The sequence below is a fragment of the Vreelandella glaciei genome, assembly GCF_013415125.1.
Lineage (GTDB): Bacteria > Pseudomonadota > Gammaproteobacteria > Pseudomonadales > Halomonadaceae > Vreelandella > Vreelandella glaciei.
On sequence record NZ_JACCDE010000027.1, the window covers coordinates 1 to 57,671 of the forward strand.

The following is a 57,671-nucleotide window of genomic DNA, read 5'->3' on the forward strand; positions in this document are numbered from 1 at the left end:
TAAGACCATGCCAGTGGATGGAGGTGGACTCGTCCAGCAGGTTGGTGACACGCAGTACGGCGTCTTGACCTTCTTTCAAACGAATCAGCGGGCCAGGACTGGTACCGTTAATGGTAATTGGGTGGGCTTCTTGTCCGTCAATCGGAATGGATTCACGGCGGATAGCGAGTGATATCTCGGGCCCTTCTTCGACGCCCTGTGCATAGACATTCGTACGGCCCCAGGGGCTTGCCCAGGCGGGAGTTAGTCCCATTGCGGCAGCGGAACCTAACCCTAAGGCAGCACCGCCTTTTAGGACTTGCCGGCGAGAAAGCGGGTGAGAAATAATGCTTGAGCGTGCCATGTGTAACTCCCATCAATGATGAATGGCACCATCTTGATGGAAGAACCTGAAACAAAGCTGAATAATGATTAATTAGCTACTTCACCCGCTAGAGGCAGGGTAATCGTAACGCGCAAGCCCCCCAGTGGACTACGCTCAAAATGTGAGTGCCCCAAGTAACGTTCAACTAACTGCGCAAGAATCGACAGGCCTAAACCGTAGCCGGGACGGCGTTCATCCAGTCGTGCGCCACGCTCTCCCAAGCGCGAAAGATCCTCTTCTGCAACGCCGAGGCCGTCATCATCAATGGTGAGCGTGAGTGTGGTAGCGGAGACGGCAATAACACAATTAACGCACCTATTTGACCATTTGCCAGCGTTATCGAGCACGATGCCTAATATTTCAGAAAAGTCGTGAGCCTCAATAGGCACTTGGTCTTTCTCGCCTGCCGAGTGGGCGAGGTTGAAGATACGCTCAGGGTAAAGGCTGCGGAACATCTCGATGAGCCGTGAACTATCACGCGTGACGTTGGCCATTCGCCCCGCGTTAGGGCCTGCAATACGTGAGCGACGCAGCTCCGCATCCAGCTGGGCGTTAATATCCTCAATACGGCTGAGCAGTTTATGGCGTCGGGTTTCATCAATGGGCCGATTGCCACGCAGTACTTGGGTAACGGCTGCCAGCGGGGTTTTTAATGCATGTGATAGGTTCGCGACCGACTCTCTGGAGCGCTTCAAGCGAAGGTCAATGTCATCCATAAACCAGTTCAACTGGTCGACTAATTCATCTAGCTCAGAAGGGGCTATTAATGACAAGCGATCACGTTTGCCCGCTCGCAATGCTTCAAGCTGTTGACGCAGTTGCCAGAGTGGCTTGAGTCCACGATTAACCGCTAACATGTTGAGTATGATGAGCATTCCTAACAGCGCGCTGGCAATCCCACCGACCCACCAGTGCAATGTTGCAAGCCCTGCTTCTACTTGAGAGAAGTCCTCACCCACCAGCAGCACACCCTGCGTGCCCTGCCATTCAAAATGGCGACGATAGACGAGCATGTGTTGCTCGCCGCGATTCACGTCTATTAGAGCATCACCGCTTTCATCTAGCAGCGAAGCCAGCTGTTGCTGCCATTGTGGGTCGGAAGCGCTGACCGAGCCGTTGAAGCGGAGTACGTAGAGATGATGAAAGACTTGATAGCCTTGGCTAACCGAGTCAAGCGCGGCAGGCACGGCGGCTTCACCTTGCTCAAGCTGCGTGACGGCATGGTCGGCTTCGCGCTGAAGACGCTCACCCAAAAAATCCCGAGCAAGATTCTGTAGCAGTATGCCATGCAGTAGCCAGGTCGTCACCACTACGAATAGTGCCACGCCTCCTAGCCCGGATTTCTCATAGGTCCCCAGCAAGTCTCGCAGACTGTGCGGGTTACCGCCATTACCGCTCATTGGCGGCCGTGACTGATCAATAATCGATCAATTTCTGTTGTCCGGACACACGGCCCCCTTTCCCCCATTGAGTCGGGCCGGGGGAGCCCAGGCTTCTATTCCGGAACCAGTTGACGCACCAGGTCAGAGAGTTCGTCTTTGTAAGGATAGGCATCGCTCATCAACACCCGTATGCGTCGAGTGTTGCGAATGATGACCGCGCCCACCTTGATCAGCTTCAGCCGCAGGTTACTGGCGCTCATTCTCTCGAAGGGGGTCTTCTTCAAGTGGGCCCGTAATCGCTCGAACAACGTGTAGGCAAAGCCCGATAAGAGCAACCGCCACTGATTGGTCCACCACCGCGTGCTGGAGGTGCGATCTGCGAACAGACACAACTGCTGATCCTTGATCCGGTTTTCCATGTCACCCCGGGCACAGTATTGCTCGTAGTAGAGTTTAACGCCGTCGTCGTAACGGGAGCTGAGAATGAACCTGGGGTTGGCACCCAGTTCGCCCTCCTCCAGACGCGCGATCACCCAGCGGGGGTGTTTCCAGGTGTGGGCCTGGTACTGGAATCGATAGGTGGCGCAGACTTTTTCACCCAGTTCGTTGTGAGCCTTGCGAACCAGCATCGAGGGTACGTCTACCTCCTTGAGCAGCCGGCTGTTCTTGCTGAGGCCCACCAGATAGTCCACGTTGTTCCGGTCGCACCAGCTCAGCAATCGGGGACGGTAAAAGCCGCTGTCACCCCGGAACACGATGCGGGTATTCGTCCAGTACTGCCGGATGAATTTCACCAGCAGGGCCAGAATGGCCCAGCTGTGGCGGCTGTCGCTTCGGTTGCTGGTGCGCAGGTAGTTCACCAGCAGATGGCGACCGCAGAACACGTACAGCGGGAAGTAACAATGGTGATCGTAGTAGGCGTTAAAGAACTTGCCGGGCTGGTCGCCATGCACCGGAACGTCGGTGCCATCGAAGTCCAGCACGATTTCCTTGGGTGGGGCGTCGTGCTGCTCAATGAAGTGATGCCACAGCAGTTCGTGGGCCTTGACCACGGCCTGCCGGTCCACGCGCTGCTCCATTCGGCACAGTGTTGATTTGCCCGCTAGAATGGCCGCTTCGCCAGTCGCGGTCTGAAGTGCCTGGTCAGCGCGTAACGTTTCGTGATCGTTCAGATCTTCGTATCCGGCGGCTACGCCAAAGACCCGTTGCCGGATCATGGTTTGAAGCTTGTGGCGAACCAGTACCGGATTACGGGCATCGTCCAGCACCGTAGCCAGGCGCTGAGTGAGCTGGTGTTGGTTGTCGACTTCGCGAAGCAAAAGCAGGCCGGCATCGGAGGTGATATGACCACCGGAGAAATCGGCTTCAATTTGACGGCGAGACAGTGGCGAGAAGGTCAGTTTTTCAGGTACCATTTTGGATAGCGGCTGTTGGTGCTTGGTGAACGGTGTAAGGTCCTGAAACTATAGCACTTTCAGCCGCTTTCTTTTATCCCCTCATGAGAAATCCGGGCTAATGTCCAACGGCCACTGGCAACGGTTGTGGTTGGCGGTCTGATCACTTCAACGCTGCTGACGCTGGTGGTGTTGCCCAGTGTGTACCAGTGGTTTGCATCTGAACGTCGTGACGTTTCAGTCTGATAGTCAGGAGACGGTTTATGTATGAAATAAAAGCGTATGTCAGAGAAGTGATGGCAGAGCATGTGGTTGATGCTCTGGCCAAAGTTAAGGGGGTGGCAAGTATTGCTGTCGTGTCTCTCGGCGAATTTGGTCATCTGGTCGGCGATGAGTCGCCTCTGGAGAAAGTGAAGATGGTCAAGCTGGAAATAGACGTAGCGACCGATGATGTCGCTGGTGAAGTTGTGGAACTCATTGTCAGAACGGGCAGAACCCAGGAAGGGCACCCGGGTGACGGCAAGGTGCTTGTATCCCGCCTGGTTCGGGCTGTTCGTATCGACGATGGTGCGACCGACGAGAGCGCACTTCAACCGGCATCAAACCAGCGCTTTTCCTAGATTGGATGGCGGCATCGTGGCCATGAGTCGCGTTGCCGCTTCTCCCCGCCCTTATTGAGGAGCACTTTCAAGTTCCCTGAGCTAATGCCTTCCAAATTCAAGTTCATTTCAACCTTTTCACTTACTATCTCCACCTCTACCTACTTTGTCATGGACGCCTCGCGCCCATGAATTGTGGCTATTTACCCCTTCGGGAGAAAGTCGATGAAGGCAAGCAAGCACTCGCCCAGGGCGTTGCTGTGTTCAGTACTATTGTCTATTCCTCTGTTCGGTCAAGCGGAGACTGTGAATTGGACAAATTGGCTCACTGGCCAGATAAGCAAGCATCCGGATGTCATGGCGGCGACAGAGCAGGCGGCAGCCCGGGATGCGGATGCTGAGGCAAGCGAACAACCGCTGTATAACCCGGAGCTGTCTGTTGGAGCAGACAGAACGGGCAGTGAAAACAACTTTGAGGCAGGGCTGTCACAAACGATCGATTGGTCTGATCAACAGGGTGCGCTAAAGGACAAGGCAAAGCTGATCAGGCTTTCCGCTGAAGCTGATTTGAACGAGGCGGTTTTGGCACAAACGTCCGAGTCGCTGTTTGCGCTTGTCGAGTGGCGCGCGGCGACGCGTGCCGAAGAAATTGCGGAATCCCAGCAACACCGTCTGGATGCCTTGCTGGAGCAGGTTGAGCAACGCCAGCAGGCAGGTGATCTGGGGCGTGCCGATGCAGAGCTTCTGTTTCTAAATCTATCCCGTCAGTTGAGCGAAGTCGCCCAGGCAAAGGCCGCAGTTGATCGGGCAGAAACTCAGGTTCAAGAACGTCTGCCGGACTGGAGGCCTCAGGATGGGGGGATCCCCGGGCACATTTGGCCGGCTCTTGCTTCCAGGGTCGATAACGACAATTTGCTGGCTCATCCGTCAATTGTTGCCGCCCGCGCGAGGTGGCAGGTGCTGCGGAGCGAAGCCGAGGTGGTCAGTCGCAGAGCGACGGCATCTCCCACGGTCGGGCTGAGCGGAGGGCGTGATGGCGGTGAGAACCTGGTTGGCCTGACGTTCTCGATCCCTCTGAATGTCCGTAATAACTACCGTGCCGAAATCCAGGCTGCCAACCGACGATCATTAGAGGCCGAGGCTCGGTTTCAGGCACTTTATCGGAAGCAGCAGTATGGTCTGGCGGGCGCCCGAGCTGCCTGGAAGCGATACGACACCCAACTCAGCCGATGGACAGAACTCTCCCAGGGGCGTGTACAGCGAAGTGCTGATTTGCTTGAGAGGCAGTGGCAGGTCGGCGACCTCTCCACCTCTGAGTATCTCCAGGCGCTGGGCCAGCGCGCGGAGAGTCTGAAAACCGGTATTGAACTGGAAAAGCAGGCGCAGCTGGGTCTGATTGAGCTATTGAGTCAGTCTGGCGAACTGATCACCCCCTTCCAACAATAGTCTGGAAACTGGATATTCATTATGAAAAAAGCTCTGATTTCAGTATTCGCATTGACGTTGCTTACAGCCCCACTTTCTTTTGTACAGGCAGAGGAAGATGCTCATCAGGAAGCCGGTCATGATCATGCTGCCAGTGGCGACGATCATCAGGAAGTCACCGGTGAGGAGGGCGAGCATAAGGAAGATCATGGTGAAGAAGGTGAGCATGAGGAGGAAGGTGATCATGAAGAGGAAGGGGGGCACGGCCACGAAGACGAGAACGGTGGCCATGAAGAAGCGGCCACCGCAAGCATCAATGCCAAACAGAAAGAGCTCGCCGGCATTGAAGTAGCAACCCTCGAAAGCAAGCGCGTTGACTATGAAATTTACGCGCCCGGTGAGCTGCTGACCAACGGCTATACCAGCTATCACGTGTCCCCCCGGGTTGCCTCAGTGGTGCTGCGGCGTCACGTGGAACTGGGTGAGCACGTAACCAAGGGCCAGCCGCTGGTAACCCTGTTCAGTGAGACGGTGGCACAGGCGCAGGCGGATTACAGGAAAGCTTTTCCTGAATGGAAGCGAATCAGCGGGCTGGGTCGTTCCGTGGTTGGCGATCAGCGGTTCAATACAGCGAAAGCCAACATTGAAGCGGCAAGCGCGACTCTGCTTGCTTACGGGCTGAACGATGATGACATTGGTGCGTTGAAGGCCAGCGGGGTGGATAGTCTCGGTGAATACATGCTCAGGGCTCGCGTGGATGGTGCAGTACTGACCGATGAGTTTGAGCAAGGACAAAGAGTTGAGGCTGGCCAGCCGCTGGTGACTCTTGCTGATGAGAGTGAGCTTTGGGTAGAAGCCCATCTGCCAGCAAGCTCCGACATTGTTCTAGAGAAGGGCGCGGAAGCCGAAGTCAGGGCAGCGGGTCGTGTGGCCGTGGCAACGGTGTCCCAGGAAGCCCACACCATTGATCCTGTGACCCGCACGCGGATTGTCAGGCTGGAGCTGGACAATCCTGAAGATCGTTTTCATCCAGGAATGTTCGCAGATGTGTATTTTCGTTTTAAGACCAGCGAGCCGGTGCTTGCCGTGCCGGAGACTGCATTGATGCGTGGCGCGGACGGCGACTGGACGGTCTATGTGGAAGAGGCCGAAGGCGAGTATGAACCCGTGGAAGTGGAACTGGGCCGCTCAATTGGCGGGCTCCGTGAGGTTTCCGGCCTGGCTGCGGGCCAACGAGTCGTTTTGCGGGGCGCATTTTTTGTGGCCTCTGAAATTGCCAAAGGCGGCTTTGATCCGCACAACCACTGATTCCGGGAGTCATTATGTTCAACCGAGTTGTCGACTGGGCGGTTCAGAACCGCCTGTTGGTTCTTATTGCGCTTGCAGTGCTTATCGCCACGGCCGCGTTTCAGATACCAAAACTGAATCTTGATGCTTTCCCCGACGTTACAAACGTCCAGGTCGCTGTTAATACAGAGGCGCCCGGACTTGCGGCTGAGGAAGTCGAGCAGCTGATCACCTATCCCATTGAAGCGGTGATGTATGCGTTGCCGGATGTTGAGGAGGTTCGGTCCATCTCCAAAACCGGGTTGTCTGGTGTCACCGTGGTCTTTAAAGAGGGCACGGATATCTATTTCGCGCGCCAACTGGTTTTCGAGCGGTTGCAGGCCGCGCGGGAGCTGATTCCGGACGGGGTCGGGGTGCCTGAAATGGGGCCGAATACGTCCGGTCTTGGCCAGGTCTACCAGTACTTGCTGATAGCGGACCCGGATTCGGGGTACGACGCAATGGAATTGCGCAGCTTGCACGACTGGCTGGTCAAACTGTTGCTGATACCGGCTGAAGGGGTTACGGAAATCCTGTCGTTTGGCGGAGAGGTCCGCCAGTACCAGGTTAACCTGAACCCGGCGCGAATGCTGTCCTATGACTTATCACAGAACGATGTCATGGAAGCCCTGGAGAACAACAACTCCAATGTTGGGGGCTGGTATATGGGCCGCGGGCAGGAGCAGTTGGTTATTCGCGGTATGGGCTGGCTGGGTAATGGCGAGCAGGGGCTCGAGCAGATCCGTCAGGTGCCCGTTAAAACCAGTGATGGCATTACAGTGACAGTGAACGATGTCGCCGAGGTAGCGCTGGGCACTGAAATTCGCCAGGGTGCGGTAACCATGACCCGGAAGGATGAAGCCGGTCAGGTTGAACAACTGGGTGAAGTGGTTTCTGGCATTGTACTCAAACGAATGGGGGCCAACACAAAAGCCACCATCGACGGCATCGAGGCCCGCATTGATCGCATAAATCAGGCGCTTCCGAGTGGGGTTCGTTTTGAGCCCTATTACAACCAGGCGGATCTGGTGACCAAGGCCGTAGAGACGGTGACCAATGCACTTCTGTTGGCTTTTGTGTTTATTGCGATCGTGCTTGCCCTGTTTCTGATGAATCTTCGGGCAGCAACGCTCGTGCTGCTTTCTATACCGATTTCTATCGGTATTGCGCTGATGATCATGGCCTGGTTCGGTCTCTCGGCCAACCTGATGTCTCTGGGCGGCATTGCTGTGGCAATTGGCATGCTGGTGGACGGCTCTGTTGTTATGGTCGAGAACATGTTCAAACATCTGACGCATCCGGATGCTGAGCATGACGCCCGTCGGGATGAATTGGTGAAAAACGACCCTGACCCATTGGACGCGTCACACGATGACCATGGCATTGCGCTTCGACTGCAGGAGGCAGGCCGGGAAGTGGCGCGACCAATTTTTTTCGCGACGGCGATTATCCTGGTCGTTTTCATGCCTTTATTCAGCTTTGAAGGTGTGGAAGCCAAGCTTTTCCAGCCAATGGCGATCAGCATCATGCTGGCCATTGTGTCCGCTGTGATCGTCGCTCTGGTGGTTGTACCCGCGCTGGCGTCATACATGTTCCGTAAGGGTATCCGGGAGCGGGAAAGCTTCATTCTAAAACCCCTGGAAAAGCTCTATCGCATGGGGCTTGCCTGGTCACTGAAGCATAGCCGCGTGGTTGTTGGCGCGGCGGCTGTTCTTGTTGTGCTGGCGGCGCTGGTTGTGCCACGACTCGGCACGGAGTTCGTGCCTGAACTGGAAGAGGGCACGATTAACCTCCGGGTGACCCTGGCCCCTTCATCAAGCCTTGATACGGCGCTTGAAGTGGCGCCAAAACTGGAAGCCATGCTGATGGAATTTCCAGAAGTGACCTACGCGCTGTCCCGGGCGGGGCGGGCGGAAATAGGCGGCGATCCGGAGCCCGTCAACAACATCGAAATCTACATTGGCCTCAAGCCAACAGCCGAGTGGACCAGCGCCAGTAATCGCTATGAATTGCAGGCCCTGTTTGAGGCGAAGCTCGAACAGCACCCGGGGCTACTGTTTAACTTTTCTCAGCCTATTGCAACTCGGGTTGACGAATTGTTGTCTGGTGTCCGCGCGCAGTTGGCCATCAAACTCTTTGGCCCGGATCTCAAGGTGCTGGCCGAGAAAGGCCAACAGATCGAAGCGGCGGTCCGAACTGTTCAGGGGACCCGGGACGTGGCCATGGAGCAGATTGCCGGTGAAGCGCAGTTGGTGGTTCAGCCAGACCGTCAGGCACTCTCCCGGTACGGACTCGCCGTGTCTGATGTGATGAGTGTCGTCCGGGACGGACTGGGTGGTGCCGCTGCGGGCCAGATCATCAACGGCAACGAGCGGTATGATATCTATGTGCGTCTGGCCAAACGTTTCCGGGAAGACCGGGATGCCATTGCCGATCTCAGGTTACAGGCGCCGTCCGGAGCCTGGGTGAGACTTGGTGATGTTGCCGATATCTCTATTCAGTCCGGTCCGCCTCAGGTGCGCCGCGATGACGTTCAGCGCCGTGTGGTCATTCAGTCTAATGTGCAGGGTCGTGACATGGGCAGTGTGGTTGCCGATATTCAGGATGTTATCGCGTCAGAAGTGAACCTTCCCCCCGGCTATTCGGTGGATATTGGTGGTCAGTTTGAAAACCAGCAGCGAGCTCAGAAACGATTGACCATTGTGGTCCCTGTATCTCTGGGCCTGATTGCGCTGTTGCTGTACTTTGCTTTCAGTTCGGTTGGTCAGGCACTGTTAATCCTTGTCAACGTGCCGCTTGCTGTCATTGGTGGCGTCTTTTCGCTCTGGATTTCCGGCCAGTACCTTTCAGTCCCCAGTTCCGTTGGATTTATCACACTGTTTGGTGTGGCGGTGCTTAACGGGGTCGTCATGGTCGAAAGCATCAATCAGCGAATACAGGATGGGTTGAGCATGGATGCCGCGGTGTTTGAAGGTGCCGTCTCCCGTTTACGTCCTGTCTTGATGACAGCAATAACCTCGGCGCTCGGCTTGATACCGATGCTGTTGTCGACGGGCGTGGGTGCTGAAATCCAGAAGCCACTGGCCAGCGTGATTGTTGGTGGTCTCGTGACTGCAACTTTCCTGACACTCTTTGTTTTGCCGGTTCTGTTCGGTCGCTTTTCAAGAGCCAAGGTGAGTGATATCCAACGGTAAAAAATGGGAGAAGCCGCGCTGCGTCATCGACGGTTGCCTTTCTGGAGGTTTTCTAATCCGGAAGTGGCAGTAGAATGACAATGCTGGCTCCTCCGTTTTTTGAGGTACCCATGTTCATCTGTCCGAGGTTGTCTTCGACAATCTCGGACACGATGGACAATCCGAGCCCGAAACCGGCGACCGTTTCATCCAGCCTGGTACCCCTGTTCATGACAGTGGCTGCCGCCTCGGGAGAAATTCCGGGGCCATCGTCCGCTACTTCTATGGAGAGTCCTGATGACGTGCGGGCGATTGTAACGTCGACGGTTGTCTGGCACCACTTCCCGCCATTTTCGAGTAAATTGCCAAGTAGCTCTGAAAGATCCTGTCGCTCCATTGGCCAGCTGAAGTTTTCAGGTAAGTTGGTGTGGAGGCGAAAAACCGTGTCAGGGAAGATTTTTTCCATAACGGTGATGACACTTGCCGTGATTTCAACCGGCATGCACGTCCGTCCCATCTGTCTGCCTGATATGTCTGCTTTGCTCATCCGGTATTTCAGGGATTTGTCAAGCTCCCGCAAGTTAGAGGCCATAAACACAACATCCTCCCGGGACGGAGGCAAGGTATCGATATCCGACAAAATGGCAAGATTGGCAGAAATAGAGGTTTTGACCAGGTGAGAGAGATCGGAATTCAGGCGGCGGTGGCGGTCCAGCCGCCGGTTTGACAGCTCGAGCAAATCATTGAGCTGCCGGATCAGCGGACGAAACTCTTCCGGCACGTGAGGGTTCAGACGACTTTGTTTCCCGGATTGGAGCCGTCTCAGGTCCTCTTTTATCCTACTGATGGGCTTTAACGTCAGATGTGTGGTGGTTCCAATCAGTGCCAGCAGTATCGCCAGAAGAACGGCCGAGGCACCGAGCAATGTCAGGTGGGCCTTCAGCGGTCGTTCAGAGAGCGCCCCCTCGGTTTCAAGAACGGTGATTGAGGCCAGTTTTTCACTGGCGGAGAAAATGCGTTTGAGCCCGAAAAGCGTGTTCGCACCCTGCGCTATGTGGATGAAACCCTCGGGCTTCTCTGCAGCGCCCTGCAGTTGGCTCTGGTCAAAGTTCGGGCTCGCCAGGACGCTTCCGCTAGCCGTTTCGATGACGATGGCATGCCCCAGAAGCATTTCAAACTGATTGATCATGTTGCTGAGGTCGTCGGTTGTGGGGGATTCAGCCTCAATGATTGCCTGAAAGTTTCCCAGCTCTTTGTTCAGGTGTTGCTTCCTGGACTCGTCCGATAGTTGCTTTATCACGTAGGTGTGTGAAAAGAATATCAGAGTAAAATATACGAGGCTGAAAACAGCCCCATACTGAATGGCTGTTCTGCGGATACTTTTCGGAGCAGACATATTTTAACCTGGTTGGTTCACTCGGGCGTTCAGCGGTTAGGATCTTTTTCGAAGAAGTAGCCCTGGCCACGCAAAGTCTTGATTTTATTGCCCCCTATTATTTTTCTGAGCCTGGCTATATAGACCTGAACAACATTTCTGGTGGGGCATCTTTCTATGTTGTAGAGGGTTTCAACCAGGTCGTCCTGGGAAAACACCCGGTCCGGTGAACGGAGGAAACACTGCAAAAGGCGGAATTCCGTAGCTGTCAGTCTGAACTCTTTCTGGTCGGGCGTGGTAAGCGTTCGGTAGGTGGCGTTGAGATGAAATCCGTCGACGCTGATCTGGTCTGTCGTTCTGCCGTCCTTTCTGCGGATAATCGCACTGAGCCGGGCTTTCAGTTCATCAAACTCAAACGGTTTGGGAAGGTAATCGTCGGCACCCGCGTTCAACCCTTCTACTCTCTCAGTCCAGTTGGAGCGTGCGGTCAGAATAAGGATGGCCTCTTTTTTCCCGTTTTTTCTCCATCTTTGCATTAAAGACAGTCCATTTTCATCGGGCAGTCCGATATCGAGAATAACGGCCTGGTAGGAGCTTGTTTCAATCAACGAGTCCGCTTCTTTGCCGGTTTTGGCGATATCGACTGTGTAGTGCGCCTGCGCAAGCCAGTCCGATATTCTTTTGGCAAGTACCGCATTGTCCTCAACAATCAGAATTTTCATTTGTAAGCGCCGTTTTTCGAGGTGGGAAAGTTTCGCCAGTCTGCCATGGATTGTACCAGTAACGGCAACTCCCCAGAAAAACAGCAACCCGTTAAAAATGGGGGGTTACCGGTCGACTTTTCAGTTTGATTTCAGTTGCACCGGGTAGCGTCAACAATCGAGCCACGAACGCGAGAAGCTGTATATACATGGTTTTAGGAGCAACCTATGAGCGATAGACATTTCTATGCAGGTGTGTCCAGGCGCCGCCTTATACAAGGAGCTGCCACAATGGGACTTCTTGCCGGTTTCGACAGTTTGTTACCGGCCTATGCTAGGAGTCTGCGCGGCAGGAGCCACCTTCTGGCATAATACGTAAAAATTCTTCAGCACCGGAGAATCCGATGGGAACCACCTTCCGCCCCTATTCACCTGATCAGGAACTGCTTCTTCCCCCGAGCCTGAACGAGTGGCTGCCCGAAGGGCATCTGGCCTATTTCATCAGTGACGTGGTCGAGGAACTGGATCTGAGTGCCTTCTACGCCCGGTATGAAGGGAGCGGTCGGCGCAACTCGCCTTTCGATCCGCGGATGATGTTGAAGGTGTTGATCTATGCGTACGCGACCGGCGTGTTTTCATCACGAAAGATCGCCCGGAAGTTGGAAGAAGATGTCGCCCTTCGGGTCCTGGCGGCTGGCAATTTCCCCAGACACCGCACTATCTGCGATTTTCGCAAGCAACACCTGGCTGCGTTCAAGGCCGTATTTATTCAGGTGGTCCGGATCGCCCAGGAAGCGGAATTGGTTACTCTCGGTACGCTGGCGATTGATGGCACCAAGGTCCGGGCCAACGCCAGTAAGCACAAGGCCATGAGCTATGACCGCATGCGGGAGGAAGAAGAAGAAGCCCGTCTGTCAAAAGAGGTTGATGAGCTTTGTGGCCAGGCTCGCCGTGTGGATGAATCGGAAGACCAACAGTTTGGCCCGGATCAGCGGGGCGACGAGTTACCCGAAGAGCTTCAGCACCGTCAGGGGCGGCTGGACAAGATCCGGGCAGCGAAGGAGAAACTGGAAGCGGATCAAAAAACGCAAGATGAGGCCAAAGGCCGGCATCCAGACGATGATCGCCGCTCACCCAAGGGTGGCCGGAACTTCAAGAGAGATTATGGAGTTCCGGAGGACAAGGCTCAGAGTAACTTTACCGACCCCCAAAGCCGGATCATGAAAACGAATGATGGGTTCCAGCAATGCTATAACGGCCAACTGGCCGTGGATGGCGAGTTCCAGATCATCGTGGGCAACCGCCAGGGTAACAACCCCAGTGATAACGGCTGTCTGGTGCCGCTGCTGGGCGAGGTAAAAGAAACTCTGGGAAGTTACCCAGGCCAATGTCTGGCTGATGCGGGTTATCGCAAAGAGGAAGACTTGCAGGCATTGGAGACAAAAGGCATAGATGGCTACGTCTCGCTGCGCCGGGAAGGCAAAAAAACCGGAGATATAAACGCGAGCCGGTACCCGGCGACGGCCCGCATGGAGGAGAAGCTTACCACGGCGGAGGGGCGAGCAGTCTACGCTCAGCACAAGCACATGGTTGAGGCGGTGAATGGCTGGATCAAGAATGTCCTGGGCTTCCGGCAGTTCGGCTTGCGGGGCCTTCAGGCGGTGCAGGGTGAATGGGATCTTGTCTGTCTGTCGCTCAATCTCAGGCGCATGAGTTCACTGATGAGGTTGGCATAAGTCGCTGAGGCAGCCTTTGGCTCACGGTAGGTACAGCTGGGGCCCTGCGATGCCCCTTTTAACCGGTTAACTGGCTGGATCGAAAGCGATGATGGAGCCGATCCGATATCGCGAACACTCCTTCCGGCCAGACAATGATCCGGTCTGGCGGAAACGAGGGCTCAAAACGTTTCTGCCGCGCAGACTCCTAGCCCGGATTTCTCATAGGTCCCCAGCAAGTCTCGCAGACTGTGCGGGTTACCGCCATTACCGCTCATTGGCGGCCGTGACTGATCAATAATCGATCAATTTCTGTTGTCCGGACACACGGCCCCCTTTCCCCCATTGAGTCGGGCCGGGGGAGCCCAGGCTTCTATTCCGGAACCAGTTGACGCACCAGGTCAGAGAGTTCGTCTTTGTAAGGATAGGCATCGCTCATCAACACCCGTATGCGTCGAGTGTTGCGAATGATGACCGCGCCCACCTTGATCAGCTTCAGCCGCAGGTTACTGGCGCTCATTCTCTCGAAGGGGGTCTTCTTCAAGTGGGCCCGTAATCGCTCGAACAACGTGTAGGCAAAGCCCGATAAGAGCAACCGCCACTGATTGGTCCACCACCGCGTGCTGGAGGTGCGATCTGCGAACAGACACAACTGCTGATCCTTGATCCGGTTTTCCATGTCACCCCGGGCACAGTATTGCTCGTAGTAGAGTTTAACGCCGTCGTCGTAACGGGAGCTGAGAATGAACCTGGGGTTGGCACCCAGTTCGCCCTCCTCCAGACGCGCGATCACCCAGCGGGGGTGTTTCCAGGTGTGGGCCTGGTACTGGAATCGATAGGTGGCGCAGACTTTTTCACCCAGTTCGTTGTGAGCCTTGCGAACCAGCATCGAGGGTACGTCTACCTCCTTGAGCAGCCGGCTGTTCTTGCTGAGGCCCACCAGATAGTCCACGTTGTTCCGGTCGCACCAGCTCAGCAATCGGGGACGGTAAAAGCCGCTGTCACCCCGGAACACGATGCGGGTATTCGTCCAGTACTGCCGGATGAATTTCACCAGCAGGGCCAGAATGGCCCAGCTGTGGCGGCTGTCGCTTCGGTTGCTGGTGCGCAGGTAGTTCACCAGCAGATGGCGACCGCAGAACACGTACAGCGGGAAGTAACAATGGTGATCGTAGTAGGCGTTAAAGAACTTGCCGGGCTGGTCGCCATGCACCGGAACGTCGGTGCCATCGAAGTCCAGCACGATTTCCTTGGGTGGGGCGTCGTGCTGCTCAATGAAGTGATGCCACAGCAGTTCGTGGGCCTTGACCACGGCCTGCCGGTCCACGCGCTGCTCCATTCGGCACAGTGTTGATTTGCCCGCTAGAATGGCCGCTTCGCCAGTCGCGGTCTGAAGTGCCTGGTCAGCGCGTAACGTTTCGTGATCGTTCAGATCTTCGTATCCGGCGGCTACGCCAAAGACCCGTTGCCGGATCATGGTTTGAAGCTTGTGGCGAACCAGTACCGGATTACGGGCATCGTCCAGCACCGTAGCCAGGCGCTGAGTGAGCTGGTGTTGGTTGTCGACTTCGCGAAGCAAAAGCAGGCCGGCATCGGAGGTGATATGACCACCGGAGAAATCGGCTTCAATTTGACGGCGAGACAGTGGCGAGAAGGTCAGTTTTTCAGGTACCATTTTGGATAGCGGCTGTTGGTGCTTGGTGAACGGTGTAAGGTCCTGAAACTATAGCACTTTCAGCCGCTTTCTTTTATCCCCTCATGAGAAATCCGGGCTAGCCAGGCGAGTAGTCGAAAACGTAAACTGCGCCGATCAATGTGAAGCAAAGAAATACCCCTGGCCGCGGCGAGTTTGGATAATTGATTTGCCTAGATAACGGCGCAGACGAGCGATATAGACTTCGACCAAGTTAGGTGCGGCGGCATCCTGTTCCAGGGCATAGAGCTGCTCTAATAACTGCTCTTTGGAGTGAATGCGATCTGGATGCAGCATTAAGTAGCGTAGTAATCGAAACTCTGTCGCCGTTAGCGAACGCCAAGTTTCTCCCTCTAGGCATACTCGTTGACCTGCTTCATCCAGCGATACGCCATTGAGCGTCACAACTTGAGATAACTGACCAGACTGCCTGCGCAGCAGTGCCTTCAAACGGGCCATAAGCTCGGCTTCATGGAAGGGTTTTGCTAGGTAATCATCGGCACCCGTTTCAAGACCAATGACTTTATCTTCCCAAGTATCGCGCGCCGTCAAGATCAAGATAGGCGTGCTGCGTTTTTGCTTGCGCCACTGGGCTAGTAGATCTAGTCCCGAGCCATCGGGCAAACCGAGATCTAAGATAGCCAGCTCGTAATGCTCGGTTGCCATTAGCGACTTGGCCGCTTTCAATGAAGCGGCCAAGTCGACAAGGTAACCGTTGTCCTTGAGACTCTCTGCCAAGCTTTCTGCCAGCAAATCATCATCTTCGAGTAGCAACAGTTTCATGGGTAAACGTCAGATTAGAAAGTAAAATTGCCGTACATGCCGGATTCGTAATGGCCGGGAATGTTACAAGCATACTCTAGCTCGTTAGTATTATCAGGAACACTCCATAATAGAGTCCCGGTGTCACCAGGTGCAATTGTGACGCCTGCCATGCTCATATTGGCCATATCGTGGCCTTCACCTTGTGACATGTTTGACATGTCATGACCTTCGCCATTTGCCATGTCTAGCATCATTTTTCGATGCTCTTCATGGGCTTCTTTACTGCCAATCACAAATTCATGCTCTAAATTGCCGGTGTTGGTGATTTCAAATTTAACCACCTCCCCAGCCGCCAGTTCTAGCTCTTCAGGGTCGAACCACATATCGCCAGCCTCGAGACTGATCGTGCGGTCGACGTCAGACTCAGTTAGGCCGCTATCCCCGCCGCCATGGCCAGGTGCAGCCCACGTGGCGCTTGTTACTAAGCCTAGTGAAAGAGCAAATAAAGACGTTACTAAAGTGTTTTTGCGCATGGTCATTTACCTCAGAGGTTATTGTCACTTGTTCTTTATACGGTGTTAACCTGAAACGAGCCTGAACCTAACGTAATAATAGGATCTGCTGCACAACAGTATTTCTAATATGATGATGGATCCTGACTAGATACTGCTCTCTAATTAGTGTCAACACTGCAGCAATGACTTTTCGTCTTTTTGGTGCAATGCCTATGGCAGCATCCGCCTAAACCTCAGTGTACGGCCCACAAGAAGGCGACCGTTAATGTTCGATCTCTGGATCGGCTCTACAAGGTGGTTGCCCTGTTGGTCACCCATTCGGTGATGTCACCCTTGTCAGCACCGCCGTAATCAGCAGGACAACCACGACCAGCACCACCTCCAGCGCAATACTGCGCTGCAAACGTCGTGGGGCTGTTGCGTCGCCGCTCTCAAAGGCAGGTACAAGCCGCCACTTGTTCGCGGCAGCAAATAACAGCAGCACCGCGACAATCAATACTTTGCCGATCAAGAACTGTCCATATGCCGTGGTGAGCAGGGGTGTGAGACCGCCTGTTAGCAGCGTGGCCAAAGTGACGCCCGCCAGTACCAACACGCCAACTCCGCCCATGGCGAGTTGCCCGAAACGGGTCAGAATACGGGCGGTATTGCCGTGGTTGTAATGTTGCCCCACTAAGTGGAACAGCGGCCACAGCGAGGCTACCCAGAACGCCGCCGCCATCAAGTGAATGATCAGCAAGCCAGCCAGAACGAGGCGTGGGGTGTTCACCGTATGTCCCACCTGCACGAACGCCAGCATCACCAGTAACACGCCCACTAGGCTCAAGCTATTGGCTGTTTTTGAGAGTGTTAAGTTATTGAGCTGAATCGCCTGGACCAACAGCAAGCCAGTTACCACCAGTATCAGCCGGGTCCCGGACGCACCCTCGAACACGATCCCGAGTAGCATTGGGTTGGTTGCAGCCGCTATATTGCCGCCCCCAAGGTAACCAGCTTCTAAAGGCCACTGGAACAGAATCAGGATAATCCCGGCCCAGACAGCAAGGACACCCATGCGGGCGACGTGCCTCCGGTCATGTTCAGGGAGTTGGGGAAATGCTAGACGAAACAACACGGCTCCCGTCGCGACTAGGGCACTGAGGTAAACCCCGGCCGCCACGAGAATCATCGCGACGGTCCAGACGTCGAGGCTATTTACGGAGAACCACCAGGCCATGGGTCAGGGCTCGACCGAGAAGTTAAAACCGTCGGTCATCATGTGCCCGTCATCCGATAGGCCGCGCCAGCGTACCTGGTAGTCCCCAGCCGAAAGAATTTCACCTGGTTTTACGAAGTAGCGTTCGACCTGTTCACTGCCTGGCTGACCATCAAGAGGAACAGAGCCGTCCGGGCCTGTCACTTCAAACTGGGTGATACGCATCATGCCACCAAACTCAATGCCAATCTCTGCTGGGGAATCCTGAATGGTCACGCCATCCTTAGGTGAAGTGCTTGCGCCCCCTTCATGGGCCAGCACTGGGATTGCTAGCGACAGCAACAGCGTTGCTAAGGTAGCGTGAATGATAGGGAGCGAACTCGTCTTCTTTTGCATACCGTATCCTTATATATTTTTAGGGTTGAATGGATGCCGTTACTTCATCGCGGAGGCGCTAAAACTGATTCGGCTGAGCCTTCTTACATCGTTCATCTGCCCTGTTTGGCGAACAAGGCGCATGGCGTCGTGCTTTTCTTCATGGAAATGAGTCGGTGTTATAACGTGCCAACCTGAAACAGGGCTGAAAATGGCGGAAAAAATGATCTGTGACAACACTTAGGTATTGGGATCGGTTTCTCCTTTACCTTTGGGCCACCTATAGGTTGTAGGTTTATAACGAAAGCTAACTCCGCCTTCTTCCATTTTTAATGGATAAGGCGATGTCTCGACCAGCAACATGATAAGAGGAAATATCATGGTTAAGCACAAGATGATCTTTGCCATTGGTCTGGCTGCAAGCCTCAGTGTCCCCAGCAGCGCCATTTTCGCTCAAGGTATGAGCCAAGGCGCCCAAGGTCAGGGCAATATGATGGACGGCCAAGTCGGTATGGGTTCGGGCATGATGATGGGCAGTCAAGAAGACATGTACCCAGGAATGATGATGGGAGGGCAAAGCGGGATGATGCCTTGTCCAATGATGGGAGGCATGGGGAGCATGGGCGGTATGCTCGACGAGCAGCAGATGAGTACCATGCGTGAGATGCGCCAAGAACACCGCGCGGCCCAGCTTGAGCGGATGGGCGAATTGATGAACCTGCGCGACGACATGATGCAAATCATGCAGACTGAACGCCCTGAACAATGGAAAGTAAAGACGCTGCATGCTCAAATGGCCAGCCTTCATGGCGATATGATGGCTGATAACGTGCGCATGCATAACCAGATGCAGGACTTACTAACCGACGAGCAGCGTGAACAAATGAGTGGAAGCATGCCCAGCCACCATGGCTCGCAATAAGCCATGGGGATTGCCTATTCCTTATAGGAGTGATGCCATAATGAACGCGAAATGCTTTGCTTTTATGGGGTCAATGGGGTGGTTAGGCTGGTTGATGCCCCTGGCCATGCTGTTATTAGTTGGCTTGGCGATCGCGTCGCTGGCCAAGTACCTCTTCAGTCGTTCACGTTAAGGAGTTGAAAATAATGCGACATATGACAACCAAACTTTTGCTCTCGGGTTTCATGCTGCTTGGGACGGTCTCCGCTCAAGCGGCGTTACCGCCAGAGGCAACACTGTATAAAAACCCCCAGTGCGGCTGCTGTGATGAATATGCGCGCCATCTTGAGAAACTTGGCGTAGACGTCACCATTATTGATGACGTCGAGCTGGGTGATATCAAGCAGCAGGCGGGCGTTCCCTATGGTCTGGGATCGTGCCATACCATCGAAATAGGCGAGTATTGGGTTGAAGGTCACCTTCCGATGGAAGCCGTAAAGGCGCTGTTTGAGCAACAGCCTAAAATAGATGGAATTGGTTTAGCAGGTATGCCGATTGGTACGCCAGGTATGCCAGGGCCACAAGACGGTCCTTACGATGTCTACGCGTTTACAGACTAGGAAGATGAGCAGTTTATGACCCTTTAATTGAGTGATCAAAGCTGGCCTGTTGGTTGCGGTGCTCTTTCGCTGACTCTAAAGCTTTTCATTTATAAAAATTCTACCGATTTCGCTTACGTCAACCATATTGTTTACGGCTCGAGAGTTTTCACATAGCCTCGGCCAAAAGCAGCCTATTATTTGCGTCTATCAAACTAATTAAAATTAGAGACAGTGCAAGTATTTCTCAGTAGTTGCGACCGAGGCATGGCCCAGTCGGTCGCGCACGTAGAGCAAGGCATAGGTCTGAGCCTTGGATTGCATCATTGAGTACAGCGTATGCGTGGGATTGGTGATGGCACTCAGGAGATCAATCGATTGATGCTTGCTTAGCACCCAAATTACGGTTCGTGGCGTCTTCAGCGTGACATCTGCGGTCGTACGTCTTCCTCCACTCGCACCGACGTGAGCGAGGAGGCCTGTAGGTTGCCTAACCATTACCGTTTTCATGGCATACGGAACAGTCATCACCCAACCACACTTGGTGCCATACCGATAGAATGCGCAAAGAAGTCGTAGCCGGGCATTCACCGTTGCTGCGGCAAGGCACCGCCCTCGGGGCTTAGGTTCCAGCCCCGGAACTCCGCGAATACCGTAGTTTCTCGGTCATTGCCCACATCACGCCAGTCAATAGCATTCACCTCACACCAGCCAAAGAACTGATACAACGCTTTCCGGCATGTTATCCACGACTTCCTGGATTGAACCCTGCCACGCTTGATCAGATGCGCTATACAAATGTCCAGGGCTTCCTCAGTAATCTTTCCCTCCCTAGATATAAGGATTGGAAAGCCGGTGTAATTTGGGTTTGAACTTGCTCGTGCTGGAGAAGAATCCATTCTGCGCTTCTACCAGGGTGTATCACTTTGGCAATCGGTAATCAGCCAAGCTGGCGCACGTACCAGGTGCCTATGATAATATCAGCAGTGGCCACGGTTGGTGCCATTATCAGCATGAGCCCGGTCAGTAACCTGGCTGACCTGTACCTCATCACTCTGCCTTTGGTCCCTAGTCTTTTTTGTTTGATTTTAGCCGTTTCTGATGGTCAGCTAACTGCTTGCGCAGATCCTCTTCGCGGGATAAAGCGATTGCCAGCTGTGTCCGGGTTTCTGAGTGCTCTTCCTGAATATTTGCCAACTCCTCAATCCGCTTAGTCGCTGTCTTCAGCTCGCTACGGGCGTCGCTGGAAGATGTCTTGATCTTGTCGAGATCGGTACGAAGCGTTGCGTTCTCGTCCTGCAGCTCACCGCTGCGCCTCATAACAGAGGCATTCTCCGCACGTAGGCTGGCATGTTCCTGCTGAAGAGAAGAGAGGTCTTCGTTGACGGCCTCGAGCGTTTTCTGGAGCTGCAATTCACGTTTACTAGAGGTTTCCAGTTCCCGTGTAGCGGCTTTAAGCTCGCTTTCAATTGTGGCCAACCGGGCGCTGCTATCGGCTTTCTCGTCTCGCAAGTGGTCGACCAACGTTTGTTGCCGTTGCGCTTCAACACGCATGGTTTCCAATTGCTGATTCTGGCGGGAGAGCTGGTCTTGTAAATCGGTAACTCGTCCCATAGCATCCGCTGCCCGCTGCCTTGCGGTGGCATTCTCCGTCACAAGCGTATGGATCTCCTCCGTCTGCTGCTCAATGCGCTGCCCATCCTGATGGCCGTGTTCACGCAAGGTTGCGATGCTGGCCTCTAGTCGCTCAATCTCGCGTAGCGCCTCATCTCGCTCTTCGTTGGCAGCTTTCTCGCGCTGTTCGGACTCTGCGCGTATCTTCTCGACTTCTTCATCAGCGTGCTGGCTAGCGGAGCGCCATAGTTCAGCTCCAACCCGCTCCAAGACAGTGCGGATCTCATTCGGCATTTCTCGCACAGCGATGGCATTGTCTTTTAGGCTATCGCGCCACTCACGCATGACCGGGGAAATATGCGACAGGGAGCCACCACCCAGGCATTCGCGCACCTGTTCATTGGTGGGCCTGTCGATGCCTTCGGATACCAGCTTCTCGGCAGCATCAATGATGCGTTGCCGTATTTCCGGCTTAATAGTCATGCCGGGCTATCTCCTAGTGTATGTATTGTATGTATGTATTATACATAAGATACATACATACAATATAGTCAACAGCTTCGCTAACCCTAAAAATAATGCTAGCGCAGCCTACTAGATGATCTGCTGTGCAACATTCCCACCTAAGAATGCAACCAGTGCAGGAAATCTATTGGGAAAGATCGTGCCAATGTTGAAAGCCATAGCTGTTGCGGGATCGGTGCAACATCCCCACCGCAGTGACTAAACACAAAAAAAAGCCTCCCGAGGGGGAGGCTGTTGAATGGTAAAGAAAAAAATCAAGCTGCCGCGGTTGCTGCAGTTGAGTCTTCTTCTCCGTCGATCAAACCGCACTGTTGTGCCATTTGCTCGATGAAGTTGACCGCCTTCTGCGCATCAGCCAGAGCACGGTCGATCTCTTTGGCCTGGTCACCTTTGAGCCGTGAAGCCCATCCAGTGAGGTAGGACGCCGAGTTTTCGGGGGTAGCAGGGAGACCAAAGCGCATGGCTGCAAGCCAGGCGCCAGCTTCTGCCACTACTTCCTCTCGAGCGCGATCGCTCTTGTCCCGGTTGAGGCGCGAGGGAGCACCAGTAGCATGGATCAGCTCATGCAGGCCGGTGGCCGCAATTTCACTAACCTCATGGAACTGTTCAGGACGGGGCAGGCGTATGCCATCCGTAGAGGGCCTGTAGTAGGCCTTGTCACCGCCCCAGCTTAAAGGGATGCCCGATGCTTCAATCAGCCGTGCAACGAACTGCACGGGCTCAGGTTGAGCTTCTAAGACAGGTGGCTTTGCAGCCTCTGTCAATGGGTCCGCCAGCTGCTCCTCGTTAAACACATAAAAGATACGGTTCACGGGGATGATTTTCTCCTCCGTTGTGCCGTTCTCCTTCTTCTCGCGCTTTTTGTGGAATTTCCAAAATTCCACGGGAGTGGCCTTTTCGCCCTTGCGGGGGTGAGTGCAGAGATCCTTCGCTTGCTTGAAAGTCACCCAGGCAGGGCTGGTGTAGCCGTTTTTATCTGAAGCAATCCAGAGACTGATGATATTTGACCAGCCAGTGTAAGAACGCCCTGAAGAGGCGTTATAGGGCTGGCTCACATCTTTGTCGCCTGGTTTCCAAGGCTTCTGCCAGGGGGCTGTGCCTTCCATCAAACCTTGTATGAGTGCTTCGCGGATACCATCGATTGCACGTTTGCTCATGATCTATCTCCTCTCTCATTCCTGCAGTAGTGCAGGTCTCAAGAAGGGATAGGGCGCTAGGTGACAGCCGGTGGGGGGTCAGTGCTTCCCCTAACTCTAATCGAGACCCGGCAGCGGGAATGAGAGAGGAGAGAATGATGAAGCACACCAACCAGTTGGATATGTTCGCAGTTAGTGAGGCGGCCAAAGTTTATAGTTTCCCTGGAAAGGGAACCGTAGAGACCGCAGAGCAGCGTAAAGAGAGTGAAGATGCTGTTATCTCAGAGGCACTGAACATCATCGAAGCACGGTTCTATGGTCAGCTTGAGAGTGAGGGTGCAAAGATAACGGCTCCTTGGATAGCGGTTGATTATCTGACGCTCAAGTATGCGGAACTGCCTTACGAAGTGTTCTCAGTGACGTGGCTGAACTCGCAACATCAAGTCATCAAGCATGAGGAGCTTTTTAGAGGCACCGTGGATAAGGCGGCTGTCTATCCTAGGGAAGTGGTTAGAAGTGCGATTGAAACGAATGCTTCCGCCGTATTGTTGTGTCACAACCATCCTAGCGGTAGTCCTCAAGAGAGTGATGCTGATCGTCAGATTACGAAGAAGCTACAAGAGGCTTTGGATGTGATCGACGTAAAGGTGATAGACCACATTATTGTGGCTGGCACCGAGCATGTCAGCTTTGCAGAGAGGGGGCTGATATAACTTCAACGGTTATGCCGTTTTCATGGCCTCACCAGCATTCCAGCTGGTGAGGCTTTTTTATGGGCTATCCTTTAATTGTTAAACCTGCTGTGATGTTGATACTGCTCTTCTAACGGCCCACAAAGAAACTCGGTGGCTTGGGGGGTGTTAGGAAAGGCTGGTTAATATAAAAAGGTTAAAGGGTTAAGGCTGGGTTAAAACAGGGTTACGAGCGAGTAAAGAAGCATCAAACCACTGAAAAGTATGCATTATCTTTCAAAAACCGATGCAACGTCCCCACCGCTTGCTATGCAACATTCCCACCGCTTGCTGTGCAACATCCCCACCTGGGGCTCAAAGTTATCCTCCTGATGTCCACAGAAAACGTCTTTTTGTCCACATTTTGGCTCATTTAGGCACCATCTGTGCAACATTCCCACCTGCAAGATTTAAGGCATGATAGGTTGACAGGATCGATTCGATTCGCTCTGCATCTCCTGTGCAATATACCCACCTACTATAGAGGGCTAAATTGCTGGTCAGAAAATAACCTGTGCAGTATCCCCACCGAAACGATGCAACATTCCCACCTATAAAACGCTACTTTTCCACAGGCTTACCCACAGTAAATGTGGATACGTTGATAGCTATCAGAGCACTTTTATACCGTTATCATTTGAAGCTGCTTAATATAGTGCCTTACCTTCTTTGTTGTCAAATTGTTACTGATCGACAATCCCCTGCCAGGGAGGAATGACACTTTTGAGCACGCTGGCCGTGCTTTAAAGACCTGTCGCGGGGGCTGATGGTGCAACGTTCCCACCTACGTTCTGTGAGCTACACTCTTGAATGCCTACTGTGATAGCAGTCTGCTTACAAGGGTGACTGGACGTTGGCTACGGTCATTGGCGCGGTGATTAAGGAGGTCTGGAAGCATCTATCTGTGCAACATTCCCCCTATTGAGCAAGGTGATCGAGAGGGTCTGGAATCGGCTATCTGTGCAACATTCCCCCCAATGATGGCACACGCTTGGACTGCAATGCGCGCCTCAATGGTTCCTGCAGCACAGCCCGTTAATTACGATCCTGGCTGGCTGGGGTTTGAAGGGCGACGAGTTGCCCGTGTGTACATTATCCCCCTAAGCAGTAAAGGCCATCTAAATGCATTCAATGATCCAGACTTCACAAAAGGAAATAAGATAATATTATTTTAAAGTGATGTTTCGCTAATAGTATGTAAGTCTTTCTTTAACCGTATTGAGTTACTTTTGTAATTTGCTCTTTTAACAGTTTTGACAAATTTATCTGTAGGAAAGATTGTGTAGTAAATATCAACAAGTTTTTTCCCTTCCGTTATTCTCTTCGCTTTATAACTAGCTATAACCTCATGCTCAACGAGTACGTCTAGGGCAATTTTCATAGCCCGAACATTACTGCCCATGCGATCAGAAAGCCCGCGAGGGCTACCTGACAGGTAAGGAATAAGACGAGGCGTATAGGGATCGTTGGCTGATGCCTGGCTCCAGTAGTGACTCATTCGCTTATGCATGTACCGGGCAAGAGGGCTCTTAATCGACATCGAAGTGCTATAGTCATATAAACGGAAAGTTTGTTTAAGAATGCTCTCAGTTACTAAAGGGTTAAACTGTACATAGCATTTAGTATCGCCTTCACGCATCTGAATATCTTTTCGCGTGGTTAGGCCGACCATAGGAAAAAAGCTTGAGGAAATAACAGTTTCATTATCATTGGTGACCGTTTCAAGCTGTGCGCCACGGCATACAAGTATCGCCTCCTTTATCTCGCTGAGTTTGAACTCATGTTTGTTCCGGCGTAACTCAGCACGCAACTCGTAGAAAGTAAAAAGAACACCAACTTTACCATCGATCATGACGCTTCCGCCATTAACAGCCAGTTTTCTTAAAGCGTCTTCTATAATCTCTTCACGCTCACCAGGATAAACTAGCTCATGTTTGCCTTTACTATTCTCGATAATAGCTGGCTTAACTTTAACCTTTATAACGCGGTCGCCTATACGGCACTCGCGCTCTCTTACCGCGCTGTTAAGGTCTGTGAATCGACGACGCTTCTCCAGAGAATATTTAGGCAATGCATCGTAAATGTCGATGCTATTACTATAATTTCTGTCCCGGCTATCGCTCAGGCTGAATAGGTCAAGCTGAGGCGGCTTATTAACCGCAACTGCTTGTATGTCCTTGTCTTTATTGCTATCGCTGGCCATATCTAACCTCTGTCAGCCTACAGTAATAACCTGCTATTTCTCTTCGACAAGCCAAGAATCAACGACCTCGGCACCGTACTGATCCTTCCAAGCCCTCAGGGTTTTATGATTGCCACCTCTTGTTTCGACAATCTCCCTTTCATAAGGATTGCGATATTCCTTTATCATTCGCTTCTTACGTATAGCCGGAGACTCGCTGACGCTTTTTTCAGTATTAACCAATTTAATAACGTCCAGGGCCGATTCATTATAATCAGCCATTAACGTTTTTAAGCGGTTAAAAAAAGCACTTTCACGCTTGAAATCTTCTCGATTCTCAAACGATATAAGTTGTTCTCGAAGAGACTTCGATTGCTCCTGCAGCTGTTGGTATTCACGCAATATAGGCATGTGTTTCCAGACAAGGCAATGTGAAAGTGTGCAAAGCACATTTTGTAGCTAACTCGGCTGTATGTCAACGATATGAGACCGTTGGCAGTGGTCTAAAAGCTAGCGCAAAAATATCTCTCCAAGGATGTGTTTTTCCATTAAAAAATACCCTTATTTCGCAAAATCTACGGGTGATGGCCCTGCCAAAAGCCTAGATTTTGCGTACAGGCTTTCAGGAAATGGCTTTTACCTTGAGAAATAGAATATAGAACAATAACTTAGGGTGATATTTTCCGTTTTTGAGTGATCCTGTGTACACAGTTAAAAAGGCCGTAGTGCTGGCGCTTAGGTTCTCTACTTATTAAAATAGTTATTTAAGAAAGTAGAGAAGGGCAGCGAACCCGAGTAGGCTGTATCAGAGTCACATGAATAAGGCTGTGCTGAATGACTTGGAAGGCAATCTACAAAATTGCGGTAGTTACTTCATATGCTCAGATGGTCGTCAATAGCATTGCAGCTGATTTAGGTGGTCTTCACATATTGGTGCCAGGACGCTGCCCAGTCTGAAGCCAGGCACTAACCCTGATCAGGGGGAAAATCACAACCAAAAGGGAGCAATTGGATGTTTGATCACTTGATTATGCCACCCCGCGCAGGATATGCGGTCATCACTACCAACGATTTCATGGTCATTGTCCGTGATACGGGCGATATTGTTAGTGTCCTAGAGGACGCCGATGCAGTTCTTGAGCACTTGAGCTTAACGATCCCGGGCGGGCTGCGTCGCAAGCGAGTCTATGTCGAGTCCGCACCAAGCGCATCAGATTTTTACGAGGTGATGCATGAAAGCGGGGATTTGCTCGATATTGTTATGTGCTCTGCAGACCAGGCTGATTATTTGCAGCAACACATTGCCAGCTTAGAGGGGGGCCCCGGAAATGGCTGATTCACTAGCGATGATTCCTTATAACGTCACTGGGGGCCTTGCTGAAGCATCGAATTCTTTGACAGAGGCCAAGGGAAACCCCGCGCTCTCTTACCTTATGGGGCTTGGCTCCCGCCGTAGCCGGGTCACGATGCGATCTCACCTCCAGCAAGTTGCCTACCTTAGCGGCGGTCATGACATTAAGAGTTGTCCGTGGCATATGATCCGGCGCGAACATGTGCGCTCAATCATCGAGATGATGAGTGAACTGGGCAAGGCTCCATCCACTATTAATACTGCATTGTCTGCTATGAAAGGTGTGGCGCGTGAGGCTTGGGTTGCGGGTCGCATGGATAGTGAGAGCCACCATCAGATCAGCGATCTCAAGTCTGTCAGGGGCTCAAGGTTGCCGAAGGGCGTACACCTTGATGATGTAGCTATCCAAGCCCTTTGTTCCGCATGCGAAACAGACGAGACCCCCAAAGGGGAGAGAGATGCCGTGTTACTCCACTTACTGGTCAACACGGGGCTGCGTCGATCGGAGAGTGTATCCATAGACATCGAGATGATTGACCGCGGCCGGCAGTCGATCAGGATTCTGGGCAAAGGTAACAAGGAACGCCTCGTCTTTCTGCCCAATGAAACGTTCCTGAAAGTCATGGCATGGCAATCCCGGTTGGGGCGGGATGTCGGGCCTCTTTTCCCTAGAGTGCGCCGACATGGTGTGATTACTGATCTTCGTATTACTGACCAAGCTGTGTACTTCATCATAAAAGAAAGGGCCGTTCAGGCGGGCATTAAGGAGTGCGCGCCTCACGATTTTCGCCGCACCTTCGCTACGAATATGCTAGATCGAGGTGTCGACGTTCTCACGGTGCAATACGCTCTAGGCCATACCAACCTAGTCACCACACAACGCTATGACCGAAGTGCGGAAAGGCGCCTGGAGGAGGCGATGAAAAGAATATGAAACAACAGAGCAGTGCTTCACCCCAAGCTATGGGTGTCATCTAACAGTGACATAACGTTCAACACCAGCCACGATGGCCTAGCTGGAAAGATAACCGTGACGCTAACGCCAGGTCAGCTCGAGGTGTTCTGGAGCGATCCGGCTGCAGCTTTTGCCAGTGTCTATGGTATTACCCGGGGAGACTGCCTCGCCTGGCAAGCAGCCGGGTACATGGCGCAGTGTGCCGAGCTGACCACGAAGGGGTGGCAATGCAGGAACCCAGTCCATGGTGGCCATCCTGTAGCAACCCCAGATCGATGGGTAGCCATGCGCGGCAAATACAGCCTAATTCATCAGGAAGGGGTCAGCAAATGACTGGTCAGCGAGAAGTAAACGGTTTATGGAGCATCGGACCTCTCTACTCCCGTCACCCTGCGACCGACCCTCGAGATGTTTTCGTTGGTGGGAAGAACCCCAGCCAAGCGGAAAGTGATTTTGAGAATGGCATCGCTCGCATGGGTGGGTTTTGGCGCCAGCCATCTTATGTGGGGGCCTATCTGACTGCAGCCTCTTTGCTCGTTGAGCAAGGGCAGGCACGTGGTAGCTTCGATGAGATAGGATTACCAGCTTTTTATCTTCAGCGTCACGCTGCGGAGTTGATTCTTAAAAGGCTACTGCAGTGGTGTTTTGAGATTATTGAATGTCGGAACCAGATCAAACCTGGGCAGGCTATTATGATTACAAATCGGCATCGCCGTTCTCTAAATAATGAGCATGACCTGCGGAAAATTCTGAATAGTCTGAAAAAGGCAGCCAAGCTAGCCGATGAGAAAATTCCTCCAGAGTGCTTGGCACAGCTAGTTGAAACCATCAGCTCTGTGGAGGCTTCACCGCACTGGTCCCGCTACCGAGTTGATTCTCGCAGCACACAGAAGAAGCTATGGGAAACCACGGAGATAGTTATTCCAGTTGCAAGCCTTCAGACCCAATTGGATCTTGTCGCCAGTGACGTGCTGGCGCGTAGCCTTGAGCAGGAATGTTATGAAAACGAGCTGTATAGTACCTGGGCTGGATTGACGTCAGCCTTAGAGGGATCACAGTAGCCAGCTCAGTCAATCGGCTTGTCGGCTATTCATATCGTACATTGACAGTTCTCACGGGGTTCGTATGGCTGGTCGCCAAAACTGAAACCCTGTAATTTCCGACGCCATCTGATCAATGAATTGATCTGCTGAATTTGTCATGAATTCCGTAATTAACCAGTTCGATGTGCCGTAGAGATGTCTCTCTAGGCCATTAGGATCGTAACGGGCTAATTCGCTCAGCCGATGCATCGCAGCAAATATAATGGTAAGACCGTGGCGCTCAGATGGTGGGTTGCTGCTCAGATTTCGTTTGATGTACCACAAGTCGCGATTCCCAGAGATAGGAACTATGATCCGACGAGTCTTGCTGTGATATGTGCCTAGCCGCTTTTGCGGCCAAGAGTTTTTCAGCCTGTGGGGCTTTACCTCGCCACCAATTGAAGCGCTTTTTTCGGCGAATATATGTTCTACCGTCTTCAGTGAACCATTCAAAAGAGTGAGGGATATTTCTGAGCATCCGACCATCTGCATATCTGGGCGACACTTCAGCCTGGAACCAGCATTCACGAGCCTTGGGGTCTGGATGTTTTACGTAGCAAGCACTTTCTAACGGTATGAAGAGCTCTGGGGCCGACCTGAAGGTATGCAAGAATGCTCTATGCACAAAAGGTACATTCCAGAGTAAGTCTTTGAGGTTGTACTTTTCGGCGGTGTGCGTGACGGTGCTTTCGCCGAGATACGTACACAAAGCTGGCAAGATACCGCCAGACTTAAAAGTTATGGCCTCATTAGCCAAGCTAGCCTTGGCTTTTGCTGGCCTATCTCCGGTTACACCATGATTCTCTGCATGTGTGGCGCCTCGAACCACCAGAAGAGCTTTGGTTGCGTTCAAAAAAGAGTAATAAAGGGACAGTGGCGACGCTTCAACATCCATATACTTAGCGGCTTCATGGAACCTTCGTGCCTGTGACCAGAAGGATAGTGCCTCACTCTTATTCTGTCGCTTAAGCCAAAGCTCTACGAAGCTCCATGGATCTCTTGTGAGTACGCTCTCAGATGCGAAGTCAGGGTGGTTGATAGCTTTGTGCATCCATACCCGACGATTGCCAATTTTAATATTTTCTCCAAGCACTTTCGCTCCTTAAGAGGCTGTACTGCGGGATATTAGGCTAAAATCTGTAGTATGTTTGGTCGTCATCAGCCTTAGCGAGCCTTTTAAGGTAGTTTCGTTCTCATTCATTTATGATTTTAGCTTTCGCGGGCCTGTGAACCTCGTCAGTTTCTGGCTAAGCATCATGCCAGATGTTACACCCACCAAGCCAATCCCTGTTCTGATCGACCAGTCATGATCAAACTTTACTAGCAATAAACCTGTAAATAGCATGAGGCACATCACTACAATATTGCGATTCCAGTCAAGACGATATGGGCCGAGATCATGACAATGAAAATACTGCTCCTGACTGTCCTTGGCCATTCGAGCGAGATGAGCCTGCAGATCAAGAGTCCTATCGATTTCCTTCCGTGTTCTGGCTGGTCGATGAAGCCGGCGCTCGTAAATCGCCAATCGCACCATCTTTTCATCTGGTAGATGATCTATATTCTGCCAGCTCGTTGTCTTTACGCCGTAAGCATCAAGTATTTTCCTTGCAATGTTCGGACGCCGCAGTACCTGAATGTAGCGACCATCGAGCATTGCTAACCATTCGTCACGTTCATCGCTGGGCTCAATTATCGTAATTCGAGATGGAGCTGGATAATCAGCTTCCTGAACCCACGCTGCTATAGCCGGTTGATCATGCGATCGCATAAAAGCGACCCTGTGTTTTCCCTCATGAGCAATGAATATCCCAAGTGGCTTGTACCAGACATATAAGGCGTTATCCCTTGAGCCAAAGTAGGTCGCGTAGCGCTCGATCCTATTCACCACCTCCTCTGGTGGCACGTTCTCAGGATGCCCTTTGATGCTTGCCCCAATAACATGTTTTGGATCTACAAAGGCTCGATAAGCCTGTCCATTCTGGTCTTCCCAGTTTAAAAGGGTATCCGGAATTGAGTGTGGGAACAGATGATTTTCTCTCTCCCTCAATTCCGGTATCAATGTAGAAACCTCAGGAAAAGTGGCCGCTTTCCAGCAAGTCGCAAAGCGTAGGGATGTGTGGACCGTACTCAATCGTTCTGGACACTTTCTCCAGACCAACAGACCTCGCCATAGTCTCTGGCTGAGAATTGCTTTTTGGCTTTCGCCCTCTCAACTTGGTTGTTGGTTTACGCGCTTGCTTCTCATAGATCAGTCGAGCACGCATGACCTCAAAGCTGTATCCGCGTCCCATCCGGTTAATATCCTTTGCCAGCCGATTCACAGACTCAGTATAGGCGTTTGTGACCTGGTGATCATAGAAGTTAAAAACCTCCCCCCACCAGTTCAATAACGCTGTGCGGGATGCCTCAAAGGCTGGCTCGATTGCAGGCGGAAGTGATCTCATCCATGCCCTCGCAAACTCCTGAGCCTCAGCCTTGTTGCGGCACGAGTAGATGTTATGGAAGTTCTCCTTCGCCTCATAAGCCATAGCCAGTTCTGGATGAAGATCGAACCAGGACTGCATTTTTTCGCGTTGCTCAGGCGAAAGGCTGCGCTCCCTCTCCAAAAGGATAAAGCGGTCGTCTTTCAGCTTCAGCCTCTGGCGAGTGTTAAGGCCTTTACGAATCTGCTTTCGCACGGCCTCCAGAGCCTCGTTGGCCATGCGGATGACATGCCAGCGATCCACCACAATATCGCGACCTGGTAGCTGCGCGTTCACGACATCCTTGTAGGTGCGCCACATATCCATCGTCACGACCTTTACCTTGTGCTTATCAGGCATAGCCTTGAAGTAAGTCATGAGGTCGGTTTTCCTGCGGTTGGGCAGCAGGTCATAGACAGCAAGCTCGTTCACGTTGGTGATCATGCACCGGTATTCGCCAATAATCTTCAGCTCATCAATCCCCAGAAACTCCGGCGTTTCAAACTTGATCTCTTTTCCAAGCCGGTGAACGTAGTCTTCAAAGATATTCTTGATCGTCTTTTCATCAATGCCCGCCTCGCGTGAAATCATTGCGAAGGTTTTCTTCATCGACTCCTGCTCAACGTATTTGATGAATCTGGTGGAGGCTTTTCGTTTCGGGTCGATGTCTGGCAGGTTTGAGAAAAAGGTCTTCCCACAACTTTTGCATCGGAAGCGAGCCCGGTCTACTCGAAGCAGTACGGGCTTACCGTGCATCGGAGTATCGATGTAGTGCTGTTGCTGGGTGCCATGCCTGTATGGCCCCTCGGCCTGGCAGTGGGGGCATCGTCCAGGTATACCCTGACCATCAACCTCGATGACGTAGTGATCGCCCTCATCAATCAAGTTGCTGGATTGGAGGGTATCCATGTTTAGCAGGTCAAACTGGCGCATCGTTCATACCTTCTTTTTCACCAATCGCCCGGTGGTATTGTCCATGCGGTACTGAACGATACTTCCATCAATGATTCGCTTCACCACTTCGCGGGCAGTATTCAACGGAACAGAGAACCACTCTCTCGGGTGATATTCTTTTCCGTCTCTCCCGGTGAGCGTCATCTTTATTCGCTGGGCGTGAAGGAACCCATGGATGAGGGTCTCAAACTTGTTCGGATTCAAGTTATAGCATTCTATAGACGCGAGCTTTTTGACCGGCGCTTCGAGGAATGCTGTGTCCCGTTCCGCATTTTTTGTCCGCTCATCCACGGTCAGCTCGGTATAACCAATTTTCAGTAGATTCGGGATTTCACGAAGTGCGGGCTTATCGCTCAACGTCGTGACGAAATAGATTTGGCCAGCCCGCTTATCCTTGTGATTCACATTGTTGAAGGCGTCGACTACGGACTCAGCATCACGGATGATCCTCCGTCCAGTGGGGTCCTGGTAAAGTCGTTTTGCCAGAGACCGGAGGAGATGATTGGACTCTGTTCCATTCTCGAAAATCAGCCGCAGCCTCGGGTCATATCGACCATCTCCATCCTCTCGGTACTCGCCAACTTCATCGATAAGGCACATGACACCTTCAAGTATGAAGGCATCACCCGGCTGAACTTGTGAGGCCTGCTGGAAGCGAGCTGCTTTAACGTCGCCAGTTTTCAGCTTCTCGTGCAGATCCCTGAATATTGGCTCAAACGCATAGAAGTCCTGGCAGACACGCCGTTGAGCGATCTCATCTGGCTCCTCTCGGCTTTTCTCGAATGAGACATGAACCGGGTCAAAGAGGGAGTCTTCTCCTTGATCAAACTCTGAGAATGCCTCGCTCGCAAAAATGTCATCAAGTGATGTGACGTTTTCCGCCTGATTCACGTCCGTCTTCGACGCTGGCCTGCTCGGTTCGGTCGGGGCGCGGGAGGGCATTCCCTCATCATGTGCGGTCGCCTCCTGATTCGAAACCAGTACGGGCTCGGGTAGCAGGTTATGACGGTCGTATGGCTTCAGAGCTGACAACAGATCTTCCTTCTCGGCGTAGCTCTTTAGTCTACGGGAGAGAAGCTTTTCTTGAAGGTCAGGACTGTCAGCCTGCGGAGCTTTCCCCTGCTGATCGACGAACGCGCTGATCTCTTCAAATCGAGACACCTCAAGAGGCGCACCCGAGCTTGATTTCTTGGCCCCGACATCAAGAAGCCCGAACTCATCCGGGCCAGCGAATATATCGTCCAATGAAGGCCGAGCCGAGGCTTTCCGCCTGTTGTGATTGATCGGTGGCATCCCAAATCCCCCTTACGACGTCTGAGCCTGCGCCTTACGCTCCTGAGCCTTTCTCTTGATATAGGCCAGCGCCTCCGCCAAACGGCGCTCATACGGCTCACTCGCCGTCACAGATGGCTCTCGGCCTTTCTCCTTTCGGAACTCATTGATTCGCGGCCAGAGGATAACGGCCTCTTCTTCAGACATCTGAGATCGCATGCCAACCACGGTATCCTGGATGGTCTTGAGCACCGATGGCGTCACGGATTTTGAGAGGATCTCATAGGCACCCTGGAAGGGGTTCACCTGTCGAATCAGATCGACATTCAGGTTTTCGATATTGACGAACTTGTTCCCGATAAGAACAAACTTGCGATTAGGTTTTGGCTCATCATTGCCTGCACCAGCGACGGGCTTCGACGGCTTATCTGTGCCCCCCTGATAATCCTGGGCATCTTCTTGAACCCCTTCAGGAGTCATGATCTGAGCGCCTTCAGGCAGGTCAGACTCATCGAACAGCCCTCCGGTGGACTGGATGGCCATGGAGGCGTGTACGGCTTCTGAGACAGTGCTTATCTCACTGTCATCCATATCTGGATAAAGCGTTTCCACGACCTTCGGAATTTCCACCTGCTCCATGACCTCTGGATCATCATCGCCCGTCACAGCTGGTGCAATGACTTCAGGCTTTTGAAGGATGGCGGCTTTGATGTTGTCCATGTTCTCCAGGGCCTTCATGACCTTGTCGGAGACAGGCGATGTGGTATCTTCGATGACCACAGTGCCAGGGTCGACTTCTTCGCCCGGCCGTATCCGAGACCTCGGCTTGAAGTTCACTGCGGGTGCCAAGACCTGTTCCATCAATAGCGAAACGGTGATGGCCTTGAGCATGTTGTTGACCGACGTTTTGACGTCGTCATCCTCTGCATCTGGCTGGGCAATCAGGTTGGTAAATTGGGCGTGTGTTTTGCCTTCTGAGTCGCGAGTAGCGCGGCCGATGATCTGGATGATTTCCGTGAGCGAGGAACGATAGCCAATGGTCAGAACATGCTCGCACCAAGGCCAGTCAAAGCCTTCCTTCGCCATACCCAGGGCAATGATGATATCCATGTCGTCGGCTTTCGACACATTCCTGAGGTAATTCTGAACCTCTATCCGGAGAGGGTTGTCATCAACCAGATCGGCAACCTTCAAAAGCCGGCCGGACTGGTCCTTCACGGTAATAATACCGGTCTTCATATCCTTCTCGACGACATCGCCGATAGCGTCGAGAATGTAATCGACCTCAGAATACTTGTCCTTCGTGGACTCGACCGCGTTGACGTTTGGAATATGGACAATCGTCTTCTTCGAGGTGTCCAGCACCTCATGCACAGCATCCAGGTACCGACCGGTGTAGAAGTGATAGCCGATGCCAAGTGACTTCAGATATCTGTAGCCATTGAGCTGTTCATAGTAGGAGTAGGTGACCTGCGTAAACTTCTCTTCGTCCTCTGGCAGGAGAATCGGAACGGCGTCACCCCGGAAGTACGATCCCGTCATAGCCACAATATGGGCATTCGAGCCCGCCATGACACCATCAATAAGCTCGCCAAGCCGGTTTTCGCCGTCCGCAGAGGTGTGGTGGAATTCGTCAATTGCCAGCAGGGTGTCGTTGAAGTCCGATGGAGCCAATTCCTTGTAAGCATACCGCAGTGTTGCATGGGTACAGATCAAAATATCTGCGTCCGGATCAGACATGAAGCGGATGAACGCTTTGACCTTGCGGTCCTCCCCGCCAGGTACGCAAAGGTTGTAGCTGGGCTGCACCTTCCAGTCGGCAAAGAAACCAGCGCTCGTGAGGTCAGTATCCTTGAACGAGCCACCGATGGACATTTCGGGCACGGCCACGATGACTTTGTTCAGTCCCTGGTGTTGCAGCTTGTCCAGTCCAAGGAACATGAGCGCCCGCGATTTACCGGACGCCGGAGGAGCCTTGAGAAGCAGGTATTGCGCATCGCGAGCGTCATACGCCCGGGCCTGCATTTCACGCATGCCCAATTCATTCAGATTCGAACTCTTGCCAGTTTGTTTGTACTGGACCGTCATCAGATCGGCCATGATCAATTACTCCCTTTGGCTGTTTTCTTGGCAGGCTTCTTTGCTTTTTCTTCAGCAATCAATTTTTCGTAACGGGCGAAGAGGTACTCCAAACGCTCGGTAGCGTCTTTGAATGGCTTGTCGCGGTAAAGGTTTTCAACGGCGCGATCCAGAGCTTTATGGGCTTCCCGCAATGGCTCTGGCATTGCTTTCGGGTCATAAAGTTGCGACAAGGATTTGTCAGGGTAGTCTTCGCGAAGAATAAGAATTGTTTCTGCTAAACTTTCAACATTATTCCTCTGATCACTGATTATATTCGGCCATGGGAATGTGTTGTAAACTAAAGTTGGTGAATACCGGTAACGGCTCTCCAAGCGTCCAGCAACAGCACGCATCCAGTCGTTGTGCATTTCGGATGTTAGGATTCCGAACTCGTAAAGCCCCCCATTATCGACAAAGAAGTTTGGTGCTATAGGTATTTTATTAGAACCCAATATGTCGATCGGTATATAATCCCTCCTCTCAGAAGACACTTGCGGCATAAAAACATAATTTCCGGGATTGTGCTGTTCTCGAAACAGGTGAGGTCTCTCAGCCTGCTTTTGGCTTCCCTTGTCACTGCTTGAAAGCCTTTTCACGCGAACGGATTCAACCCGCCTGGAGAGCTCTTCCGAGCTATTAATATCATCTTCAGTAGCATCAACTAGCCATAAGCAATATCTTCTCTTCCCGTTTAAGAATTCGGCTGCACCTACAATTTCGCGAATCCATTTCTCGATGCCGGGCTCTTTCTCCAGTAGAGAATCTTTCTCGCCTTCCGAGAAGATCAAGTAACCACCGTCATTCGTGTAGTTACCCATCACCATTTCTTTGTCATGATTTAAGCTGGATGACCTACCTTTTACTACCATATTGGGGCCATCAATTAGGTATGGCGATATATTTTTCGCAGATCTCTTAAATTCTCCTGAATAAATATGCTTAGACTCTCTGGATTTATGAGAAAATCCTAGTATAGCTACATGCACCCCCGCATTCTTTTTTGCATTGTTTGACCACTTAAATGTTGAGTGTGCAAAATTTAACTTAACACCTTCCTTTAACAACTGCCCCCAAACAAGGTTGGCTTGAACGCCTTGGAATATTGAATTAGTTGCGACAAATGCTGCTTCGCTATCGCTTGGATTTAAGCTCATATACCTAGACGCTTTGAAAAACCATCCGGCAACGAAATCAACTTTACCTGGGCTTTTTACCGGCTTTAATGTGTTCGAAAGATCCTTTGATTGCTCTTTGGTTCTAAATCTGTCACCTATAAAAGGAGGGTTTCCACACAAGTAGACCTCTCCGCCGGCTGGACAGATAGACGCCCAATCAATCTTCAATGCATTACCGCAAGCTATGTTCCCTGAATCTTTCAATGGAAGGGCCGCCTCGGAATAACCAAACTTAGCTTTGAACGCAACGTTCATCTGATGTTCTGCCAGCCATAGAGAAAGTATGGCAATTTCATGCGCAAAATCATCAATTTCGATGCCGTGAAACTGGGACAGCTTAATTCCTGAGTAATACATTTCAGTCTGATCCGACACCGTGTTCAGAGCGTCGATGATTTCCATTTCCAGCTTTCGCAACTCTTTGTAAGCAATGATCAGGAAATTTCCTGAGCCGCAGGCCGGATCAAAAATGCGCAAATTCTGGAGGCGCAGAAGTAGCTCCTTCAGTTTTCGTTCGTTCTTCCGACTCTTCTCAAGCTCTGTATAAAGTTTGTCGAGGAAGAGAGGCTGGATCACTTTCATGATGTTGGAGACAGAGGTGTAATGCTGCCCCAGGCTTCCCCGTTGTTCTTCGTCAATGACCGCCTGGAACATTGAGCCAAAAATGTCTGGATTGATCTCAGACCAGTCCATGCTCCCGCAATCAATCAAAAGTCGTCGAGCTTTTCTTCCAAATTCTGGAATGGGCTCATCCGCCTCAAAGAGGCCGCCATTGACGTAAGGGAACTCCTGGAAGTGAGCAGCCATAGATGCTCGCTCAGGAGCTTTATCATCCAGATTCAAGACAGTGAAGAGATCTGAGAAAAACTGATCTACGTCAGAGCCATCTTCCTGTGTCGTTGACTGAATGGCAGATGTCATCTGACCCTGAGCGAAGATGCCGGTGTCTTCGGCGTAAAAGCAGAACAAGAGGCGGGTAAGGAAAACGTTGAGAGCGTGAATGTCCTCAGGCTTCGAGAGGTCATTGCGCTCGCGGATCAAATCAAACAGCCGACCCATCTTCTCAGAGGCTTTAACGTCAGCTGGATGCTCTGAGTACATTACTGCCTTCTCGTATCCGGCCAGCGGGAGGAAGAAGGCATATTGCTTATCCAGCTCATCCATCGTAGTTTCAAGGCGCTCTTCTGCCTTGAGATCTAAGGCAACCAGGCTCTTAAAGTCAGTGACGATGACAAAGCGGATATCGTTCCGTGGCACGACCTCGCTTGCCTTGAGCGAGTCGGCTTCAGTATTCAAATCCGTCCCCTCTGGAACAGATCGGAAATAGAGCTTCTTCTTCAGCCCAATATCATCACCGCTGGCAACGTTTCGGCTATCGTCACCTTTGCGAAGGCGGGTTATGGTGCTCTTCGGAAATCCGTAAGCATCTAGGAAGGAGAAGATGAACTCATCCGGATTGAGGTTGGAGCAGGCCTGCTCCATGGATTCGATAATGCGTGCCTGACTAATCGCCATGTTTCCACTCCTGGCCAGTCGTTCGTCGAGCCTTCGACTATGTGCGAATTCTGACGACAGAATACACACTTAGTTCCGGTTTAGAAACTCAATGATACGACAGAGGCATCACACACGCAATTCCGGTTTACGGGTTCGGTGACACACTGTAGGCTGGAGTGGAATTACACACTGGATTCCGGATACCCGTTTAAAAAAGGTATCAGCACAGCTATTAATGAATCTGGGTGTAGTGCGCAGGTTCCTCGATCATTGTCCACTATGTCATTAAGCAACGGTTGCCCAATTGTCTTACGTGCGTATCTATCCAGCTCGACCTTAAAAGTAGCAAGCTCTTTAACTACGTCTTCATGACCAATTGAAACAGGTTGCTTGATGAGATTCAGTGGGGGATGGTCGGGTTCAGGCACTGCTGATGACTCCGTGTTGACTGGCTCAGAAAGGTGGGGCTGGTTTGACATAATTCGGGGAGCTATTTGCTCCCCGGGTGTCAGCTGGCTAGGAAGTGCTGTCTCCAAAATGCACTCGAAAGGAGTTTGGGTCCAAGATTCCCCAGCCTTCAAGTGCGTAATAGCCCATTGCACCTTCAGGTGAGCTAGGGTCACGAATAAAGAGGATTTTTACCTTAAACTCTTCCCGGATCGAAGTCAGCTGCCGTTTAACCGTGCCAGCCGGGATGCCCGTAGCTTCAGAGATGTCCTGAAGGCTTGGGCGATCCATGTGGTCAATAGCACGGATAATGTCGTATTTTCGCTGTGTGTCACGCGATAGGCTCGGCATAGAGGTCAGTCCTCACCCTCGACACCAAGTAGCTGAACGTCAGAGACTCTTACCCTCAGTGTGTCTTTTTCATCATTATCTAGTCGAACCCAGCAATAGCCAGGCTCATGATCGATACGATCAGTCTGTAGCATGCCACTACGTTGTGCGCCCTTCACGGTAACGCCTACCACGACCCGAGCCCGGGTGGGCTCCTTTGCCATTACTGGCGCTGGTGTATCAAGTTCGGCGCCAGCAGCCTTTTTAGGCTGGGGTTGCTCAGTATTAGTGGCCGATTTAGGTCTCGGTGGCTTTTCCTGTGCAACATCCCCCTTACCAAGAGAGGAGTCATCTTTCTCGTTAAACTGGGGCGGCATTGCGGGCTGGACATCATCAACAGTGTTCCCCATGCCAGAGTTTCCAGCGGAGGGGGATGAGTCGAATCCGCTCAGTGGTGGCTGGTCATCATTCGTCCCTAGAGCTGGCGCTGGAACCTGAGCCTCCATGGGAACTGTTTCAGGGTCTTCAGCCAGAGTGCCACCCTTTGCCTGTTTCAGCAGCTCACGGCAGGCTTTTCGGCTGATTCCGTCTACTAAGGCCTTTTCGCAAATGCGTTCAGCCTTCTCTGGCGCAATTTGATAAATCTGCCTGAGCGAATTCAGCGATTCGGGGTCAGCCGTGACATCTTCCTCGTATAGCTTCTGTACGCATTCGGGGAGCTTGAGCAGCGATAGGTGCTGCGAGATATAACCACGCGATTTACCTAGACGCTTAGCCACATCGACGGCCTTCCACTTAGCGTCAATGAATTTCTGAATCCCCTTGGCGATTTCCATCGGAGTCAGGTTTTCCCGCTGAATGTTTTCAATCAGCTCGCCGGCTGTTTCGTCCAGCTCCTCCTGGTCCTTTTTGTTGACGATCGCCTCAACCGGCACACCGGCCAGTTTACATGCACGCCAACGGCGCTCACCTTTCTGAATTCGATACTTACCGTTAGCATCCTTAGGAGATACGATGATCGGCTGTTCCTGGCCATGCGACTTAATTGAGTCGGCTAGCTCCTCAATACCGCCGAATTTCTCTCGGACTTGGCCATTTTTCGGCACCACTTCAGCTGTATCCAGCACCAATACTTCCTTGGCGCCTTTAGAGCGGCGTGAGAGGCTTTGCAGGTTGTCTAGTTGTCCTAATGCCATGTCAGCCCACCTTTTCCATGAGTTCTTCGATAACTGCACGGATCTCTTTGCCAGCCTCTCGTGCCGATGTCTTTTTTATGCTCCAAACGGGTACGCCATTGAGGTTGGCCACGTCGAGTTGCCCTCTAACGCCAATCTCAGATTTGTAGACCAGATCCGGCACCGCCTTGCGAAGCTCATCTCGCGTGATCATGTCCTCCTCGAAACCGCGTTTGAGGTTATTGATCACCATCCCGGTGTTTTCCAACTCGGGATTCAGCTCCTCCTGAACGCTTATGATCGTGTTCAGCAGACCCTCTACGCCATCCAGTGCGAAACCACTTACTTGCACCGGACAAATGACATGAGTGGACATAGTGAGTGCAGCTACTAGCTTACGGCCCAAACTAGGGGGGCAGTCGACAAGCACGTAATCGTAATTATCCAGTATGCCGCTAGCCTTCAGGTTTGTGATCGGGTTGACCACACAGTTGAGCGGTAGGGACTCAATCTCAGATAGCTCTGGATCGTTCTTGGTTGTCCAAATCAGATCCATTCCGCGCACGCACTTCATCGGCTGGATTTCATGCATGTTCTCATCGAACAACCGGACTGATGGTGTGCCTGTATAGGTTGCCTCATCGCTCTGGCTCAACCGGCTAGATGTGTTGCCCTGTGGGTCGAAATCAACTGCTAGTACGCGATAGCCCGCCTCCACGAGGTAGAAGACTGTTTGAAGGCAAATGGTCGATTTTCCGACCCCGCCTTTCTGATTGGAGAAACTGATTATTTTGGTCATGGAGTTCCCGGTAGCCGACCTGGAAAAAGACAGGTTGAGAATGTCCTTGTGCAAACGGCGGCGATCCTTGCCAAGTTACGCATGCGAAACATGATAATCCACATAAACTGATACGGCAAATAGTATAAACCGATCTATCTAGCGCATAAAAAAGGCCTGGACAGAGCCAAGCCAAAGACAGGATATGAGTAGGGTTCAGGCTGCTTTAGATGCCTGAACAGCATCCTCAGGGGTATCCTCTAGCGTAGGGACTGATTCACCCCCTAGTAGGGTTATCAGCTCCTCGACAACGGCCGCAAGAGCTGGGATGTGAATATGGGCATCCGCATCAAACCTTGATGCTTCATCATCACCCGAATCAGCATGCTCAAGCAGTGCATCATCGAATTTGATCTTCTTTAGGCCTAGATCATCCTGAAGCTGCATCGCCAGTTGACCTGTCCGAGCAATCGAAAGGGCTGAACAGATGCGGCCTCCATCAAGGTGCTGCTGTATCTCGTCACTATCGAGATCGACCTCCGAAACCTTAATCACACCATCATTGCCAGAAGGCGATTCGAGCTGGCAGAACTCTCCAAGAGCCCAGCCTTCAGCACGCTCAGTCGAGGCAGCCAACCAACGGGTCATCAAAGCTGTTGGACGATCGCTAGTTGCCATTGGCGTGACTTTGAGCGATCCCAGTGTAAGGCGCAACAGATCGAGTGCTTCTTCTGCTTTCTTACGACTGGCAGCGTCAATGAGTATCCATTTACGCCTGATGTCGATAGCCATCAGAAAATGCCCGGTTCGCTTCAGGGAGGTGGGCAGTAGCTCTTCGTATACCTGCTCTTTGAGCAATTGTTTCTCCGCACGGCGCAGGTGACTTCCTGAGGCCTTCTCCATTTCAGCCGCCCTCTCCTCCACCAGCTATTTGACCGCGGCTACTGGGAGCAAACGCTGCTACTGCCGAAAGCGAAGAATGAGATATTGAGACTGGAGTGTGTATGCCAATACTTCACCGCAAACAGCCGACCACCCTACCCTTCGAGCCTCTGTGGGCGCGCAGGCCCTGGAAAGTTTTTTTCGATGAGGCTGGTCATTTCGTCAGCCCCAAAGAATGAGCTATGTGCCCTATATGACAGTGCGTTGTCGAACACGATTAGGCCCTACGATCTTATTATTTTAGGCAAGGGAGCATGGTATTTAAATGGTGAAATAATAGATAACGGTATAACTCCCCCCCTCCCCTAGGCGCTATAGTAAACTGGCCAGTCATTTACCTCGGATAGTCAAGCGCTTCAACACCCAAGGCCTCTCGGAGAAAGGTGTTGGCTGCCCTCCTCCCAACGTTATCTCTTTGCGGATAGTCGCTGATTCAGCCGCATTGTTCCAACACAGCTGGTATGCCGCGAGGACGGGTTGGTAGTCGACCACTCCGCCCTCACGGAGGCAGCGGAGTATGAAGCGCTGATCTTCTTTGGTAAGGGGAAGCTCATTCAGCTGGTCCAGTCGGTTATCATTGCTATCCATATTATATCTATGCCAGACGACGAATTATATTAAATTCAAGCAGAATGAAACATTTAGTGTTTGCCACTTGACTAAGGGATGTACAACCGTTGCCCATTGCCACTATAGCTGGCGCTTATAGTCTCCCGAGCTGTATGGCCATAATCCACGACACCATGAACCGCCTCTTCCATCCGCCAGTGATTTCCATCCCGCGGGGCGAGGCTAACTCTCGCCAAGCCAGGGGGAAGCCTTACAGTGAAACAATGTAGATGGATGTCATCCAGGCCTTCAATCATCTTGAGATTGATCTCATCAATCTGATCCGTCTCGACCGCATACACTGTGTAGCTCCCATCCAGGCCAAGCTGTTCCTTGGCCACGGTGGTCAGCAATTCATCGAACTTCAGAGGGGCATCTGAAATGACCTTGGTATCAATCATCCTTCACCTTGTCCCCACTGAGTGCCACCGTTCGGGCTGTTTATGCGATGGTCTGTCAGCAAGCATAGGCGCCGCCCATCGACCCATAGCTCTCGAAAAATACCCTCGTGGGTATACACACCTACAAGCACATCTAAAGGCTCTTCGTAGTACGTGGATGAAGGTGCCAGGGTGCTATCGTTGAATGGCTCTTGACGGACTTGTAACGCTACAGCAGTTTGCCTGGCCAGCGGCACGCTCTTGTTCTTCATGCCCCATTTCCATGAGACACGATCTTTAGGCTTGAAACGCTCGTGCGATTGCTCTTCGTTTAGGAGATCCAGTGCCAGGCTAATTGTCATCTTCGTGATAGCTGGGTCACTTGGATCAACTTGGTCAGCATCCATCGACTGCTTACGCAGGCCGGATATTACGCGCCCCAAAGAGGCGAGCCAACTTTTGTTGCCTTGCTTCATGCATCTATCCTCGGAGTCTTTCTATTCCGCCCGACAGCCACGGCCACACCTATTAATGTCCATGCAGCAAGTAGCGTAAAACCTAAGTGGAGGAATGCTCCGTAAGGCGGTCCCAATTTGACAGAGAGATAAAGAGACGCACCAAACGCGATGAGCCACCGGAACCAATAATCAACTGACCTACTTGCGACCCAGCGCGCCTGCTCAAGCGTCAGAGGACGGTGCAGCCAGCGAAAGGGGTAAAGGGTCTTCTCCCGTGTACCACGGCCTACCTTGAGTGGCTGACGTGGAAATAGACGGTTCACGGCGAACTGCGGAAACATTCCTTCGATTGCTCGCCGCATAATACTAACAGTGCGTTGGTCTTGTAGAGACATGGGGTGCCCTCTAGCTGGGCGCCCGGACTGCCGGAGAGGGAGCCAGGGCGCATTTCTTCAAGGTGCAATAAGGTTACAGGCTACGGATTTCAGCCGCACGAAGAGCACCACGCATGATATGAGCTTCACCGTTCTCATCCTTGTAGAGCGTATTCGGTGTAGACCGGATACCCAGCTGCTGGATCAGGTTGCTGTTCTCACTCACGATGTTCATAGCTTCGGCGCTCGGGGAGCCAGACACACTGCCGCCTCCCTCAAATGTGGCCAGCACTTCGGTAGGGTTCTCGGCGTCGACTATTTGTGCAGCCTGGTGGAGCGAGCCCTCGCCCATGAAGCCTACCGGAATCCAACGGATGGTGACTTCATCCAGAACCGCCCGGGACTCTTGATACATTTTCTGGCAGTAACCACATTGAGTATCAAAGACGACATACAGAACCTTGTCGCCGCTCCCCTCTTCAACGTAGAAGGCATTTTCCTCAACTTGCGCAAGCGCTGCGGCCTCATCCTCATCTGTAAATCCGTTGTCCTGAGAGGCAGCTCGCTTCGGCATGCTGGCCAGCGGGCTATTCTCCATGTGCTGCTCCATGTGAGCCTGCGTCAAGTTTTCGCCACCCTCGCCCAGAATCATCCCGATAAAGGCATGCGTACCATCCTCAGTGGTATAGATCACATTAGTGTCGTTCTCGACACTAATAACCCAGCCATTGATGCCATCTAGGCCGGTATCGAATGTTTTGTCGACCTTGGCTCCAGGGATGCCCAAATCGGACACGGCCTTGGGAAGCTCTAAGCTGGAGCCGGCATTGTCGTCATTGGCGACGGTAGTTCCCGCGAAAAGTGCGGAGGCGACTGTAACAGCGGAGGCGATCAGGGTAAGGTGTTTCATCAATAAGCTCCTTGAGCAAAGTTAAGCGCCAGTGGTGCTGGCGTAGTCTTCGCCATGCAGGGCATGGCCACATCAGGTTCTAATCATCTGCTGTTTATGGCAGCAGCTCTTCAATTCCCGCCTCGCGCTGCGAATCGGCACGCTCACGCGCTTGCTGGTTAGCACGACTGACCAGCTCTCGAGCCTCCTCATAAAGGTTCGATGCGCTGTAAGTGGTGTCTCCATGACGATCAAGACTTGTCTCGATCGTGGGGGCATCTGTTGGCAGGCCTAAACCAGCCAGTACGGTGTCAGTGATGTCAGGAATAGTGCCGTCCAAGACGGCTGCTTGACGGACGATGACCAAAGCGCCATCTGCTGCATCAACGATCGCTGGGCGAACGCCATTGTCGACGCGAGCCAATGTGGATACGGCTGAATCTCTTGCCTCACCGTCCCCTAGCAGCTCACTGGCTGCTGCACGGCGAGCATTAACGTATTTGGCCGTATCGAATGTCACCACGGCTGGTGATTCAGCGTTTGACGAGGCCCATGGGAGGTCTAAGGGAATGACGGTTATAGCGAACGCCATCGCACCCAGCACACCACCTGCCAAAGGCAATACCCTAGCCAAGGGGTGCTGAAATCGGGATCTGGTTTTTTGGTCTGTCTCGCTCATGTGCCTGCCTATCGTCTACGCATGAAAAAGCCCCAGGAATAAACCAGGGGCTGTGAATAGAACATCAAAAGGGAAATTCCACTCCTTCGTCTCCATCACCTGCAGCACCAGCGCTACGCGGATCACGGAGGATGCGGCAAGTGTCCACCATAAGGTTGGTATACACAGTGCCGTTATCAGCCTTACGGAAGGACAATTCGCCCTCGACAAAGACCAACTGACCGCGCTTCAAGCGATCCTTCATAACCTCGGCGAAGCGACCACCAAGGATGCAGTTAAGCCACATCGGATCATCACCCACTTTCTTGGCCATGTTGATACCGAACCGAACGTAAGTTTTGCCATTGCCGTTGGTCCGAACTTCTGGTTCGCCAATGTGACCAATCTGTAGAATCTGTCCCCACATGTTCAAATCTCCTCTCTCTCACATTCCCAACGTAATGGGTCTCGTTGGGGGATAGGGGCGCTACTGACACTAAGGAGCGAACCTGGGCGGTTTATTTTCCTAACGCATGAAAAAGCCCCCTGACTCAGATGAGTCGAGGAGGCTTTGAAGTGGTCACCTCGGGAGGTGACGAACGATTCTTGCCTTGGGCTGGAGATAACTCCAGTGCGCCAAGTTAAGGAGGAAGTTACCAAAAGCTCTCTTGGTGAAGCTCACAATGAATGTATCTTCGGCGCTCTCTATGGCCTGTAAAGTGCTTTCCCGATGCAATTTGCGATCAGGGCGACGCACCTGGATGACAGGTCCATCCTCGACAGAGAAAGCGAACCCCTCAAGCTCACCAAGCGAGAAGACCTCGAAGGCCACATTCACATCCGTTCCCAAGTCAGCCATTTGACGTGGCGTTGGCTGGCGCCAGCGGCGACCGGCCTCACGAGGCAGAATGAAAAGAGAGCCTTGCGCTGAGTCGATGGCAAACGCCACCTTATCAGCACGGAGGTCATCTAATTGCAGCCCGCCGAACTCACGACCAAAAGCTATGGCATCTTCTTGATTAATAATCAGCTCAATATTCATGTCGCTCTCTCCTCTCATTCCTGCGATGCAGGTCTCAAAAGGAGATAGGGCGGGGACTGCCATAAGTGGACAGCTAGAGCGCCTGTAAAATGTTTCGCATGCAGAACATCCCTAGGCTGTAGAGGTAGTTTTTTACGGGGTTAAGAAAGGGCAAGCGACAGAATAAAAAAGTTCATCGCATTTTGCCGGGATATGCGACTTTGATCTTCAGAAAGAAATACGCCGTGTCCCGGTAGCCGTAAGCCATTCGCTTGATGACTTTGATGTGATTGTTCATTCCTTCCAGGGCGCTGGTGTTGAGTCGATAAAGGGCACTGGCAACGATACCTTCTAGGTGCTTGGCGAAAGCAACCAGCGACTTGAGCCCACTGTCGATGGCCATTCCAAACTACGCTTTACAGCGTCGGCGGGCCTCGGCTTCACTAGGTGCGTACCATAGCTCTTTGAGTTAGCTCTTAAGCAGGTAGACCGTGGTCAGCGGCTCTTTGGCGGCTAGCAATACATCCAACTTGACGGCCTGCTCAGGGTCCAGGTTGGTGCGGTTGCGCAGGAGCAACCAGCGACTGCGCTTGATCACACGCCGGCCAGCATGGTTCTCGCGTAGCCGGTTTGCCTGATAGACCCGCACCCGGTCGATCACCTCGCGACCGAACTTGGCGACCACGTGAAACAGGTCGTAAACGACCCTGGCTTTTGGGCAGTGTTGCTTGGCTTCCATGTCCATTGCCGTATTCATGCCCATGGCGACCGCTTCTTTTTGCTGACAGGTATCCCTGTCCAGCCATTCGAAGGCAGCGCATGCGCATGAACGCCCCTCGCCGACCCACAGGACTTGCTGTGTGTCGGCGCAAATAGCCACCATGGCATAATGGTTCCCCTTGTGCAGGACAAACTGACGCCGCACCCGGGTCAGGTCTGCCTGGGCTGTCTCATGACTCAGGCGCCGATGATCCATAGTCTTGACCGTATACCATTGAAGCCCCACCAGCTCGGCCACATGCTTGATAGGTGAAAGTCGAACCAGGGTTTCGACCCAGCTCACCATGGCGCAGGTCAGTGGCTGACGTCCGGCTAGCCAGGCAATACGCTCTCATCGGGGGCCGCAGGCCGGACGACGTACTCGGCGCACAGGGATGTCTAGCCATACGCGATACTGGAACAGGTCGCGCTCACGCACACGGCGATAACTGACATCATGAATGAGCCAGGTGGATTGGCCACAGCGACTGCAGCAGGGCGGGTGTGAGGCGGTGAGTTTGAGCTTGATCAGCAGGCCATTGGCGCCGAGTGATTCATAGCAAACCAACTCGAAGTCTTCCCAGAACAAGGTAAGCAAACTAGCATCCATGGCACGGCGGTGGTCTGGTTGGGACATTTTTTTGGCTTAAACCTTTCTACCGCCGTCATTCTCGTTTACGGGTGCTATCCTGCAGTGAAACCTGAAAATGGTTTGGAACTCTTATCCTCAGTTGCCAAATAAAGATCTCAATGCTTAGGCATGAGGTCTAGCCATCTCAAGTTGCCGCTATCAGGCTCTCCTAGAGCATCGAGCCTATGTCTGAGGCCCCCGTTGGGTAGGCAAACATTGTCGTATTGAGGTCCGTGGTGGTGAGCCCATGACGAATGGCCAGCGCGAATACGTTGATGACTTCATCCACGTTGGGGCCGACGAGATGAGCGCCCAGTACCTTATCTGTCTCTTCTTCGATAAATATCTTGAAGCCATAGACCGGCTCGGCGGCCTGACGGGCGGTAAACCAGTTGTGTGTGTGTTGACTCGAGACGCGGAATTTCAGCCCTTGCTCACGGGCCTGCGCTTCGTCGAGACCGGCGGAGGCGATAGGCGGAATGGTGAAAGCGACACTCGGCACCCCTTTATAATTCGGTGTGCTACGTTTGCCATCGATCAGGTTGGCGGCCACCACCTTGGCATCGTGACTCGACACGGGGGTCAGGGGCGGCCCCACCTGGGCGGCATCGCCTGCGGCATAAACGGCGGGGTTCGAGGTACTTTGCAGATGCTCATTTAGCGATAACCGCCCCTTCTCGGTCTCGATACCGGCCGCTTCCAGGTTGAGGGCCTTGAGGGCTGGCTTTCTTCCGGCCGCGTGCACGACTAGGTCTACATCAACCGTGCCGGTCTCGCCATTCGAGGAGGTGCGAACACGATAGCCGGAGGCCGTCTTTTCGATGGCGTCCACGTTGGTCTGGGTTCGCACATCAATGCCCTGATCACGGAAGGATTCCATGAGCCAATCGACCAGGTCCGGATCGAAGGGCTTGAGCATCCGCTCGCCGTGCTGTAGGACGGTGACTTGAGCTCCAGCCCGGGCAGCCAGGTGAGAAAACTCTGCGGCAATATAGCCCCCGCCGACCAGGGCAATCCGCGGCGGCAAAGTAGCCAGTTCCAGAAATTGTTCGTTGTCTATGAGGTGTTCTTCGCCTGGAATACCCAGGGTGGCTGGCTCGGCTCCCGTGGCAATCAGGATATGCTGTGCTTCAAGTACCTGGTCCTCAACCTCTAGGCGGTTGGGGCCGGTAAAACGCGCCTGTCCATGGTAGGTATCGATGCCCTTGTCGCTGAACATGGCCTGGTGTTTTTCAGGCACAGGATCGGTAAACTCTCGCTTGAAGCGTAGCAGCTCGGCCCAGTCGATACGGACCTCTCCCTCCACGCCCTTGCCTTGCATGCGGTGAGCATGGTCCAGCGCCTTGGCCCCCTGGATCATCATCTTCTTGGGGTCGCAGCCGCGCAGGGCACAGGTGCCCCCAAAGGGGCGGGAGTCGATGATCGCAACACGCCAGTTGGCGGCTTGGGCACGCATGACGACTATTTTAGCGGCGGTGCCGGTACCGATAGCGACGAGATCGTAGGATGCTGCCATCTTGTTTACTCCTTTGCGTAGCGGCGACTTGGTAGCCGCTAGTCGCCGCGTTGAAGTCATCGCTGTCCAGGCTTCGTTCTACCGTGGCCCGAACAGCGATACCCTGGAAATGCGTTATTCCCCTCTGAACCGTGCCACTTATTCGGGGATCAGTGGCATGTCTTTCGGCTCCACGGTGGGCAAGGGGGCCATTAGCTTTTTCTCTACCGCGATTTCATGGAATGTGACATGCCAGCGGTTGGCCCGGTGATAGTTTCGAATGAAGGCGTCCCGAATATCCGTGCGCTGGCTCATGCTGGCGTAGTTGTGCCAGAGCGTCATGAACGCACGCGCCGCGAACCACTGGGCATTCACGATCATCCGGTCATTGGCGACACAGGTATCCTGATCGGGCACCTAGTCAGGGCTCATGGTTTCTTCAAGCGGCGCCGGCAGGGCGTAACCGCCAACTTCCAGAATCTTCTTCATCTCATGGATGTTGGGGTTGCATACATCCTCAAGGTAGGTCTTGATCGCTTCCTTGATTTGCGAGTCTTTCGTCGCGGCGAGGTACAAGTTGCACTGCCCCATGCAAACGACTTCACGCCGAAAGCCCTCGACGACGGCCACGTACTCGCTTGCGGAGAGGCTGTTTCTTCCCGCCCCCGCTTGAGCATAGTAGCGTTCGGCGTAGTCACTGTAGGACGTGCGGCCTTCGGGGCGGCCTATTTCCACTTCAGACATCGTCGTTGCCTCCTTTCATTGACATTGGAGAGCCTCTTGCTCCGATAAATCAACGGCCATCCTGCAGGTATTCATGGGAGCGAGCTGGCAGGGATAGGCCCTCCTCACTCGTTGGCGAATCTGAAAATCCTGACCTTGCTGACTTCAACGTAGACCTGTAGTTATTACAGGGACAAGGTGGTTGTTGTTTATGTCTGGTAACTGAAGAAGCCAGCCTGCCCAAGGTCGACTCGGTAGCCTTGTGGGCAGGGGCAGACTTTGTCTGGCTCGCCTCACTTGCCTGGCCAGGAGGTCGGGTGCAGTTCCAGAACTGTGTCACGAACCCCGGCCTCCTTGACCGAGGCAGCGCCGCCAAGGCGCATTGGTTGCGACCGAGGACAGGCTTGAAGCAGTACGCCGGACGCAATCCGCATGGGTGCCGTCACGCTACCTTATTCGTAGAGCTGTATATGCAGGGCACGGTTGATCAGCGCAAGATGGGTAAAAGCCTGCGGGAAGTTGCCAAGGAACAGGCCCGTCGTCGGATCGCTCTCCTCGGCATAGAGCCCCGCATCGTTGGCGTTGGCGTTGGCCAGTAACCGCTCGAACAGGGCGCGAGCCTCCTCGGCTCGACCAAGCATTAGAAGTATATCGACCAGCCAGAAACTACAGATCAGAAACGCATCTTCGCTGCCGGAAAGCCCATCCGAAGCCAGGTAGCGGTGTACGACATCGCCATGACATAGGTGCTCTTCCACTGCTGCAGCCGTCAGTTCAAGTACGGCCTTGTCGATAGGAATGCCCATCAATGGGATCAACAAAAGCGCGGCATCGAGATCGTCATGACCGAAGGCCTGCGTGAGGTAGCCGCCACTGAGCTTGATCCCCTGAGTCACGATGGCCTGAAATATGCCATCTCATGCCAGTTCCCAGGCGGGCTGAGGACCCAGCAGGCGCAGTGTGCGGTCGAGTGCGACCCAGGCCATGGTATTTGTAGACGTGATGACGCGGTTCCCCACGCATTTCCTAGATCCCTTGATCGGGTTCGTGCCAGTGGGCGGCGACATGATCGGCCATTTCTCGAACAAGGGTCGCCAACGTCACATCAAGGCTTGTCACCCCGCGCAGCAGGACAGTTGTTTGACGTCCTTGGTAAAGGTCTGGGCACAGAGCTTGAGCCCCTCGACCATAGTCAAGTAAGGAAAAAGCTCATCAGCGATGTCTTGTACCGTCATCCCGGCACGCAGGGCCATGACCGCCGTCTGAATGAGCTCGCCGGCTTCGCCGGCCACGGCCTGGACCCCGAGCAGGCGCCCGCTGTCGCGTTCGGCGACGATCTTGATGAAGCCGCCGGTCTCAAAGTTGACCAGCGCACGGGGCACGTTATCCAGGGTCAGGGTCCGGCTGTCGGTAGCGAATCCTTGAGCCTCGGCCTCGGCTTCGGACAAACCGACGGTTGCGATCTGCGGGTCGGTGAAGACCACCGCCGGCATGGCACTCAAGTCCAGGCGCGCCTCGCCCCCCGTCATATTGGTGGCGGCGCGGCTGCCGCCCGCAGCGGCGACATAGACGAACTGCGGCTGGTCGGTGCAATCCCCAGCGGCATAGATAGTGGGTACGGTGGTACGCAGAGAATCATCGACCAGAATCGCTCCGCGGGCAGTCTCTACGCCGATGGCGTCAAGGTTCAGCGTTTCGATATTAGGCGTGCGGCCCGTCGCGACCAGCAGCTTGTCGGCCTTGATGCCCCCCGTGTCCGTCGTGAGCACGAACTCATCATCGGTATGCACCACCTGGCTGATCTGGACGCCTCGTAATACATCAATGCCCTCGGCCTGGAAAGCGGCTTCCAGGGCCTCGCCAATGGCCGGGTCCTCGCGGGAGAACAGGCGGCTACGCGCCAGGATCGTCACTTTGCTGCCCAGCCGCGCGAAGGCCTGGGCCAACTCCACCGCGACCACCGATGCCCCGATCACCGCCAAACGCTCGGGAAGGGTGTCGCTGGCCAGGGCGTCGGTCGAGGTCCAATAGGGCGTGCCAGCCAGCCCCGATACCGGTGGAATGGCGGGACGCGCGCCGGTCCCGATGAAGACACGATCGAAAGCGACCTCGCGCTCGCTGCCATCGTTCTTGTCAACAATCAGGGTCTGGGCATCACGGAAGCGGGCCCTGCCGCGGATAACCGTAATGGCCGGGTTGCCTTCTAGGATGCTTTCGTATTTACCGTGACGTAACTCTTCCACACGGCTCTGCTGCTGGGCCAGTAAACGGCCACGATCAATGGTTGGTGCCGTTGCCGTGATGCCGTCATCGAACGGGCTTTCGCGGCGATGATGGGCAATATGCGCGGCACGGATCATGATCTTAGAGGGCACGCAGCCGATGTTGACGCAGGTACCCCCTATGGTACCTTGTTCGATCAGGGTGACACGGGCACCCCGCTCGACACTTTTCAACGCCGCTGCCATGGCAGACCCGCCACTGCCGATCACGGCAATATGTAGACCCTGTTCGCTGCCTCGGTCACTGCTGGCTCGCTCTGTGGCCTGCGTCAGATCGGCGCCGTAGCCCTTGGCACGGATCGTCTCAAGCAGACGCTCGGTACCCACCTCGCCCGGGCGCATTATTACCGCGCGGCCCTGGTCATAAGAGACCTCAGCCTCGACCCCGGGCAGTGCATTGAGCGCCGCCTGAGTCGAGTCGGCGCAACTCGTGCAGGTCATGCCGGTAACTGTAATCGTGGTTTGCATAAAAATTCCTCGGTAATCCTTTCGCACAACTCCCGCAGCCCTCGATGAACGTGGGCTAGGTGGTTACTGGGCTTGTTTAGTTTTCTCGGAGGCCAGGCGCGACGGATAGCCCGCATTGGTCGTAGCGGCGGTCAAGTCCGCCACGCTCGCCTCGGCATCTTCGAAGGTCACGGTGGCGCTTTTTTCCTCGTAGGAAACCGTGGCGTTCTCCACACCGAGCACTTGATTGAGCGCTTTCTTGACGGTGTAGGGACAGGTCGAACAGGTCATATTGTCAACAGCCAGGGTGACGGTCTGTTGAGCGGCGAAGGCCGTCCCGGCACTTGCCGCGGACAAAAAAAGCGTACCGATCAAGGTGCTAAATTTCATATAAGAAAGACTCCAGGAAAATTTGAAGGTGTATTAGCCAAGGAACAGCGGGGCGATATACGGCCAGGCAAGCACCAACACGACGAGTGCCGTCGCACCCCACAACGCTATCTTGATCACTCGCTCGGCAAGCGGCGTGCCGCAATAGCCATCCACATCACAAGCGTTGGCCCGGCAGGCGCTCTTGGGCTTGCGATAAACCTTATAAAAACCGATACCGAGCATTGCCAGGGTGAAGGCGAGAAAGAGCGGCTGGTAGGGCGCAAGCGCCGTGAGATTGCTCATCCAGGCCCCGCCGATGCCCAGTGAGAGAAATACCACCGGCAGAATGCAGCAGGCGGAGGCGAGTATCGCGCCAATGACACTACCGCTTGCCAGTAGGCCTTTGCGCCCTGATCGGCTCGTCGTGGTTTGCTCGCTTCGATCAAGCGTCTGGTCTTTACTGTCTTGCATAGTGATTCTCTTGCAATTTGGGTATTCATAGCTACTGTAGCCCCTGTAGCTACTACAGGATCAAGAGGAAAGTAGGCCATGCCATTACGCCGAGGGGAGCTAGCCAGACGAGCCGGTTGCAACATCGAGACGGTTCGGTACTACGAGCGCATTGGGCTTATGCCGAATCCGCCCCGAAGCGAGAACGGCTTTCGTAGCTATGAAGAGCGCCACCTCACACGGCTGACGTTTATCCGCCGAGCGCGCGAACTGGGATTTACGCTCGAAGAGGTGCAGGACCTTCTACGACTGGTTGATGGCGGGCATTACACCTGCGCTCAGGTACAGGAGCTTGCACTCAGGCATACCGACGATATCCAGCGCAAGATAAATGACCTGCATCGCATGCAACGCGCCTTAAAAGAAATGTCGGCCCAATGCAGCGGAGAGGAAGTTCCCAAATGTCCCATCATAGAAATTCTTTCTGAGACCTCTTAGCCGAATACCTATTACTGCGGTGTGGTTCATCTTTTACCTCTTCGCATCAGAGCGGCTTAAGGCAATCTCTGTGATTGACGTCCTCCTTCTCTTTCTCGCTGATCGGCGAAGAACCATAAAAAAGCCCCTGACCGAAAGGTTCAGGGGCTAGTGAATCATGTAGGTCTAATTGAGCAGCGTGTCACGACAGTCTGGGAAATCCCGCGGTACTCGCCGTGTTCCTTGACTCGCCCCTTCAGTACAACCTTACTCCCCTCAAGGGCCTTACCTGTTTTCCAGACAATGTACCGACCTTCGGGGTCGCAGAATATGTGCTTCCACATCAGCTCCCATCGCGTATCTGATGAAAAGGACCGCTTACGCACAACTTCCATCTCCAACTGATCGCCAGGACCTCCAGCATAGCCGAGAGCCATCATTGACTCGGTGTTAACAGCTGACTCCTCATGTCGATCGTAGGCAGTGACAGCCGCCGTCATAACGCCGACTCCGCGTTTAAGCTTAACCAAGTCGAAACGAGCATGATGAACAATCATCGTCTCGAAATCGTTATGCTCAGTCTGCAGAGGGATCACTTGCCGTGCCCAAGCTATTACCGCATCAGCCTACGCCACGTCCTCAGAGACACACGCCTTCATTCGCTTGCTGACCATCGGGACTGAACGAGCCATCTCACCCACAATTTCTGCTGTGGCCAGGTCGCCAGTTTCTTCTGCTCGAGCACGAGACACGAAGCCTCGCTCCCGAATCTGCCTTACTGCCGCGGCAACCAGCCATCGCAGCTCGACAACAGCATCTGGAGGGCGACCGCCGCATATGCCCACCTCATCGATCTCTTCCATCATATTGATAACAGAGACCAATAGTTGAGCACGGGCCATCATCGACTCAGCGCCTTGGTGGCCAAGATAGTCCTTGAGGCATGTCTTTCCGACCTCTAGGACAACGCCAATTGCCATCTCTTCCATCAGAAAGAGATAACGCCGCTCACGCCGTTTGTTGCAGTGGCTGCAGTCGCCCGTGGCGTCGCCCGATCTGTATGGCTCGGGCAATCGGCTATATGCCCACTCCAAGGGAGTGCCCCGTGCTGCCTGGTTCGCTGCCATGTCGATTCGCGCCAGCAAGCGATACCCGTCCAGCTTCGGAGGTTCGCCACTGACTGCGACTTTCACGGCAACGATCTGCTCCAGCTTAAAGTGCGACAGTCGATCTTCAAGATCCAACTTCTCACGAGCCCAGGGCTTTACAGCCTCTTCCAGCACGTTGATCTCGAAGGACGCCATGCCAAGTTTCTTTGCCTTGCGATCGAGCCGTTCTACCATTTCGCGCAGTGCGGGAAGTTGGCACTTCGGTATCCAGCAGGTGGTCTTGTCTGTCTGTGTCGTCATGATCCTTACTCCTCTCTCATTCCTGCGTAAATGCAGGACTCAAGATGAGGTAGGGGAGTAACTGACGAGCTAAGTGTTTCGCACGCGAAACAAAGAGGGTTCATAGTACTGTCGCTATGGCTGTGTCAGGCAGCGCATTTCGTCCTGTGACGAGAAAGGGTGAGCAACTGCTGTAGCCGAGAGGCCTGCCGATGCAGCCTTTGGGCTGTCGAAAAATTGTCCCATCCTGACTGAAAGCTACCCTCTCGATTCAGCTCCTCAATCTGAACTGCCGTTTCGGTCCATTGGCTAGGAGGCATTGTGTCCACGAGCCAGCCCCCTCGTTCGTAAAGGTCTATAACAACCCCACCACTATTGCAGATACGCATGATCAAAGGCCTAAACAATCCTTCATATACGTCTTCGGCTTCACTCGATGCCTGATAAAACTCAGCAAAACCAGCCTCAGCCAGCTCACGCAGTTTGTAATACTCAGTGTATGGAGGTACAGCCACAGAACGTGAGGTTTCCTTCTCAAAGAATGCGAGCCCTGGCGCGTGATCGTACATGTTCATCTTCACCTCACCCTCAATGGTGATCGAGGCGCCGGTTGCGGGCAGCACATTAGTGCCGAACGCTTGATCAAAATAGCCGGCCAAACTAGCAGCGATATTTTTCTGTAGCTCTCGAAGAAACAAGCGGTCTTCATGCGTTAAGTCAGTCATAACGGCTTCCATTTGGCTAAGGTGAGTTTCAGTATCGGGGGGGAGGGGAGGGTGATGCAAAGGGGCTTCATGAGGTGAACACGAACACGGCCAAAGCCTCAGGAAGTGATAGGGCTTGTGTGTCAGGTGGTATAGCGCGGCTGGCGCCAGCGTGAAAAAGCCCCATGCTGAGAACAGCAGAGAGGGCTTGAAATACTACGCGAGCACTACAGCATCATCCAGGTGGCGGGCCTGAAGCCTTACCAAGCTGGACGAGCCATCTGGCCTGAAAACATTGCGTTTGCGCGGCAAGTCCACCTTGGTGAATGTGTCGCACTCCAGGCCTCCAACGAACCGTACTGTGTACGGTAGTTTTATCCGATCGCCATTTTGCAGACGCACACGCTGCTTTTTCGATTCAGCATGCTTTAGGCATCTCTCACGCCATTCGCTGGCATACTTCAGTCCGACTCCCACTACTACCCCCAACTGCTCCAGCTCCTCAAGCGGAGATAGCAGTTTGAGAATCGATGCAGGGCACTGTGACAAGGCTGGCCCCATGGTTTCATCCATCGACTTGTAGCAAAACTCTCCCTGCGAACAGCTAGTTTTCACGACCGCCGCTATCGTGTACTCAATAGACGCATGATCCGTGGCCTCTCCCCTCCGCTGGACCTTAATCGCAGCGTAATAGGTAGAGCCCACGAAACTCGACTTCAGCACTTCGTTAGATCCATCCTGGTTGGTGTATTCCTTGTCCAGGTAGGCTTTACGGTCGGACGGCTTTGGTACGCATAAAGTACCCATAATCTTACTCCTCTCTCATTCCTGCGGTATTGCAGGTCTCAGGAGGGGATAGGGGTGAAACTGACAGAAAATGTTACGCATGCGAAACATAGCGTCTAGCTCCCATTGCAGTGCCATATAGGATCGAAGCCGCAAAATCATGATCCTGGCTCATGGGCATCATAAATAGAAAAACCCCCAGGCAGCACAAGGCTGACTAGGGGCTTAGAAAGAGGAGTGATAACTGCGCGATCGCGTCAGTCCTCCTCGGGTAGCATGATCGTTATCACAGGCTTAGGGGTATCCCCAGGACCTATAGTCATAACAACATGTTTTGGCACAACGATAGAGCCGGTTTCGGATTGCTCAATCACATCAACGATGAAGTCGATATATCTCTCGTTGCGCTCTCTCGCAGCAGCCTCAAGGGCGACAAGCAATACATCGCCTAACCGCTTATCCTCTTGCTGCTGCATCTCATGAGGGCTTCTACCGTCATGCCACGCCACCAAAGCCTCCCAGGCTGCAGCAGTCATGGC

Annotated in this window: 55 protein-coding genes and 2 pseudogenes (1 of these 57 running past the window's edge); 15 read left to right on the top strand and 42 right to left on the bottom strand. The window is 53.1% G+C overall.

Annotated features, from left to right (window positions below; genetic code table 11):
- From HZS80_RS16835 to HZS80_RS16845, 3 genes are all read right to left on the bottom strand, one after another.
- Positions 1-343: multicopper oxidase domain-containing protein (locus tag HZS80_RS16835; RefSeq protein WP_179916734.1), on the bottom strand; the 343-nt coding region annotated here is incomplete at its 3' end.
- Between the two features lie 68 nt (positions 344-411).
- The gene (locus tag HZS80_RS16840) at positions 412-1,689 is read right to left on the bottom strand and encodes a sensor histidine kinase (protein ID WP_253507524.1); all 1,278 of its coding nucleotides are present in this window, start codon (positions 1,687-1,689) and stop codon (positions 412-414) included.
- Positions 1,690-1,859: 170 nt separating this feature from the next.
- Entirely contained in the window at positions 1,860-3,161 is a 1,302-nt protein-coding gene (locus tag HZS80_RS16845) for an IS1380 family transposase (protein WP_179916735.1), read from the bottom strand.
- A 90-nt stretch (positions 3,162-3,251) separates the two neighbouring features.
- On the opposite strand from HZS80_RS16845, the gene HZS80_RS24175 reads away from it, so the two are divergent.
- From HZS80_RS24175 to HZS80_RS16870, 5 genes are all read left to right on the top strand, one after another.
- Positions 3,252-3,386: an efflux RND transporter permease subunit gene (locus HZS80_RS24175; RefSeq protein WP_227497867.1), complete on the top strand. Its 135-nt coding sequence runs from the start codon at positions 3,252-3,254 to the stop codon at positions 3,384-3,386.
- Positions 3,387-3,403: 17 nt separating this feature from the next.
- A complete protein-coding gene (locus tag HZS80_RS16855; protein ID WP_035561679.1) occupies positions 3,404-3,760 on the top strand; it encodes a P-II family nitrogen regulator in 357 nt (118 codons plus the stop codon).
- Between the two features lie 285 nt (positions 3,761-4,045).
- On the top strand, positions 4,046-5,185 hold the full coding sequence (locus tag HZS80_RS16860) for a TolC family protein (protein ID WP_241524677.1): 1,140 nt from the start codon (positions 4,046-4,048) through the stop codon (positions 5,183-5,185).
- Between the two features lie 21 nt (positions 5,186-5,206).
- Positions 5,207-6,472 carry an efflux RND transporter periplasmic adaptor subunit gene (locus HZS80_RS16865; RefSeq protein ID WP_035561686.1) on the top strand — a complete coding sequence of 422 codons (1,266 nt, stop codon included), beginning with the start codon at positions 5,207-5,209 and terminating at the stop codon, positions 6,470-6,472.
- 14 nt (positions 6,473-6,486) lie between these two features.
- Complete coding sequence (locus tag HZS80_RS16870; RefSeq protein ID WP_179916736.1) at positions 6,487-9,684, top strand: efflux RND transporter permease subunit; 3,198 nt, start codon at positions 6,487-6,489, stop codon at positions 9,682-9,684.
- A 52-nt stretch (positions 9,685-9,736) separates the two neighbouring features.
- Here HZS80_RS16870 and HZS80_RS16875 read toward each other — a convergent pair whose 3' ends face one another.
- Both HZS80_RS16875 and HZS80_RS16880 read right to left on the bottom strand, forming a co-directional pair.
- Positions 9,737-11,059, bottom strand: a complete 1,323-nt coding sequence (locus HZS80_RS16875) for an ATP-binding protein (RefSeq protein ID WP_035561693.1) — start codon at positions 11,057-11,059, stop codon at positions 9,737-9,739.
- 29 nt (positions 11,060-11,088) lie between these two features.
- Complete coding sequence (locus HZS80_RS16880; RefSeq protein ID WP_035561696.1) at positions 11,089-11,760, bottom strand: response regulator; 672 nt, start codon at positions 11,758-11,760, stop codon at positions 11,089-11,091.
- Between the two features lie 383 nt (positions 11,761-12,143).
- On the opposite strand from HZS80_RS16880, the gene HZS80_RS16885 reads away from it, so the two are divergent.
- Positions 12,144-13,475 carry an IS1182 family transposase gene (locus HZS80_RS16885; protein WP_179916737.1) on the top strand — a complete coding sequence of 444 codons (1,332 nt, stop codon included), beginning with the start codon at positions 12,144-12,146 and terminating at the stop codon, positions 13,473-13,475.
- Positions 13,476-13,827: 352 nt separating this feature from the next.
- Here the strand turns inward: HZS80_RS16885 and HZS80_RS16890 are convergent, their stop codons facing one another.
- From HZS80_RS16890 to HZS80_RS16910, 5 genes are all read right to left on the bottom strand, one after another.
- On the bottom strand, positions 13,828-15,129 hold the full coding sequence (locus HZS80_RS16890; RefSeq protein ID WP_179916735.1) for an IS1380 family transposase: 1,302 nt from the start codon (positions 15,127-15,129) through the stop codon (positions 13,828-13,830).
- Positions 15,130-15,264: 135 nt separating this feature from the next.
- Complete coding sequence (locus HZS80_RS16895) at positions 15,265-15,930, bottom strand: response regulator transcription factor (protein WP_113270565.1); 666 nt, start codon at positions 15,928-15,930, stop codon at positions 15,265-15,267.
- A gap of 14 nt (positions 15,931-15,944) precedes the next feature.
- A complete protein-coding gene (locus HZS80_RS16900) occupies positions 15,945-16,445 on the bottom strand; it encodes a cupredoxin domain-containing protein (RefSeq protein ID WP_113270640.1) in 501 nt (166 codons plus the stop codon).
- A 292-nt stretch (positions 16,446-16,737) separates the two neighbouring features.
- Positions 16,738-17,643 (bottom strand): copper resistance D family protein, encoded by a 906-nt coding sequence (locus HZS80_RS16905; protein WP_113270566.1) that lies wholly within the window; start codon positions 17,641-17,643, stop codon positions 16,738-16,740.
- A gap of 3 nt (positions 17,644-17,646) precedes the next feature.
- Entirely contained in the window at positions 17,647-18,018 is a 372-nt protein-coding gene (locus HZS80_RS16910; RefSeq protein WP_035561708.1) for a copper resistance CopC family protein, read from the bottom strand.
- 358 nt (positions 18,019-18,376) lie between these two features.
- Between HZS80_RS16910 and HZS80_RS16915 the strand changes: the two genes are divergently transcribed.
- From HZS80_RS16915 to HZS80_RS16920, 3 genes are read left to right on the top strand one after another with little or no spacing between them, the layout of a single operon-like run.
- On the top strand, positions 18,377-18,919 hold the full coding sequence (locus HZS80_RS16915; protein ID WP_113270567.1) for a hypothetical protein: 543 nt from the start codon (positions 18,377-18,379) through the stop codon (positions 18,917-18,919).
- A 40-nt stretch (positions 18,920-18,959) separates the two neighbouring features.
- A complete protein-coding gene (locus tag HZS80_RS23880; RefSeq protein WP_274542010.1) occupies positions 18,960-19,091 on the top strand; it encodes a hypothetical protein in 132 nt (43 codons plus the stop codon).
- 13 nt (positions 19,092-19,104) lie between these two features.
- The gene (locus HZS80_RS16920) at positions 19,105-19,518 is read left to right on the top strand and encodes a DUF411 domain-containing protein (RefSeq protein WP_113270568.1); all 414 of its coding nucleotides are present in this window, start codon (positions 19,105-19,107) and stop codon (positions 19,516-19,518) included.
- 1,047 nt (positions 19,519-20,565) lie between these two features.
- On the opposite strand, the gene HZS80_RS16925 is transcribed toward HZS80_RS16920, so the two are convergent.
- On the bottom strand, positions 20,566-21,594 hold the full coding sequence (locus HZS80_RS16925) for a DNA-binding protein (RefSeq protein WP_052703847.1): 1,029 nt from the start codon (positions 21,592-21,594) through the stop codon (positions 20,566-20,568).
- 296 nt (positions 21,595-21,890) lie between these two features.
- Positions 21,891-22,793, bottom strand: a complete 903-nt coding sequence (locus HZS80_RS16930) for an ArdC family protein (protein WP_052703848.1) — start codon at positions 22,791-22,793, stop codon at positions 21,891-21,893.
- Positions 22,794-22,927: 134 nt separating this feature from the next.
- On the opposite strand from HZS80_RS16930, the gene HZS80_RS16935 reads away from it, so the two are divergent.
- Complete coding sequence (locus tag HZS80_RS16935) at positions 22,928-23,485, top strand: JAB domain-containing protein (protein WP_246362181.1); 558 nt, start codon at positions 22,928-22,930, stop codon at positions 23,483-23,485.
- A gap of 1,189 nt (positions 23,486-24,674) precedes the next feature.
- Here HZS80_RS16935 and HZS80_RS16940 read toward each other — a convergent pair.
- Complete coding sequence (locus HZS80_RS16940) at positions 24,675-25,706, bottom strand: hypothetical protein (protein WP_035561720.1); 1,032 nt, start codon at positions 25,704-25,706, stop codon at positions 24,675-24,677.
- A gap of 33 nt (positions 25,707-25,739) precedes the next feature.
- Complete coding sequence (locus HZS80_RS16945; protein WP_035561723.1) at positions 25,740-26,096, bottom strand: histone-like nucleoid-structuring protein, MvaT/MvaU family; 357 nt, start codon at positions 26,094-26,096, stop codon at positions 25,740-25,742.
- A gap of 601 nt (positions 26,097-26,697) precedes the next feature.
- Between HZS80_RS16945 and HZS80_RS16950 the strand changes: the two genes are divergently transcribed.
- The 4 genes from HZS80_RS16950 (at position 26,698) to HZS80_RS16965 (ending at position 29,052) form a co-directional block, all read left to right on the top strand.
- Complete coding sequence (locus HZS80_RS16950) at positions 26,698-27,021, top strand: hypothetical protein (protein ID WP_113270569.1); 324 nt, start codon at positions 26,698-26,700, stop codon at positions 27,019-27,021.
- A complete protein-coding gene (locus HZS80_RS16955) occupies positions 27,014-27,970 on the top strand; it encodes a tyrosine-type recombinase/integrase (RefSeq protein WP_113270570.1) in 957 nt (318 codons plus the stop codon). The genes HZS80_RS16950 and HZS80_RS16955 overlap by 8 nt, the downstream gene beginning before the upstream one ends.
- Before the next feature lie 96 nt (positions 27,971-28,066).
- Positions 28,067-28,324, top strand: coding sequence for a hypothetical protein (locus HZS80_RS16960; RefSeq protein WP_179916738.1), 258 nt, complete (start codon positions 28,067-28,069; stop codon positions 28,322-28,324).
- Entirely contained in the window at positions 28,321-29,052 is a 732-nt protein-coding gene (locus tag HZS80_RS16965) for a hypothetical protein (RefSeq protein ID WP_113270572.1), read from the top strand. Before HZS80_RS16960 ends, HZS80_RS16965 begins: the two co-directional genes overlap by 4 nt.
- Before the next feature lie 51 nt (positions 29,053-29,103).
- Here HZS80_RS16965 and HZS80_RS23600 read toward each other — a convergent pair.
- The 24 genes and pseudogenes from HZS80_RS23600 to HZS80_RS17085 all read right to left on the bottom strand — a co-directional run bounded on the left by HZS80_RS23600 (position 29,104) and on the right by HZS80_RS17085 (position 53,798).
- Positions 29,104-30,124: pseudogene (locus HZS80_RS23600) on the bottom strand (YaaC family protein).
- Positions 30,125-30,274: 150 nt separating this feature from the next.
- On the bottom strand, positions 30,275-31,135 hold the full coding sequence (locus HZS80_RS16975) for a hypothetical protein (protein ID WP_127059525.1): 861 nt from the start codon (positions 31,133-31,135) through the stop codon (positions 30,275-30,277).
- Between the two features lie 10 nt (positions 31,136-31,145).
- Positions 31,146-32,471, bottom strand: coding sequence for an ISL3 family transposase (locus tag HZS80_RS16980; protein ID WP_127059526.1), 1,326 nt, complete (start codon positions 32,469-32,471; stop codon positions 31,146-31,148).
- A 3-nt stretch (positions 32,472-32,474) separates the two neighbouring features.
- Entirely contained in the window at positions 32,475-33,785 is a 1,311-nt protein-coding gene (locus tag HZS80_RS16985; RefSeq protein ID WP_127059527.1) for a GIY-YIG nuclease family protein, read from the bottom strand.
- 12 nt (positions 33,786-33,797) lie between these two features.
- A complete protein-coding gene (locus HZS80_RS16990; protein ID WP_176304941.1) occupies positions 33,798-35,864 on the bottom strand; it encodes a DEAD/DEAH box helicase in 2,067 nt (688 codons plus the stop codon).
- A 2-nt stretch (positions 35,865-35,866) separates the two neighbouring features.
- The gene (locus tag HZS80_RS16995) at positions 35,867-38,575 is read right to left on the bottom strand and encodes a DNA methyltransferase (protein WP_127059528.1); all 2,709 of its coding nucleotides are present in this window, start codon (positions 38,573-38,575) and stop codon (positions 35,867-35,869) included.
- Between the two features lie 498 nt (positions 38,576-39,073).
- Complete coding sequence (locus HZS80_RS17000; RefSeq protein ID WP_008958302.1) at positions 39,074-39,355, bottom strand: helix-turn-helix domain-containing protein; 282 nt, start codon at positions 39,353-39,355, stop codon at positions 39,074-39,076.
- A gap of 5 nt (positions 39,356-39,360) precedes the next feature.
- Complete coding sequence (locus HZS80_RS17005) at positions 39,361-40,530, bottom strand: ParB/RepB/Spo0J family partition protein (RefSeq protein WP_113270575.1); 1,170 nt, start codon at positions 40,528-40,530, stop codon at positions 39,361-39,363.
- A 1-nt stretch (position 40,531) separates the two neighbouring features.
- On the bottom strand, positions 40,532-41,308 hold the full coding sequence (locus HZS80_RS17010; RefSeq protein WP_113270641.1) for a ParA family protein: 777 nt from the start codon (positions 41,306-41,308) through the stop codon (positions 40,532-40,534).
- Between the two features lie 195 nt (positions 41,309-41,503).
- Positions 41,504-42,211 carry a recombination-associated protein RdgC gene (locus tag HZS80_RS17015; RefSeq protein ID WP_274542011.1) on the bottom strand — a complete coding sequence of 236 codons (708 nt, stop codon included), beginning with the start codon at positions 42,209-42,211 and terminating at the stop codon, positions 41,504-41,506.
- 677 nt (positions 42,212-42,888) lie between these two features.
- Positions 42,889-43,239 carry a hypothetical protein gene (locus HZS80_RS17020; protein ID WP_113270576.1) on the bottom strand — a complete coding sequence of 117 codons (351 nt, stop codon included), beginning with the start codon at positions 43,237-43,239 and terminating at the stop codon, positions 42,889-42,891.
- Positions 43,236-43,694: a hypothetical protein gene (locus tag HZS80_RS17025; RefSeq protein WP_052703851.1), complete on the bottom strand. Its 459-nt coding sequence runs from the start codon at positions 43,692-43,694 to the stop codon at positions 43,236-43,238. Before HZS80_RS17025 ends, HZS80_RS17020 begins: the two co-directional genes overlap by 4 nt.
- Positions 43,695-44,144: 450 nt before the next feature.
- The gene (locus tag HZS80_RS17030; protein WP_179916739.1) at positions 44,145-44,960 is read right to left on the bottom strand and encodes a DsbC family protein; all 816 of its coding nucleotides are present in this window, start codon (positions 44,958-44,960) and stop codon (positions 44,145-44,147) included.
- A gap of 94 nt (positions 44,961-45,054) precedes the next feature.
- The gene (locus HZS80_RS17035; RefSeq protein WP_035557920.1) at positions 45,055-45,618 is read right to left on the bottom strand and encodes a hypothetical protein; all 564 of its coding nucleotides are present in this window, start codon (positions 45,616-45,618) and stop codon (positions 45,055-45,057) included.
- Between the two features lie 64 nt (positions 45,619-45,682).
- Positions 45,683-46,024, bottom strand: a complete 342-nt coding sequence (locus tag HZS80_RS17040; RefSeq protein WP_179916740.1) for a single-stranded DNA-binding protein — start codon at positions 46,022-46,024, stop codon at positions 45,683-45,685.
- 153 nt (positions 46,025-46,177) lie between these two features.
- Entirely contained in the window at positions 46,178-46,639 is a 462-nt protein-coding gene (locus tag HZS80_RS17045) for a hypothetical protein (RefSeq protein WP_035557913.1), read from the bottom strand.
- Positions 46,640-46,811: 172 nt separating this feature from the next.
- Positions 46,812-47,987, bottom strand: a pseudogene (locus HZS80_RS17050) (ISL3 family transposase).
- Positions 47,988-48,177: 190 nt separating this feature from the next.
- The gene (locus HZS80_RS17055; protein ID WP_035557901.1) at positions 48,178-49,524 is read right to left on the bottom strand and encodes a dihydrolipoyl dehydrogenase family protein; all 1,347 of its coding nucleotides are present in this window, start codon (positions 49,522-49,524) and stop codon (positions 48,178-48,180) included.
- Between the two features lie 138 nt (positions 49,525-49,662).
- Complete coding sequence (locus tag HZS80_RS17060) at positions 49,663-49,920, bottom strand: hypothetical protein (protein ID WP_127059529.1); 258 nt, start codon at positions 49,918-49,920, stop codon at positions 49,663-49,665.
- Entirely contained in the window at positions 49,921-50,247 is a 327-nt protein-coding gene (locus HZS80_RS17065) for a hypothetical protein (protein WP_127059530.1), read from the bottom strand.
- Between the two features lie 431 nt (positions 50,248-50,678).
- Positions 50,679-51,122, bottom strand: a complete 444-nt coding sequence (locus tag HZS80_RS17070; protein WP_052703852.1) for a glycoside hydrolase family 15 protein — start codon at positions 51,120-51,122, stop codon at positions 50,679-50,681.
- Between the two features lie 219 nt (positions 51,123-51,341).
- Positions 51,342-52,976: a mercury(II) reductase gene (gene merA / locus HZS80_RS17075; protein ID WP_035557898.1), complete on the bottom strand. Its 1,635-nt coding sequence runs from the start codon at positions 52,974-52,976 to the stop codon at positions 51,342-51,344.
- Between the two features lie 63 nt (positions 52,977-53,039).
- Positions 53,040-53,345: a mercury resistance system periplasmic binding protein MerP gene (gene merP / locus HZS80_RS17080; protein WP_035557896.1), complete on the bottom strand. Its 306-nt coding sequence runs from the start codon at positions 53,343-53,345 to the stop codon at positions 53,040-53,042.
- A 33-nt stretch (positions 53,346-53,378) separates the two neighbouring features.
- Entirely contained in the window at positions 53,379-53,798 is a 420-nt protein-coding gene (locus HZS80_RS17085) for a mercuric transporter MerT family protein (protein WP_035557893.1), read from the bottom strand.
- A 78-nt stretch (positions 53,799-53,876) separates the two neighbouring features.
- On the opposite strand from HZS80_RS17085, the gene HZS80_RS17090 reads away from it, so the two are divergent.
- Positions 53,877-54,275: a MerR family transcriptional regulator gene (locus HZS80_RS17090; protein ID WP_035557890.1), complete on the top strand. Its 399-nt coding sequence runs from the start codon at positions 53,877-53,879 to the stop codon at positions 54,273-54,275.
- Between the two features lie 605 nt (positions 54,276-54,880).
- On the opposite strand, the gene HZS80_RS17095 is transcribed toward HZS80_RS17090, so the two are convergent.
- From HZS80_RS17095 to HZS80_RS17110, 4 genes are all read right to left on the bottom strand, one after another.
- A complete protein-coding gene (locus tag HZS80_RS17095; RefSeq protein ID WP_035557885.1) occupies positions 54,881-55,663 on the bottom strand; it encodes a hypothetical protein in 783 nt (260 codons plus the stop codon).
- Positions 55,664-55,788: 125 nt separating this feature from the next.
- A complete protein-coding gene (locus tag HZS80_RS17100) occupies positions 55,789-56,367 on the bottom strand; it encodes a hypothetical protein (protein ID WP_035557883.1) in 579 nt (192 codons plus the stop codon).
- A 195-nt stretch (positions 56,368-56,562) separates the two neighbouring features.
- Positions 56,563-57,153 (bottom strand): DUF6927 domain-containing protein, encoded by a 591-nt coding sequence (locus HZS80_RS17105; RefSeq protein WP_052703853.1) that lies wholly within the window; start codon positions 57,151-57,153, stop codon positions 56,563-56,565.
- Between the two features lie 236 nt (positions 57,154-57,389).
- A protein-coding gene (locus HZS80_RS17110) for a DUF6573 family protein (RefSeq protein WP_035557880.1) crosses the window boundary here: on the bottom strand, positions 57,390-57,671 show its 3' portion. Its footprint extends 129 nt past the window's final position; 282 of the gene's 411 nt are visible here — the last part of the coding sequence; its start codon lies off the right edge, out of view; it ends in the stop codon at positions 57,390-57,392.

Bases quoted from the DNA above. Each gene is read 5' to 3' on its own strand.
- HZS80_RS17055 (WP_035557901.1), bottom strand. From the start codon at position 49,524: ATGGCAGCATCCTACGATCTCGTCGCTATCGGTACCGGCACCGCCGCT.
- HZS80_RS16845 (WP_179916735.1), bottom strand. From the start codon at position 3,161: ATGGTACCTGAAAAACTGACCTTCTCGCCACTGTCTCGCCGTCAAATT.
- HZS80_RS16940 (WP_035561720.1), bottom strand. From the start codon at position 25,706: ATGGCCAGCGATAGCAATAAAGACAAGGACATACAAGCAGTTGCGGTT.
- HZS80_RS16900 (WP_113270640.1), bottom strand. From the start codon at position 16,445: ATGCGCAAAAACACTTTAGTAACGTCTTTATTTGCTCTTTCACTAGGC.
- HZS80_RS17045 (WP_035557913.1), bottom strand. From the start codon at position 46,639: ATGAATATTGAGCTGATTATTAATCAAGAAGATGCCATAGCTTTTGGT.
- merP (WP_035557896.1), bottom strand. From the start codon at position 53,345: ATGAAATTTAGCACCTTGATCGGTACGCTTTTTTTGTCCGCGGCAAGT.
- HZS80_RS16935 (WP_246362181.1), top strand. From the start codon at position 22,928: ATGATGAAGCACACCAACCAGTTGGATATGTTCGCAGTTAGTGAGGCG.
- HZS80_RS17005 (WP_113270575.1), bottom strand. From the start codon at position 40,530: ATGGCATTAGGACAACTAGACAACCTGCAAAGCCTCTCACGCCGCTCT.
- HZS80_RS17030 (WP_179916739.1), bottom strand. From the start codon at position 44,960: ATGAAACACCTTACCCTGATCGCCTCCGCTGTTACAGTCGCCTCCGCA.
- HZS80_RS16985 (WP_127059527.1), bottom strand. From the start codon at position 33,785: ATGCCACCGATCAATCACAACAGGCGGAAAGCCTCGGCTCGGCCTTCA.
- HZS80_RS16865 (WP_035561686.1), top strand. From the start codon at position 5,207: ATGAAAAAAGCTCTGATTTCAGTATTCGCATTGACGTTGCTTACAGCC.
- HZS80_RS16930 (WP_052703848.1), bottom strand. From the start codon at position 22,793: ATGAGCAAACGTGCAATCGATGGTATCCGCGAAGCACTCATACAAGGT.
- HZS80_RS16905 (WP_113270566.1), bottom strand. From the start codon at position 17,643: ATGGCCTGGTGGTTCTCCGTAAATAGCCTCGACGTCTGGACCGTCGCG.
- HZS80_RS16890 (WP_179916735.1), bottom strand. From the start codon at position 15,129: ATGGTACCTGAAAAACTGACCTTCTCGCCACTGTCTCGCCGTCAAATT.
- HZS80_RS16895 (WP_113270565.1), bottom strand. From the start codon at position 15,930: ATGAAACTGTTGCTACTCGAAGATGATGATTTGCTGGCAGAAAGCTTG.
- HZS80_RS16910 (WP_035561708.1), bottom strand. From the start codon at position 18,018: ATGCAAAAGAAGACGAGTTCGCTCCCTATCATTCACGCTACCTTAGCA.
- HZS80_RS17100 (WP_035557883.1), bottom strand. From the start codon at position 56,367: ATGACTGACTTAACGCATGAAGACCGCTTGTTTCTTCGAGAGCTACAG.
- HZS80_RS16950 (WP_113270569.1), top strand. From the start codon at position 26,698: ATGTTTGATCACTTGATTATGCCACCCCGCGCAGGATATGCGGTCATC.
- HZS80_RS16915 (WP_113270567.1), top strand. From the start codon at position 18,377: ATGGTTAAGCACAAGATGATCTTTGCCATTGGTCTGGCTGCAAGCCTC.
- HZS80_RS17035 (WP_035557920.1), bottom strand. From the start codon at position 45,618: ATGAGCGAGACAGACCAAAAAACCAGATCCCGATTTCAGCACCCCTTG.
- HZS80_RS16875 (WP_035561693.1), bottom strand. From the start codon at position 11,059: ATGTCTGCTCCGAAAAGTATCCGCAGAACAGCCATTCAGTATGGGGCT.
- HZS80_RS17040 (WP_179916740.1), bottom strand. From the start codon at position 46,024: ATGTGGGGACAGATTCTACAGATTGGTCACATTGGCGAACCAGAAGTT.
- HZS80_RS17010 (WP_113270641.1), bottom strand. From the start codon at position 41,308: ATGACCAAAATAATCAGTTTCTCCAATCAGAAAGGCGGGGTCGGAAAA.
- HZS80_RS17065 (WP_127059530.1), bottom strand. From the start codon at position 50,247: ATGTCTGAAGTGGAAATAGGCCGCCCCGAAGGCCGCACGTCCTACAGT.
- HZS80_RS16870 (WP_179916736.1), top strand. From the start codon at position 6,487: ATGTTCAACCGAGTTGTCGACTGGGCGGTTCAGAACCGCCTGTTGGTT.
- HZS80_RS16880 (WP_035561696.1), bottom strand. From the start codon at position 11,760: ATGAAAATTCTGATTGTTGAGGACAATGCGGTACTTGCCAAAAGAATA.
- HZS80_RS23880 (WP_274542010.1), top strand. From the start codon at position 18,960: ATGAACGCGAAATGCTTTGCTTTTATGGGGTCAATGGGGTGGTTAGGC.
- HZS80_RS17105 (WP_052703853.1), bottom strand. From the start codon at position 57,153: ATGGGTACTTTATGCGTACCAAAGCCGTCCGACCGTAAAGCCTACCTG.
- HZS80_RS17085 (WP_035557893.1), bottom strand. From the start codon at position 53,798: ATGCAAGACAGTAAAGACCAGACGCTTGATCGAAGCGAGCAAACCACG.
- HZS80_RS17090 (WP_035557890.1), top strand. From the start codon at position 53,877: ATGCCATTACGCCGAGGGGAGCTAGCCAGACGAGCCGGTTGCAACATC.
- HZS80_RS16920 (WP_113270568.1), top strand. From the start codon at position 19,105: ATGCGACATATGACAACCAAACTTTTGCTCTCGGGTTTCATGCTGCTT.
- HZS80_RS16945 (WP_035561723.1), bottom strand. From the start codon at position 26,096: ATGCCTATATTGCGTGAATACCAACAGCTGCAGGAGCAATCGAAGTCT.
- HZS80_RS17000 (WP_008958302.1), bottom strand. From the start codon at position 39,355: ATGCCGAGCCTATCGCGTGACACACAGCGAAAATACGACATTATCCGT.
- HZS80_RS17025 (WP_052703851.1), bottom strand. From the start codon at position 43,694: ATGAAGCAAGGCAACAAAAGTTGGCTCGCCTCTTTGGGGCGCGTAATA.
- HZS80_RS16995 (WP_127059528.1), bottom strand. From the start codon at position 38,575: ATGGCGATTAGTCAGGCACGCATTATCGAATCCATGGAGCAGGCCTGC.
- merA (WP_035557898.1), bottom strand. From the start codon at position 52,976: ATGCAAACCACGATTACAGTTACCGGCATGACCTGCACGAGTTGCGCC.
- HZS80_RS16955 (WP_113270570.1), top strand. From the start codon at position 27,014: ATGGCTGATTCACTAGCGATGATTCCTTATAACGTCACTGGGGGCCTT.
- HZS80_RS16855 (WP_035561679.1), top strand. From the start codon at position 3,404: ATGTATGAAATAAAAGCGTATGTCAGAGAAGTGATGGCAGAGCATGTG.
- HZS80_RS17095 (WP_035557885.1), bottom strand. From the start codon at position 55,663: ATGACGACACAGACAGACAAGACCACCTGCTGGATACCGAAGTGCCAA.
- HZS80_RS16980 (WP_127059526.1), bottom strand. From the start codon at position 32,471: ATGCGCCAGTTTGACCTGCTAAACATGGATACCCTCCAATCCAGCAAC.
- HZS80_RS17020 (WP_113270576.1), bottom strand. From the start codon at position 43,239: ATGATTGATACCAAGGTCATTTCAGATGCCCCTCTGAAGTTCGATGAA.
- HZS80_RS16925 (WP_052703847.1), bottom strand. From the start codon at position 21,594: ATGACTATTAAGCCGGAAATACGGCAACGCATCATTGATGCTGCCGAG.
- HZS80_RS16885 (WP_179916737.1), top strand. From the start codon at position 12,144: ATGGGAACCACCTTCCGCCCCTATTCACCTGATCAGGAACTGCTTCTT.
- HZS80_RS16965 (WP_113270572.1), top strand. From the start codon at position 28,321: ATGACTGGTCAGCGAGAAGTAAACGGTTTATGGAGCATCGGACCTCTC.
- HZS80_RS16990 (WP_176304941.1), bottom strand. From the start codon at position 35,864: ATGGCCGATCTGATGACGGTCCAGTACAAACAAACTGGCAAGAGTTCG.